51 protein-coding genes, 1 tRNA gene and 1 pseudogene (2 of these 53 only partly in view) are annotated in these 56,456 nt (G+C 67.8%); 30 read left to right on the top strand and 23 right to left on the bottom strand.

The genetic code is table 11. The features are described 5' to 3' along the window. Nucleotides 1-604, top strand: the 3' portion of a protein-coding gene (locus tag ACX12F_RS26455; protein ID WP_459367209.1) for an MBL fold metallo-hydrolase. Its footprint begins 203 nt before the window's first position; only the last 604 of its 807 coding nucleotides appear in the window; the start codon falls outside the window, past its left edge; it ends in the stop codon at nucleotides 602-604. Between the two features lie 80 nt (nucleotides 605-684). Here ACX12F_RS26455 and crp read toward each other — a convergent pair whose 3' ends face one another. Both crp and ACX12F_RS26445 read right to left on the bottom strand, forming a co-directional pair. Further along, nucleotides 685-1,359 (bottom strand): cAMP-activated global transcriptional regulator CRP, encoded by a 675-nt coding sequence (crp, locus tag ACX12F_RS26450; RefSeq protein WP_020100982.1) that lies wholly within the window; start codon nucleotides 1,357-1,359, stop codon nucleotides 685-687. Nucleotides 1,360-1,462: 103 nt separating this feature from the next. Then, on the bottom strand, nucleotides 1,463-1,813 hold the full coding sequence (locus ACX12F_RS26445) for a hypothetical protein (protein ID WP_459367208.1): 351 nt from the start codon (nucleotides 1,811-1,813) through the stop codon (nucleotides 1,463-1,465). A gap of 21 nt (nucleotides 1,814-1,834) precedes the next feature. On the opposite strand from ACX12F_RS26445, the gene nth reads away from it, so the two are divergent. From nth to marP, 4 genes are read left to right on the top strand one after another with little or no spacing between them, the layout of a single operon-like run. Further along, a complete protein-coding gene (nth, locus tag ACX12F_RS26440; protein WP_459367207.1) occupies nucleotides 1,835-2,665 on the top strand; it encodes an endonuclease III in 831 nt (276 codons plus the stop codon). Continuing rightward, nucleotides 2,662-3,321, top strand: a complete 660-nt coding sequence (locus tag ACX12F_RS26435) for a TlpA family protein disulfide reductase (protein WP_459367206.1) — start codon at nucleotides 2,662-2,664, stop codon at nucleotides 3,319-3,321. Before nth ends, ACX12F_RS26435 begins: the two co-directional genes overlap by 4 nt. 2 nt (nucleotides 3,322-3,323) lie before the next feature. Next, a complete protein-coding gene (locus ACX12F_RS26430) occupies nucleotides 3,324-4,082 on the top strand; it encodes an NUDIX hydrolase (RefSeq protein ID WP_459370519.1) in 759 nt (252 codons plus the stop codon). Next, a complete protein-coding gene (marP, locus tag ACX12F_RS26425) occupies nucleotides 4,079-5,272 on the top strand; it encodes an acid resistance serine protease MarP (protein ID WP_459367205.1) in 1,194 nt (397 codons plus the stop codon). The genes ACX12F_RS26430 and marP overlap by 4 nt, the downstream gene beginning before the upstream one ends. Here the strand turns inward: marP and ACX12F_RS26420 are convergent. Beyond that, a complete protein-coding gene (locus tag ACX12F_RS26420) occupies nucleotides 5,261-6,226 on the bottom strand; it encodes an alpha/beta fold hydrolase (RefSeq protein ID WP_459367204.1) in 966 nt (321 codons plus the stop codon). The genes marP and ACX12F_RS26420 overlap by 12 nt on opposite strands. Then, nucleotides 6,226-6,735 (bottom strand): phage holin family protein, encoded by a 510-nt coding sequence (locus tag ACX12F_RS26415; protein WP_459367203.1) that lies wholly within the window; start codon nucleotides 6,733-6,735, stop codon nucleotides 6,226-6,228. The genes ACX12F_RS26420 and ACX12F_RS26415 overlap by 1 nt, the downstream gene beginning before the upstream one ends. A 90-nt stretch (nucleotides 6,736-6,825) precedes the next feature. Here ACX12F_RS26415 and ACX12F_RS26410 point away from each other — a divergent pair, with 90 nt between their 5' ends. After that, entirely contained in the window at nucleotides 6,826-7,506 is a 681-nt protein-coding gene (locus tag ACX12F_RS26410) for a S1 family peptidase (RefSeq protein ID WP_459367202.1), read from the top strand. 52 nt (nucleotides 7,507-7,558) lie between these two features. Here the strand turns inward: ACX12F_RS26410 and acs are convergent, their stop codons facing one another. Continuing rightward, nucleotides 7,559-9,517 carry an acetate--CoA ligase gene (gene acs / locus ACX12F_RS26405; protein WP_459367201.1) on the bottom strand — a complete coding sequence of 653 codons (1,959 nt, stop codon included), beginning with the start codon at nucleotides 9,515-9,517 and terminating at the stop codon, nucleotides 7,559-7,561. A 99-nt stretch (nucleotides 9,518-9,616) separates the two neighbouring features. On the opposite strand from acs, the gene ACX12F_RS26400 reads away from it, so the two are divergent. Further along, nucleotides 9,617-10,387 (top strand): Fic family protein, encoded by a 771-nt coding sequence (locus tag ACX12F_RS26400; RefSeq protein WP_459367200.1) that lies wholly within the window; start codon nucleotides 9,617-9,619, stop codon nucleotides 10,385-10,387. Nucleotides 10,388-10,830: 443 nt separating this feature from the next. On the opposite strand, the gene ACX12F_RS26395 is transcribed toward ACX12F_RS26400, so the two are convergent. Then, nucleotides 10,831-11,700, bottom strand: coding sequence for an HAD-IB family hydrolase (locus ACX12F_RS26395; RefSeq protein ID WP_459367199.1), 870 nt, complete (start codon nucleotides 11,698-11,700; stop codon nucleotides 10,831-10,833). 495 nt (nucleotides 11,701-12,195) lie between these two features. Between ACX12F_RS26395 and ssd the strand changes: the two genes are divergently transcribed. The 3 genes from ssd to ACX12F_RS26380 all read left to right on the top strand — a co-directional run bounded on the left by ssd (nucleotide 12,196) and on the right by ACX12F_RS26380 (nucleotide 14,973). Then, a complete protein-coding gene (ssd, locus tag ACX12F_RS26390; RefSeq protein ID WP_459367198.1) occupies nucleotides 12,196-13,269 on the top strand; it encodes a septum site-determining protein Ssd in 1,074 nt (357 codons plus the stop codon). A 31-nt stretch (nucleotides 13,270-13,300) separates the two neighbouring features. Further along, a complete protein-coding gene (locus ACX12F_RS26385) occupies nucleotides 13,301-14,317 on the top strand; it encodes a TadA family conjugal transfer-associated ATPase (RefSeq protein WP_459367197.1) in 1,017 nt (338 codons plus the stop codon). A gap of 101 nt (nucleotides 14,318-14,418) precedes the next feature. After that, nucleotides 14,419-14,973 carry a class I SAM-dependent methyltransferase gene (locus ACX12F_RS26380; protein WP_459367196.1) on the top strand — a complete coding sequence of 185 codons (555 nt, stop codon included), beginning with the start codon at nucleotides 14,419-14,421 and terminating at the stop codon, nucleotides 14,971-14,973. 57 nt (nucleotides 14,974-15,030) lie between these two features. On the opposite strand, the gene ACX12F_RS26375 is transcribed toward ACX12F_RS26380, so the two are convergent. Genes ACX12F_RS26375 through ACX12F_RS26365 form a run of 3 tightly spaced genes read right to left on the bottom strand, consistent with a single transcriptional unit; the run spans nucleotide 15,031 to nucleotide 19,489 of the window. Next, nucleotides 15,031-15,588 (bottom strand): hypothetical protein, encoded by a 558-nt coding sequence (locus ACX12F_RS26375; protein WP_234711389.1) that lies wholly within the window; start codon nucleotides 15,586-15,588, stop codon nucleotides 15,031-15,033. A gap of 47 nt (nucleotides 15,589-15,635) precedes the next feature. Beyond that, nucleotides 15,636-18,296 carry a tyrosine-type recombinase/integrase gene (locus ACX12F_RS26370; RefSeq protein WP_043985077.1) on the bottom strand — a complete coding sequence of 887 codons (2,661 nt, stop codon included), beginning with the start codon at nucleotides 18,294-18,296 and terminating at the stop codon, nucleotides 15,636-15,638. After that, nucleotides 18,293-19,489 carry a tyrosine-type recombinase/integrase gene (locus tag ACX12F_RS26365; protein ID WP_459367195.1) on the bottom strand — a complete coding sequence of 399 codons (1,197 nt, stop codon included), beginning with the start codon at nucleotides 19,487-19,489 and terminating at the stop codon, nucleotides 18,293-18,295. The genes ACX12F_RS26370 and ACX12F_RS26365 overlap by 4 nt, the downstream gene beginning before the upstream one ends. A 103-nt stretch (nucleotides 19,490-19,592) precedes the next feature. Here ACX12F_RS26365 and ACX12F_RS26360 point away from each other — a divergent pair. The 7 genes and pseudogenes from ACX12F_RS26360 to soxR form a co-directional block, all read left to right on the top strand. Further along, nucleotides 19,593-19,913: pseudogene (locus tag ACX12F_RS26360) on the top strand (TadA family conjugal transfer-associated ATPase); the annotation flags it as partial. Beyond that, the gene (locus ACX12F_RS26355) at nucleotides 19,910-20,698 is read left to right on the top strand and encodes a type II secretion system F family protein (protein WP_459367194.1); all 789 of its coding nucleotides are present in this window, start codon (nucleotides 19,910-19,912) and stop codon (nucleotides 20,696-20,698) included. The pseudogene ACX12F_RS26360 and the gene ACX12F_RS26355, both read left to right, overlap by 4 nt. Then, nucleotides 20,695-21,267 carry a type II secretion system F family protein gene (locus tag ACX12F_RS26350; protein ID WP_459367193.1) on the top strand — a complete coding sequence of 191 codons (573 nt, stop codon included), beginning with the start codon at nucleotides 20,695-20,697 and terminating at the stop codon, nucleotides 21,265-21,267. The genes ACX12F_RS26355 and ACX12F_RS26350 overlap by 4 nt, the downstream gene beginning before the upstream one ends. Before the next feature lie 51 nt (nucleotides 21,268-21,318). Further along, nucleotides 21,319-21,522, top strand: a complete 204-nt coding sequence (locus ACX12F_RS26345; protein WP_459367192.1) for a DUF4244 domain-containing protein — start codon at nucleotides 21,319-21,321, stop codon at nucleotides 21,520-21,522. Continuing rightward, nucleotides 21,500-21,841 carry a TadE family type IV pilus minor pilin gene (locus tag ACX12F_RS26340; protein WP_459367191.1) on the top strand — a complete coding sequence of 114 codons (342 nt, stop codon included), beginning with the start codon at nucleotides 21,500-21,502 and terminating at the stop codon, nucleotides 21,839-21,841. The genes ACX12F_RS26345 and ACX12F_RS26340 overlap by 23 nt, the downstream gene beginning before the upstream one ends. Then, nucleotides 21,834-22,181, top strand: a complete 348-nt coding sequence (locus ACX12F_RS26335) for an Rv3654c family TadE-like protein (RefSeq protein WP_459367190.1) — start codon at nucleotides 21,834-21,836, stop codon at nucleotides 22,179-22,181. The genes ACX12F_RS26340 and ACX12F_RS26335 overlap by 8 nt, the downstream gene beginning before the upstream one ends. A gap of 77 nt (nucleotides 22,182-22,258) precedes the next feature. Further along, nucleotides 22,259-22,747: a redox-sensitive transcriptional activator SoxR gene (gene soxR, locus ACX12F_RS26330; protein ID WP_459367189.1), complete on the top strand. Its 489-nt coding sequence runs from the start codon at nucleotides 22,259-22,261 to the stop codon at nucleotides 22,745-22,747. A 9-nt stretch (nucleotides 22,748-22,756) separates the two neighbouring features. Here the strand turns inward: soxR and ACX12F_RS26325 are convergent, their stop codons facing one another. Continuing rightward, a complete protein-coding gene (locus ACX12F_RS26325; protein ID WP_459367188.1) occupies nucleotides 22,757-23,794 on the bottom strand; it encodes a PAS domain-containing protein in 1,038 nt (345 codons plus the stop codon). A gap of 57 nt (nucleotides 23,795-23,851) precedes the next feature. Continuing rightward, nucleotides 23,852-26,314, bottom strand: coding sequence for a DNA 3'-5' helicase SftH (locus ACX12F_RS26320; protein WP_459367187.1), 2,463 nt, complete (start codon nucleotides 26,312-26,314; stop codon nucleotides 23,852-23,854). A 126-nt stretch (nucleotides 26,315-26,440) separates the two neighbouring features. Between ACX12F_RS26320 and ACX12F_RS26315 the strand changes: the two genes are divergently transcribed. The 3 genes from ACX12F_RS26315 to topA all read left to right on the top strand — a co-directional run bounded on the left by ACX12F_RS26315 (nucleotide 26,441) and on the right by topA (nucleotide 30,340). Next, nucleotides 26,441-26,644 (top strand): cold-shock protein, encoded by a 204-nt coding sequence (locus ACX12F_RS26315; RefSeq protein WP_133759409.1) that lies wholly within the window; start codon nucleotides 26,441-26,443, stop codon nucleotides 26,642-26,644. Nucleotides 26,645-26,748: 104 nt separating this feature from the next. Then, nucleotides 26,749-27,342 (top strand): hypothetical protein, encoded by a 594-nt coding sequence (locus ACX12F_RS26310; protein ID WP_459367186.1) that lies wholly within the window; start codon nucleotides 26,749-26,751, stop codon nucleotides 27,340-27,342. 145 nt (nucleotides 27,343-27,487) lie between these two features. Next, on the top strand, nucleotides 27,488-30,340 hold the full coding sequence (topA, locus tag ACX12F_RS26305) for a type I DNA topoisomerase (protein ID WP_459367185.1): 2,853 nt from the start codon (nucleotides 27,488-27,490) through the stop codon (nucleotides 30,338-30,340). Nucleotides 30,341-30,346: 6 nt separating this feature from the next. On the opposite strand, the gene ACX12F_RS26300 is transcribed toward topA, so the two are convergent. Continuing rightward, a complete protein-coding gene (locus tag ACX12F_RS26300; RefSeq protein ID WP_459367184.1) occupies nucleotides 30,347-31,948 on the bottom strand; it encodes an adenylate/guanylate cyclase domain-containing protein in 1,602 nt (533 codons plus the stop codon). 83 nt (nucleotides 31,949-32,031) lie between these two features. Between ACX12F_RS26300 and ACX12F_RS26295 the strand changes: the two genes are divergently transcribed. Then, on the top strand, nucleotides 32,032-33,264 hold the full coding sequence (locus ACX12F_RS26295; protein ID WP_459367183.1) for a DNA polymerase III subunit delta': 1,233 nt from the start codon (nucleotides 32,032-32,034) through the stop codon (nucleotides 33,262-33,264). Between the two features lie 57 nt (nucleotides 33,265-33,321). Further along, nucleotides 33,322-33,397 (top strand) — tRNA-Thr (locus ACX12F_RS26290). Nucleotides 33,398-33,417: 20 nt separating this feature from the next. Here the strand turns inward: ACX12F_RS26290 and ACX12F_RS26285 are convergent. Beyond that, the gene (locus tag ACX12F_RS26285) at nucleotides 33,418-35,163 is read right to left on the bottom strand and encodes a hypothetical protein (protein ID WP_459367182.1); all 1,746 of its coding nucleotides are present in this window, start codon (nucleotides 35,161-35,163) and stop codon (nucleotides 33,418-33,420) included. A 51-nt stretch (nucleotides 35,164-35,214) separates the two neighbouring features. Here ACX12F_RS26285 and ACX12F_RS26280 point away from each other — a divergent pair, with 51 nt between their 5' ends. The 3 genes from ACX12F_RS26280 to ACX12F_RS26270 are packed head-to-tail and all read left to right on the top strand — an operon-like array spanning nucleotide 35,215 to nucleotide 38,593. After that, a complete protein-coding gene (locus ACX12F_RS26280) occupies nucleotides 35,215-36,147 on the top strand; it encodes an NAD-dependent epimerase/dehydratase family protein (RefSeq protein ID WP_459367181.1) in 933 nt (310 codons plus the stop codon). Nucleotides 36,148-36,204: 57 nt separating this feature from the next. Further along, nucleotides 36,205-37,989, top strand: coding sequence for an N-acyl-D-amino-acid deacylase family protein (locus tag ACX12F_RS26275; RefSeq protein WP_459367180.1), 1,785 nt, complete (start codon nucleotides 36,205-36,207; stop codon nucleotides 37,987-37,989). 1 nt (nucleotide 37,990) lies between these two features. Next, complete coding sequence (locus ACX12F_RS26270; RefSeq protein WP_459367179.1) at nucleotides 37,991-38,593, top strand: TetR/AcrR family transcriptional regulator; 603 nt, start codon at nucleotides 37,991-37,993, stop codon at nucleotides 38,591-38,593. Here the strand turns inward: ACX12F_RS26270 and ACX12F_RS26265 are convergent. From ACX12F_RS26265 to ACX12F_RS26240, 6 genes are all read right to left on the bottom strand, one after another. Continuing rightward, the gene (locus ACX12F_RS26265) at nucleotides 38,584-38,904 is read right to left on the bottom strand and encodes a DUF2304 domain-containing protein (RefSeq protein WP_459370518.1); all 321 of its coding nucleotides are present in this window, start codon (nucleotides 38,902-38,904) and stop codon (nucleotides 38,584-38,586) included. The genes ACX12F_RS26270 and ACX12F_RS26265 overlap by 10 nt on opposite strands. 52 nt (nucleotides 38,905-38,956) lie before the next feature. Beyond that, on the bottom strand, nucleotides 38,957-39,649 hold the full coding sequence (locus tag ACX12F_RS26260; RefSeq protein ID WP_459367178.1) for a polyprenyl-phospho-N-acetylgalactosaminyl synthase PpgS: 693 nt from the start codon (nucleotides 39,647-39,649) through the stop codon (nucleotides 38,957-38,959). A gap of 21 nt (nucleotides 39,650-39,670) precedes the next feature. Next, on the bottom strand, nucleotides 39,671-40,879 hold the full coding sequence (locus ACX12F_RS26255) for a polysaccharide biosynthesis protein (protein ID WP_459370517.1): 1,209 nt from the start codon (nucleotides 40,877-40,879) through the stop codon (nucleotides 39,671-39,673). Further along, nucleotides 40,876-42,210: a M1 family metallopeptidase gene (locus ACX12F_RS26250; RefSeq protein ID WP_459367177.1), complete on the bottom strand. Its 1,335-nt coding sequence runs from the start codon at nucleotides 42,208-42,210 to the stop codon at nucleotides 40,876-40,878. Before ACX12F_RS26250 ends, ACX12F_RS26255 begins: the two co-directional genes overlap by 4 nt. After that, nucleotides 42,207-46,091: a Pls/PosA family non-ribosomal peptide synthetase gene (locus tag ACX12F_RS26245; RefSeq protein ID WP_459367176.1), complete on the bottom strand. Its 3,885-nt coding sequence runs from the start codon at nucleotides 46,089-46,091 to the stop codon at nucleotides 42,207-42,209. Before ACX12F_RS26245 ends, ACX12F_RS26250 begins: the two co-directional genes overlap by 4 nt. A gap of 62 nt (nucleotides 46,092-46,153) precedes the next feature. Next, complete coding sequence (locus ACX12F_RS26240) at nucleotides 46,154-46,669, bottom strand: 2-oxo-4-hydroxy-4-carboxy-5-ureidoimidazoline decarboxylase (RefSeq protein ID WP_459367175.1); 516 nt, start codon at nucleotides 46,667-46,669, stop codon at nucleotides 46,154-46,156. A 119-nt stretch (nucleotides 46,670-46,788) separates the two neighbouring features. Between ACX12F_RS26240 and ACX12F_RS26235 the strand changes: the two genes are divergently transcribed. Beyond that, on the top strand, nucleotides 46,789-48,075 hold the full coding sequence (locus ACX12F_RS26235) for an HNH endonuclease (protein ID WP_459367174.1): 1,287 nt from the start codon (nucleotides 46,789-46,791) through the stop codon (nucleotides 48,073-48,075). A 191-nt stretch (nucleotides 48,076-48,266) separates the two neighbouring features. On the opposite strand, the gene ACX12F_RS26230 is transcribed toward ACX12F_RS26235, so the two are convergent. Then, nucleotides 48,267-49,418, bottom strand: coding sequence for a cytochrome P450 (locus tag ACX12F_RS26230; RefSeq protein WP_459367173.1), 1,152 nt, complete (start codon nucleotides 49,416-49,418; stop codon nucleotides 48,267-48,269). Beyond that, complete coding sequence (locus tag ACX12F_RS26225) at nucleotides 49,408-50,823, bottom strand: ABC1 kinase family protein (protein ID WP_459367172.1); 1,416 nt, start codon at nucleotides 50,821-50,823, stop codon at nucleotides 49,408-49,410. The genes ACX12F_RS26230 and ACX12F_RS26225 overlap by 11 nt, the downstream gene beginning before the upstream one ends. 119 nt (nucleotides 50,824-50,942) lie before the next feature. Here ACX12F_RS26225 and ACX12F_RS26220 point away from each other — a divergent pair, with 119 nt between their 5' ends. After that, the gene (locus ACX12F_RS26220; RefSeq protein WP_138232874.1) at nucleotides 50,943-51,497 is read left to right on the top strand and encodes a TetR/AcrR family transcriptional regulator; all 555 of its coding nucleotides are present in this window, start codon (nucleotides 50,943-50,945) and stop codon (nucleotides 51,495-51,497) included. Nucleotides 51,498-51,504: 7 nt separating this feature from the next. On the opposite strand, the gene ACX12F_RS26215 is transcribed toward ACX12F_RS26220, so the two are convergent. Together ACX12F_RS26215 and ACX12F_RS26210 are read right to left on the bottom strand one after the other, a co-directional pair. After that, nucleotides 51,505-52,911, bottom strand: a complete 1,407-nt coding sequence (locus tag ACX12F_RS26215; protein ID WP_459367171.1) for a lipase maturation factor family protein — start codon at nucleotides 52,909-52,911, stop codon at nucleotides 51,505-51,507. Nucleotides 52,912-52,971: 60 nt separating this feature from the next. Beyond that, a complete protein-coding gene (locus tag ACX12F_RS26210) occupies nucleotides 52,972-53,460 on the bottom strand; it encodes an inorganic diphosphatase (RefSeq protein WP_138232843.1) in 489 nt (162 codons plus the stop codon). A 99-nt stretch (nucleotides 53,461-53,559) separates the two neighbouring features. Between ACX12F_RS26210 and dacB the strand changes: the two genes are divergently transcribed. The 3 genes in view from dacB to tilS are tightly spaced (each overlapping or abutting the next) and all read left to right on the top strand, a layout consistent with a single transcriptional unit that may run on beyond the window. Then, nucleotides 53,560-54,930 carry a D-alanyl-D-alanine carboxypeptidase/D-alanyl-D-alanine endopeptidase gene (gene dacB, locus ACX12F_RS26205; protein WP_459370516.1) on the top strand — a complete coding sequence of 457 codons (1,371 nt, stop codon included), beginning with the start codon at nucleotides 53,560-53,562 and terminating at the stop codon, nucleotides 54,928-54,930. Further along, nucleotides 54,918-55,976: an Rv3626c family coenzyme F420 biosynthesis-associated protein gene (locus ACX12F_RS26200; protein WP_459367170.1), complete on the top strand. Its 1,059-nt coding sequence runs from the start codon at nucleotides 54,918-54,920 to the stop codon at nucleotides 55,974-55,976. The genes dacB and ACX12F_RS26200 overlap by 13 nt, the downstream gene beginning before the upstream one ends. After that, nucleotides 55,955-56,456: the 5' portion of a tRNA lysidine(34) synthetase TilS gene (gene tilS / locus ACX12F_RS26195; RefSeq protein ID WP_459367169.1), read on the top strand. The gene runs 473 nt beyond the window's last position; only the first 502 of its 975 coding nucleotides appear in the window; it begins with the start codon at nucleotides 55,955-55,957; its stop codon lies beyond the right edge, outside the window. The genes ACX12F_RS26200 and tilS overlap by 22 nt, the downstream gene beginning before the upstream one ends.

Below are 56,456 nucleotides of genomic sequence, written 5' to 3'. Positions count from 1 at the left end.
GCTGGTGCTGATCAGCCACAAGCACGACGACCACACCGGCGGCATCGACAAGCTGGTCGGCATGACCGGGGCAGTGGTGCGGTCGGTGGGCAGCGGGTTCCTGCGGGGCCTGGGTGGACCGCTCTCCGACGGCGAGGTGATCGACGCCGCGGGCCTGCGGATCAAGGTGATGGCGACGCCGGGGCACACCGCGGACTCGCTGTCTTTCCTCGTCGACGACGTCAGGGGCGAGCGCAGCGACGGGAAGGGTGCCGTCCTCACGGCCGACACCGTCCTCGGCCGCGGCACCACCGTCATCGACAACGAGGACGGCAGCCTGCGCGACTACCTGGAATCACTGCGGCGGCTGCAAGGTCTGGGCGGACGGACCGTCCTGCCCGGGCATGGCCCCGACCTCGCCAACCTGGCTGAGGTCACGGCCGTGTACCTGGCCCACCGCGAGGAACGGCTGGACCAGGTGCGGGGCGCCCTGCGGGTGCTCGGTGACGAGGCGTCGGCGCGGCAGGTGGTCGAGCATGTCTACACCGATGTCGACCAGAAGCTGTGGGACGCCGCGGAGAAGTCGGTCCAGGCCCAGTTGGACTACCTGCGGACTGCTCAGTAAGGCCAAACGCCGATGCCCCCGACACGCTGTGCGTGCGGGGGCATCGGCGGAACTTCCTCGCGCTGAGCCGTACTCGCGCGTTACCTCGCTCGGCGGGCCAGCCGCTCCGAGTCGGAGATCAGCACGCTCTTGCCCTCGAGCCGGATCCAGCCGCGGTGCGCGAAGTCGGCGAGTGCCTTGTTCACGGTCTCGCGCGAGGCGCCGACGAGCTGGGCGATCTCTTCCTGGGTCAGGTCGTGCGTGACGCGCAGGGCGCCACCCTCCTGCGTGCCGAACCGCTGGGCCAGCTGCAGCAGCTGCTTGGCCACCCGACCGGGCACGTCGGTGAAGATCAGGTCGGCCAGGTTGTTGTTGGTGCGGCGCAACCGGCGCGCGAGCACGCGCAGCAGCTGCTCGGCGATCTCCGGGCGGTCGGCGATCCACGCACGGAGCGCTTCACGGTCCATCGAGACCGCCCGCACCTCGGTGATGGTGATGGCGCTCGAGGTCCGGGGACCCGGGTCGAAGATCGACAGCTCACCGAACATGTCCGACGGACCCATGATGGTCAGCAGGTTCTCCCGGCCATCCGGTGACCGGCGGCCGATCTTCACCTTGCCGGAGATGATGATGTAGAGGCGGTCGCCGGGCTCGCCCTCGGCGAACACCGTGTGTCCGCGGGGGAAGTCGACCGGCTGCAGCTGTTTGGTCAGTGCGGATACCGCGGTGGGCTCGACGCCCTGGAAGATTCCGGCCCTCGCCAGGATCTCGTCCACGTTGCTCCCTAAGGCTGGTGAGTGATAAAAAACGCGCGCAAGCTAGCCAGTGAACTGGTTAACAAAGTCAGTCTAGTGGTAAGCCGTTTCGCAACCAGCCACGCTACACACGATTCGTCTGGCGAGTCTCGCGAAATTGCGGATTGCTCGCATAGTGGGCATACGCGCGGCTGGGTAATTCGGGCTCACCGAAGGCTCCGAGCGGGTTGTCGCGCGTGAGCGACGGGGCCGCCAGCGCACGGGGTTCCTCGAATCGGGGTGCCGATCGGTGCGGCAGTGTGCCCGCGGCTGCGGCCTGCTGTGACCAGGCGGTTTTGACCTTGTCGACGAACGCCTTGACGTCGGCCGCGGTGTAGGTCTCCTTGGACGTATCGAGCATGGCTTCGAGGCGGCTCAACCCGAAGGTTGCCACCATGAGCAACCCGGGAATGCACACAACCAGCAACCAGGACACACGCAGAAGTAAACACGCCGAATGTCTCAGGGTGATCACGAAACGACGCCGGTCAAAGTATCCTTACCAACTTCTCTCAGTACGCTTACCGGCGTGCCTGTGCGACGATCCACCGCAAAATACGACCGCGAAACCCACCTGGGTCTGGTGCGTCGCGCCCGGAGAATGAATCGCGAACTGGCGCAAGCATTTCCGCACGTCTACTGCGAGCTGGACTTCACCACTGCGCTGGAGCTCGCGGTGGCCACCATCCTGTCGGCGCAGTGCACCGATAAGAGAGTGAACCTCACGACACCGGCGCTGTTCGCCAAGTACCCGACCGCGCTGGACTACGCGCAGGCCAACCGGACCGAGCTCGAGGAACTGATCCGGCCCACCGGCTTCTACCGCAACAAGGCAGCGTCGATCATCGGGCTGGGCCAGGAACTGGTGACCCGCTTCGACGGCGAGGTGCCGGACACCCTGGACGAGCTGGTCACGCTGCCCGGCGTGGGCCGCAAGACCGCCAACGTCATCCTCGGCAATGCCTTCGACGTCCCGGGCATCACGGTGGACACCCACTTCGGGCGGCTGGTGCGGCGCTGGCGCTGGACCGCCGAGGAGGACCCGGTCAAGGTGGAACACGCGGTCGGGGAGTTGATCCCGCGTAAGGAGTGGACCCTGCTGTCGCACCGCGTGATCTTCCACGGGCGCCGGGTCTGCCACGCCCGCACGCCGGCCTGCGGCGTGTGCGTCCTGGCCCGCGACTGCCCGTCCTACGGCACCGGGCCGACAGATCTGGCGACCGCTGCGGCGCTGGTCAGGGGGCCGGAGACCGAGCATCTGCTGGCACTGGCCGGGATCACCGAGTGAGTCGGTCGACTCGCTGGACCGTGGTGGTGCTGGCCGTGTTCGCCGTTCTCGGGGTGGCGCTGTGGCGGCAACTGGGCGACCAGACCGCGTCCGGGCCGTCGGGCCAGCAGACCGGCCAGTTGAACGGCGCCCGGGCGCATCGCGACGCCGACACCCCGGCGGCGCTGGCCGGGCCGCGGGCCAAAGCGGCCCTGCCGCCGTGTCCCACGCCTCTGGGCGGACCCGGATCGGGGGCCCTGCAGGGCATCACGGTGGACTGCGCGGGTGACGGCGCGCCTGTCGACGTCGCGAAGGCCGTCGCCGGCCGGGCCGTGGTGCTGAACCTGTGGGCCTACTGGTGTGGACCCTGCACCGATGAACTGCCGGCGCTGGCCGAGTATCAGCGCCGGATGGGCACGAAGGTGACGGTGCTGACCGTGCACCAGGACGAGAATGAGACGGCCGGGCTGCTGCGCCTGGCCGAACTGGGTGTCAAACTGCCGATGCTGCAGGACGGCCGGCGGCTAATCGCGGCGGCGCTGCGCGTGCCCAACGTGATGCCTGCGACCGCGGTGCTGCGCCCGGACGGTAGCGTTGCTGAGGTCCTGCCCCGGTCGTTCACCAGTGCCGATGAGATCGCCGCGGCGGTGAACCCACAGTTAGGAGTGTCGGGGTGAACATGCTGAACCCGCAGGCCGCCCCGGCGTGGCTTCGGCCACTTGTCGACAACGCCCCGGACCTGCCGCAGGCCTACCGCCGCCGGGTGCCGGCCAGCGTGCTGGCGGCCATCACGGCCGCGGGCGCCACGGCGACATTGACCGGAACCAAACGCGACGCCGCGGTCCTGGTGCTGTTCTCGGGGGCGCCCGACGCCCCGGCGGGCGCCCTGCCGCCCGATGCCGACCTGCTGGTCACCGTCCGCGCGTCGACGTTGCGGCATCATGCCGGGCAGGCGGCGTTCCCGGGTGGCGCGTCCGATCCGGGGGATGGCGGTCCCATCGGCACCGCACTGCGCGAGGCGACCGAGGAGGCCGGTATCGACGCCTCACGGCTGCACGTGCTGACGACGCTGGACCGAATGTTCATCCCACCCTCGGGTTTTCACGTGGTCCCGGTACTCGCCTACTCACCCGACCCCGGCGACGTCCTCGCTGTCGACCCGGCGGAGACGGAAATCGTCGCGCGGGTTCCGGTGCGCGCCTTCGTCAATCCCGAGAACCGGTTGATGGTGTACCGCAAGGAGAACACGCGGCGGTTCGCCGGCCCGGCATTTCGGCTCAACCAGATGCTGGTGTGGGGCTTCACCGCTCAGGTGATCTCCGCGATGCTCGACGTCGCAGGCTGGGCTCAGCCGTGGAACACCGACGTCGTCGAGGAACTGGACGCGGCAATGGCGCTGCTGGGGGACTCCAACGGCTACCGTGTGGATCAACCATGACACCTTCACAATGGCTGGATCTGGCCGTTCTGTCCGTCGCATTCGTCGCCGCCGTCTCGGGCTGGCGGTCCGGGGCGCTGGGCTCTCTGCTGTCTTTTCTCGGTGTGGTGCTCGGGGCGGTGGCCGGTGTGCTGCTCGCGCCGCATGTCGTGGCGCACGTCGACGGCGCTCGTAGCAAGCTCTTCGTCGCCCTGTTCCTGATCCTTGGCCTCGTCGTCGTCGGCGAGATCGCCGGTGTGGTGCTGGGCCGCGCGGTCCGCGGCGCCATGCGCAACGAGGTGGTGCGCGGATTCGACTCGGTGGTCGGCATGGCTCTGCAACTGGTCGCGGTCCTGGTCGCCGCCTGGTTGCTGGCCACCCCGCTGACATCGTCGGACCAGCCGAATCTGGCTGCGGCGGTCAACGGCTCGCGCGTGCTGTCAGAGGTCAACGATGTCGCACCGGCCTGGCTGAAGCGGGTGCCCACGCGGCTTTCGGCGCTGCTGAACACCTCCGGCCTGCCGTCGGTGTTGCAGCCGTTCGGCCGTACCCCGATCGTCAGCGTCTCGGCTCCCGACCCCGCGCTCGTGGGCGATCCGGCGGTGGCCGCCGCCAAGGGCAGCGTCGTGAAGATCCGCGGCGTCGCGCAGAGTTGCCAGAAGGTGCTCGAGGGCACTGGATTCGTCGTGGCGCCGGGCCGGGTGATGTCCAACGCCCACGTGGTGGCCGGCTCCAACAGCGTCACCGTCCAGGTCGACGACAAGAGCTACGACGCCAAGGTCGTCTCCTACGACCCTGAGGCCGACATCTCGATTCTCGATGCGCCCGACCTGTCCGCGGCGCCGCTGAAATTCGACAAGCAGGAAGCTCAGACCGGTACCGGCGCGGTGGTGATGGGCTATCCGGGCGGTGGTGAGTTCGCCGCGACCCCGGCCCGCATCCGCGAGATCATCAAACTCAACGGGCCGGACATCTACCACTCCACGACCGTCACACGCGAGGTCTACACCATCAGAGGCAATGTCCGCCAAGGCAATTCGGGTGGCCCGCTGATCGATGGCAGTGGCAAGGTGCTCGGTGTCGTGTTCGGCGCCGCGGTCGACGACGCCGACACCGGCTTCGTTCTCACCGCCGACGAGGTGGCCAAGCAGATGGCCAAGGTCGACAACCAGGACGCGGTGCCGACGGGAAAGTGCATCTCAGCCGGGTAGCTGGTGCAGGAACGTCGACAGCTCCGAGGTGACGGTCGACGGCTGCTCTTCGTGCGCGAAATGCCCTGCGCCGGTGACGGATACGAAGCGGGTCTGCGGAGCGTAGCGCTGGGTCCGGCGGACCGGGTCGTCGAGCACGTAGGGATCGGCGGTGCCGTGCAGATGCAGGATCGGTACCGCGGTGCGCTGCTTCATCGCGCGCATGAAGCGCCGGCCCTCGCCGCGGACCTGACTGCGCGCCGCCCAGCGCTGGTACTCCAGCGCCGAGTGGGCGGCCGACGGAATCTGAATCGCGGTACGCAGGTGTGTGGCCGCCTGCGCGAAATCCTCCGACGCCGGCCAGGCGGCGCCGGCGCGGCTGCGGACCAGCTGCTCGACGGCGGCGCCGTTATGGCGCGTGAGGACATGTTCGGGCCACCACGGCACCTGATTGCGCAGCATCGCGGGCAGCAGGGCCGCGCGCTGGCCCCGGTCGGTCAGCGTCGAGGACCGTAGCGCCATCGGGTGCGGTGAACTGACCAGCGCGATACCCCGCACCGCCCGCGGATGCAGCATCGCCGTGGCCCAGCAGACCAGGCCACCGTCGGCGTGCCCCACCAGCACGGCCGAATTGTGCCCCAGTGCTCGCACCAGGCCGGCGGTGTCCCCGGCCAACGTCCACCCGTCATAGCCGGTCGGCGGCTTGTCGCTGTCGCCGTAGCCGCGCAGGTCCACGGCGACCACCCGGGCACCGCGCAGGTCGCGCAGCTGATTGCGCCACGAGTACCAGAACGAGGCGAACCCGTGCAGCAGGATCACCAACGGGCGCTCCGCGTTGGAGGAACCGTCCGCGTTCCGATGGTCGGGCTCCGAGCTCTCGCCCTCCACTACATGGAAGCGGATCCCGTTTGCGTGCACCTGCAGGTGTCGCCACGGACCGTCGATCCGGACGACCGACGGATCGGGCGGCGGCACTACCAGCCTGAGGTGTCGCTGGAAGCCGTGCGGGCGATGCTCTGACTCGAGGACTTGTCGTGGCCTGGCGTCAGCGCCACCTTGGCCTCCTTGACCGTGGCGATGGTGTCCCGCGGCCCACGGATCTTGCGGACCTTGAGGAAGCCCAGGAACGCGAGCGCACCGGTCGTCAGCACCATGAGTGCGAAGATGATGAGGTACGACGCCCAGCTGGGTAGCCACAGCTCCAGCAGCGAGCCGAGGAAGAAGAAGAAAAAGAACGTCGAGTAGAACAGCACCACCAGCGCGGCGATGAACAGGACGCTGCCGGTCAGGCCCTTCTTCACATCAGCGGTGATCTCGGCACGCGCCAGCTCGACCTCGGCGCGCACCAGCGTCGACATCTGCGCGGTGGCTTCCTTGACCAGATCGCCGATCGACGGATCAGCCTTGGGTGCATGGGGATCCACCAGCGGGATCGAGGTCACCGTGGCTGGAACTGCGCCATTCTTGCGATCGCCATTGCTCACGAACACGTCCTCCCGGCGTCGGTGTAGTCCTGGCATATGTTGCCACGTGGGGCGCCGGTTAACGATCCCGGCCAGCGATACACTGCCCCGATGCGTTTGGCACCCCTGTTCGCGACGGCCATTGCCCTCCTCGGCGTCTCGGCGGGGGTGCCGGCACACGCCGATGTACCGGTGCCGCTCGGCGGTGGCTCGGGCATCGTCGTCGACGGAGACACCTTCTGCACCCTCACCACCATCGGGCACGACAACCGCGGCAAGCTCGTCGGCTTCACGTCGGCGCACTGCGGCGGCCCGGGCCACGAAGTGGCGGCCGAGGGCGCCGAGAACCGCGGCAACCTGGGCGTCATGGTGGCCGGCAGCCAGCCCCTGGACTACGCCGTCATCGAATTCGACCCGGCCAAGGTGCAGCCGCTGAACAACGTCAACGGATTCCAGATCGACGGCATCGGTCCGGACCCGGCGTTCGGCCAGGTGGCGTGCAAACTGGGCCGCACGACCGGCTACACCTGTGGCGTCACCTGGGGTCCGGGACAGGACCCGGGCACCATAGTCGACCAGGTGTGCGGCCAGCCGGGCGACTCGGGTGCGCCGGTCACCGTCGACAACAAGCTGGTCGGCATGATCCACGGGGCCTTCAGCGATGACCTGCCGACGTGTGTCGTCAAGTACGTGCCGTTGCACACCCCGGCCGTGACGGTGTCGATCAATGCGGTGATCTCCGACCTCGACGCCAAGAACCGCCCGGGCGCGGGTTACGTCCCCATCGCCTGACGATACGAAAAAGTCCCCCAGCGTGATGTTGGGGGACTTTCACGTTTCCGGGTTACTTGCTGGCGCGGATGGCCTCGAAGACGCTGGGGTCGACCAGGGTCGAGGTGTCGCCGAGTTCGCGGCCTTCGGCCACATCGCGTAGCAGGCGGCGCATGATCTTGCCGCTGCGGGTCTTGGGCAGCTCGGGCACCACGTGGATCTCGCGCGGTTTGGCGATCGGGGAGATCTCCCGCGCCACCTGTGTGCGCAGTTCCTCGATCATGTTCTCCGGTCCGCCGTGCGCCGATTCCTTGAGGATGACGAACGCGCAGATGGCCTGGCCGGTGGTGGCGTCGGTGGCGCCGACGACGGCGGCCTCGGCCACCCCGGAGTGCCCGACGAGCGCGGATTCGACCTCGGCGGTCGAGATGCGGTGGCCCGAGATGTTCATGACGTCGTCGATGCGGCCCAGGACCCAGATGTTGCCGTCGGCGTCGTAGCGGGCGCCGTCACCGGCGAAGTACCAGCCCTGCTCGGCAAACCGGGACCAATAGGTGTCCTTGAAGCGCTCGTCGTCGCCCCAGATGCCGCGCAGCATCGACGGCCACGGCTTGTCGAGTACCAGGTAGCCGGTGACGTGCTCTTGTTCGTCGGCGCCGGGGACCAGTTCGTTGCCGTCGTCGTCGACGATCTTGGCGCTGATGCCGGGCAGCGGGGTCATGGCCGAGCCGGGCTTGGCGGCGGTGACGCCGGGCAGCGGCGAGATCATGATGGCGCCGGTCTCGGTCTGCCACCAGGTGTCCACGATGGGGGCTTCGCCGGCGCCGATGTATTCGCGGTACCAGCGCCAGGCCTCTGGGTTGATGGGCTCGCCCACCGAGCCGAGCACCCGCAGGCTCGACAGGTTGTGCGACGCGGGGATCTGGTGGCCCAGCTTCATGAAGGTGCGGATCAGCGTCGGGGCGGTGTAATAGATGGTGACGCCGTACTTTTCGATGATCTCGAAGTGCCGGTGCTCGGTCGGCGAGGTGGGGGTGCCTTCGTAGACCACCTGCGTCACGCCGTTGGCCAGCGGCCCGTACACGATGTAGGTGTGCCCGGTGACCCAGCCGATGTCGGCGGTGCACCAGTACACGTCGTCGGCTTTGATGTCGAAGACGTTGTGGTGGCTGTAGGACGCCTGGGTCAGGTACCCGCCGCTGGTGTGCACGATGCCCTTGGGCTTGCCGGTGGTGCCGGAGGTGTACAGCAGGAACAGTGGCTGCTCGGCGTCGAAGGCCTCAGGTGTGTGCTCGGGTGACTGCGAGTCGACGGTCTCGTGCCACCACACGTCGCGGCCTTCGGTCCAGTCCACGTCGATGCCGGTGCGCTTGACCACCAGGACGTGCTTAACAGAGGACTGGCCGGCCCCGTCTGATCCCAAGGCCTCATCCACGGCGGACTTGAGCGACGCCGCCTGGCCGCGGCGGTACTGCCCGTCGGTGGTGATGACCAGCTTGGCCTGCGCGTCCTCGACGCGGGCGGCCAGCGCGGTGGCCGAGAATCCGGCGAACACGACCGAGTGCATCACACCGAGACGGGCGCAGGCCAGCATCGCCACGATGGCTTCGGGCACCATCGGCATGTAGATCGCGACGCGGTCACCGGCGACCAGGCCCAGGGCGGTCAGGGCGTTGGCGGCCTTGCTGACCTCGTCCTTGAGCTGGGCGTAGGTGATGTCGCGGGCGTCACCCACGGGCTCGCCTTCCCAGTGGATCGCGACACGGTCGCCGTTGCCGGCCTCGACATGGCGGTCGACGCAGTTGTAGGCGACATTGAGCTTGCCGTCGCCGAACCACTTGGCGAACGGCGCGTTTGACCAGTCCAAGACCTCGGTGAACGGGGTGGCCCAGGACAACCGCTCGCCCTGGCGGCGCCAGAATTCCAGGCGGTCGGCGTCGGCCTCCTGGTACAGCGCGGCGGTGGCATTGGCCTGTGCGGCGAACTCGGCAGGCGGTGGATAAGCCTGTGGCACAGCGGTGTCTTGTGTCATGGCTGTGAGCGTAGTCACTGGCACGTTGCAATGACGTTGGAGGTGGCTCGCCACCGTGACGTTGGAGGTGGCCGCCTGGTGGCACTACCCTGTGCGGACGTGGCTGCACCTGACCCGCTGGCTCCTTTGGCAGAACTGCCCGGCGTGGCCGAGGCGGGAGACGAGGCGCGAGAAGCGCTCGGTAGAGCCCATCGACACAAGGTGAACCTGCGCGGTTGGCCCGCCACCGCGGCCGAGGCCTCGGTGCGGGCGGCCCGGGCATCATCAGTGCTGGACGGTGGCGCGCTGAGCTTCAGTAAAGAGGGCGAGGCTCCCGCCAAAGGCGAGCGCGCTGACGCCGTGCTGGCCGGCGCGCTGCGGGTGGCCGAGGCGCTCGAAGGTGGCGCGACGGCGCTGATCGGGGTCTGGCAGCGGGCACCGTTGCAGGCGATCGCTCGGCTGCACACGCTGGCGGCCGCGGATCTGGCGGATGAGGACCACCTCGGCCGCCCCCGCACCGATGATCCGGATGTGGGTCGGCGGCTGGAACTGCTCGGCGAGATCGTGGGTGGCGGGAGCCGTGTGCCGGCGACGGTGCTCGCGGCCGTCGCGCATGGCGAACTCCTCAGCCTGGCTCCGTTCGGGGTGGCCGACGGTGTGGTGGCGCGCGCGGTGTCCCGGCTGATCACCATGGCCAGCGGGCTGGACCCGCACGGTCTCGGCGTGCCCGAGATGTACTGGATGCGTGAGGTCGGTGAATACCGTGCCGCGGCACGGGGCTTCGCGTCGGGAACCGCTGACGGCCTGACGGCGTGGCTCATCTGCAGCAGTCGCGGCCTGCATTCCGGAGCGCGCGAGGCATTGTCCATCGCGCAGGCTTCTGCCAAGTAGCGGTCCGGCCGGCACCGGCTCCAGCAAACGGGCAAACATAAAAGCGGGCGGCGCTCCGTCGTCAGAGGTCTGACTCGGCTCGCCGCCCGCTAGCACGGAACCCGGTTACCAAGCGTGCTTGTTGGGTTGTGTGGGTGGCCTCGGCGTCCCTGCAATGCGCTGCGGCTGGAACTCCACCCAAGGAATTCTCGTAGCCGTTCACTTTTCGCAATTACGCAGGCCCACAACGCTTTTACCATTGTCGCGGTATGTGCTCCGCGTGGGTGCCGGTATTCCGTGCTGGGATGCCCGCTTCGGGAGATCGAACCTTCTCTTCCGGTTCGGTCTTGGCCTCGGGGGCTTCCGTGCTTCCTTTGTACTCCGTGACCGCAGTCACATCAAGGGCCAATCGCGGGCGATTTCTGATTGTTACGGAGGGGCGTTCAGCAACTCGTCAGTAGCTTTCAGAAGTTCAGGCGGCGGAGCAGCGAGTAAGTCACGGCGCCGGCTGCGAGGGCGCTGGCGCCGACGGCCAGAGTCGTGGCGACGGCGGCACCCGACGGCGCCGGGAGCCGGTCTCGCAGCGAGACCGGGCGGTTGAAGGTCAGTACCGGCCAGCCGCGCGCGACGGCCTCCTTGCGTAAAGCGCGATCCGGATTGACCACGGCCGGGTGGCCGACGGCCGCGAGCATCGGCAGGTCCGTGATGGAGTCCGAGTAGGCGTAGCAGTGTTCGAGCGCGTAGCCCTCACGGGCGGCGAGTTCCTCGATGGCCTGCACCTTGCCTTCGGCGAAGCAGTAGAAGTCGACGTCACCGGTGTACTTGCCGTCTGTGACCACCATGCGTGTTGCCATCGAATGGTGAGCGCCGAGTTCGCGGGCGATGGGCGCCACGATCTCCTCGCCGGATGCCGAGACCACGACGACGTCACGGCCGCACAGCTTGTGATCGGAGATCAGGTTGGCGGCTTCGGCGAAGACCAGTGGGTCGACGATGTCATGCAGCGTCTCGGCGACGATCGACTTGACCTGTTCGACGTCCCAGCCCGTGCACATGTTGGTCAGGTAAGACCGCATGCGGTCCATCTGGTCGTGGTCGGCGCCGGACATCAGGAACAGGAACTGTGCGTAAGTGGACTTGAGCACAGCTTGGCGATTAAGCAGTCCCTGGTTGAAGAAAGGTTTGCTAAAAGCGAGGGTGCTCGACTTGGCGATGACGGTTTTGTCGAGATCGAAGAAGGCTGCGGTGCGCACCGGACCGCTGGGCTCGGCCTCCTGGCGCGGCGCGGCCGCGGCCTCGGCGGCCGGATCGGTTGCGGTCACGGCTCCCAGCATAAGCTCCGGAACGTCGGCACCGGGTGGGCGGCAGCACCGCCGTGTCGGTCGCCGGTGGCCTGACCGCTGCGGCGATTGACGTGCTGACACGCCCCTTTCACAGACAATCAACAGTTGCGCAGAGCCCTGTTGACGTGTGTATAGTGGGCTTTACCCGGCCAGCGCCGGGTGTGCATCAGCCCGACCCCCCGGGGCTGATCCACGACGACCTCCGCCTCCTCCCCCCCCTGGCGGGGGTCGTCCCTTTTTCGGGGTAGGTCAGATTTCCTCCAGGCGAAGCCTCTTCGACGCGTTTGGGTCGGCGTCCGTTCGCTCTTTTCTGCCTGTGGCGTAACCGCCGCGATCCCGAGTCGCCGAATGTCGCTCGAAGTTCGCAAAAAGTTGCGGAACGACATTCTCACGACTCCGTCAATAAAGTTGTCCACAGTTTGCGATCCATCCACATTCTGCGCGTGCGCTCTGGTGTCGCGGCCTGCTGCCGATCACGGTGGACTCATGACAACAACCGGGGCACTGGCACTGATCTCCGACGCCGGACTGCGCGACGACATCGAGCGCATCGCCGCGGCGACGGGCATCAGGGTGGTGTACGGGGCGGAACCGTCCGGCCGGAATGCGTGGGTCGGAGCCGCGGCGGTACTGCTCGATGTCGCGGCCGCCCAGCGCTGTCGCGAGCTCGGTATGCCACGGCGGAATGCTGTGGTGCTGATCGCTGCCGAAGCGCCGGGCACCCGCGAGTTCGAGGCCGCGATGCTGATCGGTGCGCAGGATGTCATCACCTTGCCCGGCCAGGAGTCCGATCTTGTTGGTGTCCTGTCCGACGCTGCAGCCGGCGAATCGGACGGCCGCCGAGGTGCCGTCGTCGCGGTGATCGGTGGCCGCGGGGGCGGTGGGGCATCGGTGTTTGCGATCGCGTTGGCGCAGGCCGCGGGCGACCCTGACCACGAATGTCTGTTGGTCGATGTCGATGCCTGGGGTGGCGGCATCGATCTCGCCCTCGGCGCCGAGGGCGATGCGGGCCTGCGCTGGCCGGACCTGGCGGCAGCGGGCGGACGGCTCAGTTATGCGGCGCTGCGTGATGCGTTGCCGCGCCGGCGCGGCGTGGTGATGCTGTCGGCCGGACGCACCGGCGTCGAATTGAGGCCGACGGCGCTGGCCGCGGTTGTCGAGGCCGGGAGCTGGGCCGGTGCGACCGTGATCTGCGATGTGCCGCGGCAGGCATCGGCCGCGGCGGAGACCGTGGTTGCCGCCGCCGATCTCGTAGTCGTGGTGGCGCCGGCGGAGGTGCGGGCCTGTGCGGCCACACGTGTGGTGGCGGAATGGGTGGCGGCACTCAACCCGAACGTCGGTTTGGTGGTGCGGGGTCCCGCGCCCGGCGGGCTCCGCGCTACCGAGATGTCGACGATGCTGGGGTTACCGCTGCTGGCGTCCATGCGTGCGGAGAGCAGTCTCGACGACGCACTCGAGCGGGGCGGTCTCGGCCGCAGTCTGCGGAGCCGGTCGCCGCTGGCGGCGGCCGCCCGTCGCGTCCTCGCGGTGCTGCGCGGGCAGCCGGGGGCAGCGGCGTGACACTCAGCGAGAAGCCGGGGGCGGAACGCGCATGACGTCGTCGTTGGTGGATCGCGTCCGGGAGCGCCTGGCCGCGCAGAGTAGCGGCGCGCTGCATCCCAACACGGTGGCCGCAGCCATCCGCGCCGAGTCTGGCGGTGTGCTGGCCGACAGTGACGTGCTGGCCGGCATGCGGCTATTGCAGACCGAGCTGACCGGTGCCGGGATTCTGGAGCCGCTGTTGCGGGCGCCGGGTACCACCGACGTGCTGGTGAGCGCGCCCGACGAGGTGTGGGTCGACGATGGAAACGGGTTGCGCCGCAGCATGGTCCGCTTTCCGGACGAGGCCGCCGTGCAGCGCTTGGCGCAACGGCTGGCGCTGGCTGCCGGTCGCCGACTGGATGATTCGCAACCGTGGGTCGACGGTCACCTGGGCGGTATCGGTGGCGGCTTGAGCGTCCGGTTGCACGCCGTGCTGCCCCCGATCGCCGCGGCAGGAACCTGCCTCTCGCTGCGGGTGCTACGGCCCGCGACCCAGGACCTGGGCGCTCTCGTCGGGTCCGGAGCCATCGCGCCACCGGCCGCGTCGTTGATCGACGACATCGTGGCGGCGCGGCTGGCCTTCCTGGTCTCGGGCGGGACCGGCGCCGGAAAGACCACCATGCTGTCGGCGCTCCTCGGTGCCGTCGACCCGGCCGAACGCATCGTCTGTGTCGAGGACGCCGCCGAGTTGGCGCCACAACATCCGCACCTGGTCCGGTTGGTCGCCCGCGGCGCCAACGTCGAAGGCGTCGGTGCGGTGACGGTGCGCGATCTGGTGCGGCAGGCGCTGAGGATGCGTCCGGACCGCATCGTGGTCGGAGAGGTTCGCGGCGGCGAGGTCGTGGACCTGCTCGCCGCACTCAACCCACCCATTAGTTGCCAAAAATTTTCGTCAACCATCATTTGGCCACTTGACAATGTTGAGGACGCGTTCGCGACAGTGCGAAGGGTGCGGGGCATTAGGGACGGGGCGATGCCCCGCTTGGAGTTCTCCGAGTGGTTAGGTTGGGCGCTGTGGCCAATGTGAGTCGGGTTTGGCAAAGTCCTACATTCGCGAAGACCGTGGGGGCGTCGTATGACTGGGCGATGGGCCAGGAGTCTGCCGCTCGCCGGTTTGGCCGTCTTGTGATGGGTGCTGACGTTGATCGTGTTTATCGCGCGATGGACGTGATCGGCGACATGCCGAGCGGTGCAGAGATTCTCGATGTGCCGTGTGGTGGCGGGATCGCGATGCGTCGGTTGCGACCCGATCAGGACGTCAGCTACGTGGGCTTGGACATTTCGGCGCCGATGTTGGAGCTTGCCCGCCGCAGAATTCCTGCCGAACATCGCGATCGGACCACCCTGATCGAGGGCAGCATCGAACACATGCCTTTCGACGATGGCCGGTTCGATTTGTGCGTGTGCTTCAACGGGTTGCACTGTGTCCCGGAGCCGGCCGCCGCGGTGGCGGAGATCGCGCGGTGTTTGCGCCCAGGCGGTCGTCTGATCGGCGAGTTCGCCGTTCGTGGACAACTCCGCCGCGCTGACATCTACATGACCGGGCTGCGGGCTGCGGGCGCGTTTGGCCCTGCGGGCACACGGACCGACGCCCACCGGTGGCTCACTGACGCCGGTCTGGTGATCGACGTGCTCGAGTGCACCGGAGCGATCGCCCATTTCGACACACACCGGCCTTTGTGACTGGCTCATAGGTCTCCTTTTCGAGTGACTGCGCTACGACGCTTCGGTCTGGCCGCGTTAACGCAGCTCCGGGCCGCCAGCGCCAAATAGTTGCGTCACGTTGCGCTGTCGTTCGCGTTTGACGTTGGCCCGCGCCCCGTCGAGTGATCGAGTGAGTTTCTGCACTTCGATGTGCGCGTCTTTGAGGTTCTGATTGGCTACGGCTAGCAGGCCTCGCAGACGTGCGTTCTCGTCAACGAGATGCACGCCGTCGGGGTCGTAGAGTTGGCCGATAAGATCGGCGATGCGTGAATCCCGTTCGGCTAGATCGGCTTTGAGTTTCTTGGCGAGCCCTTCGGCGTTGATGGCTCTTTCGCGCCAGGACGAGGTTCGACCGTCAACGCGGTCTTCAGCCCGGGTCGTAACGGCGATTTGCGAGGCGTTGCGCGCGTCGAGGATGGCCTGGGTCAGCTCGGGATGGCGCGGGTCGTAGATGAATGTCTTGCCGACCCCGGCGAGGTCGCACACGTCTTTGACGGTGAACGGAATACCGGTTTTCGTGAGTCTGCTCAACGCTTTTCGGACCCGTTGTTCACACTCGATGCTGCGGTGTGCCCGCTTCTCGATCGCTTCCACTGGGCGTCGGCGCTTTGCGGCAACTCGTGGATTTGGACTGTGCGCAGTCATGCGGTCGTCGTCTCCGATCCTTGGGCCGGTGGCGCAAGTTGGTCGAGCGTCCATCCGGTGGTGAACACGGGATGGAAGTAGTCATGTGTCGGGCTGCGCAGGTCGAGCTTTTCGGCTTCTTCGAGCAGGCCGAGCTCATCGAGGGCCTCGCGCAGTCCGGCGAGAACGGGTTGCCAAGGGTCCCACGCGGACAGGATGTAGTCGCGGGCGTCCTCGTTAGGGGCGCCCTCGGCGAAGTGAAAAGCGGCGTCGCGCTTGCGTTCCCAGTACGCCAGATCAGCACCGGTGAGGGCGAAGTGCTCGCACGGGCCCTGAGGACCGCTGGTGCAGTTCTTCGAGAAGGGGCAGCTTTCGCCGCCGACCACGGGGCCGTATCGGCAGATGCCGTGCTCCACCGGTATCACCGCCAAGTCGATCCTGTCGCGCACCGCCGCCGGATCGGCGTCCAGGTCGCCGGGCCGCAGCAGGATGGTGCCGGGCTTGTTGGTTCCTGGTCCGGCGGCCCAGATCTGCTTGAGGTGCTTGGCCATACTTGCGTCGTTGTAGCGGGCGTAGTGCGCGAGTGCTTCGTCGGAGAAATGACCGAGCAGCTGGCGGACCAGTTCTGCCGGGGCGCCGCTGTTGAGCAGCGATGTCGCGAGCGTTGCACGGGTCTGGTGGGTGGTGATCCCGGACAGGCCCAGACCGGCAAACCACTTCCTCCACGCATTGCTGAACGAGGTGTAGGACACCTCCAAGGTCAGATCCGGATTCAGATGCGCACCGGGGAACAGCGGCATCGTTCGTTCCCATTCGGCCTCGAGCCGCTCACGCCCGGAACCGTCGAGCGCAGCAAGGCGCTTGCGGTAACGGTTGCGCAGCTTGGCCTTGGTGATCGCCTGGCGGCGCAATAGACGCTCGTAAACCGGTACGTGGCAAGGTATTCCGTAATCGACCACGTTGATTTTGCTGATGTCGCGCCAAAGGTACGGCTGCGCGACCCCGACCATCCCGATGCAGCCCAGGCGAAGGTTCAGAACCTCGCTGATCCGGCCACCCTGAAAAGCCTGTACCAGCCAGATGTCAGACAAGCCCACCTCGGCGGAATCCAATTCGTCGAGGGCACGCAAATTGTCGGGATCGACGAGCAGTTGATAATCACCGAAGCTCAACGGCCGGGGCAGCGGGTTTCTGGCGGGAACCGGGAAATCAGGAAACCGCAGAAGGAAATCTTCGGGCACCGTCGATGCCCGGCCGCGTTCCTTACTGTGCGCCAACACAATATGCGCATTGCGCATCAAGACGTGGCGGGAGCGCTCGACCAGCACCCCGTCAGCCTTTCGGGCTTCGTCAATCAGCGGTGGGACAGGGATCTGCTCCTTGAACCACAGATTGACCAGTTCTTTGATCGTGAGCGCGTCGACGGCATGCAGCAGCGCCGGATCGTTCCCGCGGTCCGGGCGTATTTGTTCCAGAACGTACGACAACAGCACGGTTCCCGAGCGTCGGTAAAACACCGTCCCCGTCGAGACCCGTTTCCCGTCGGGTTCAAGGGACTGGTCATAGAGGTAATCCCACAGCGCGTCTCGCAGCCAACGCTGGGAGATGCGTGTGAGGTCCCACACCGAACGACGCCGCTCACCAATTTGACTGCCGGGAAACGCTTTCCCCCCAGAGACGACATGGTCAAACCAGCCCGCCTCTTTCGCGGTCTCTTTAGTCAGCAGAAGGCTGCGCGCCGCGATGGGCAGATCCCGCCAGATGCGCTGCTGGGCCCTGTTGTCCTGATCGTCGGCCATCGCATCCACGAACGGGTCGATCAGCGATATAGCACCCGACTTCGCGAGTTGGTCCACTACCGCCTGGATGTCCCAGGGCCGCCACTGCGTGCGCCGCGCCGTTTTTGCGTGACGGTCGAGCCCGTAGCGAATTTCGCGCTGCAAACCCGCGGGCAGGCCAGCCAAATGCAGTTCTCCGCGACTATCGGGAGTCCGCACCGTTTCACGCGTCGCGGGTGAGGCCAGCCATTCCTCGAACATCGCCACCGACGGCGGGGTTCCGCGTCGCCTCCTCCACAGCTGCCAGCCGCTCAGGTGGGTGCGGCACAGGTTGCGCTTGCTTGGGCCCTCGAACTGACCGCAGTCAGCGTCTCGGACGCAGAGCCGCACCGAGCACTCGGTGCCGAAGGGCGGTAGTGGTTCTTGTGTTGCACACCAATCAGTTTCACTGAAGTCGCCCTCGCGACTGGCTCTGCGCCGACGTTTAGCATGTTGCGAGCACAGTCCGTTGCCTATTGCTTCTCGGTTGTCACCGCAGATGGAGCACCCCGGGCGGCGTTCCAAGCCCCACCCCCAGCTTCGGGAACCTGTCGGGCGTGCGGTGGCGACGAACTCGGCGAGAGTCGTCGACTCTTTGATCGCAGCGAATTCCTGTGCGTGGAGGATGCACATGATGCTGGTGTAGGTCTGCCCGGGCAGGCCCAGGCACCCCTCAACGGGGCAGGCCCACCCGTAGGTGGAATGGTTGCGCGGGAACACGATCGGCTCCGCCAACAACCACGCTGGAAACTTCTGGCTGATCAGCTCGTACCGCTGCTGCGCGGGCAGCTGCATATAGTCCGAGGCGGTATCAACCAGGGTAGGGCCGGAGAGCTCGCTGAGCGCGGCTTCGGTGCTCATGCCTGGGCTCCGTCGCCGTCGGTGCCGCTGGACAATCCGGGGGCCGACTCCCACACACGATGCAGGTGCTTCATCGCCTCGCGGTTCGCCGACTTTCCGTATAACTCGGTGACCATGGACGGGCTGGTCCAGCCGAACTCCTGAGCGACCATCTCCGCGTTGAAATCTGTTTCCGCATATAACGCTGCTGCGGCCCGGTGGCGGAACGCGTGCGGGGTGATGCGGGCATTCAGACCGGCGCGCTGGCACGAGCGTCGCAGCATTTTGCGCACCGCCGAGGTGGTCAGCGCCCGGCCCGGCGAGGTGCCCCGCAGATGCACCAGCACCTGCTCGTGGTCAACCAGATGCGCAATCGGGTGGTACTCGTCGAGCAGGTACCCATAGAACGTGCTGATCATGGCCGGACTCACTGCGCGGATGACCCCGTCCAGGACATAGCCGTCCACGCTCAGACCGGCAGACGCATACGCCTTGGCTCGTGCCCGGTTGGGGTTGTCATCCCGGCCGACGATATGGATATGCGGGTCGGCGCGTTGGCCGCACGGGTGGTTGTCGGACAGGTGAAGGTCGCAAAAACGCAGGCCGCACATGCCGCCGACCCGCAGACCACCGTCGTGAAGCCAGGTGACGATCATCAGATCACGCGCGGTGGTCAGCACCGACGGCTCGAACAACGACGCCACCACTGAGTCCGCCAGGAATCGTGGTCGGCGTGCAGACTTGCGGGGCGCCAACGGATTTGATGTGACCTGCCGCGAGCCTTTGCGTTTCGCCGTCCTGGGCGCGGTCTCGAAGCCGGCGACCAGTTCACCGCTGGCCTGTCCTTTCGCTGCCAAGGCGAGGTAGTAGGCCTTCACGATGGTGGCCACGTTGGCTGCTGCCGCCGCGCCCAACGGCTTTTGCTTCGGCGCCCGCCAGGGCACCCCGTAGACACCGTCAGCTTGCCCGGTGAGCCCATTCATATAGCGGCGCAGGTCATCGAGCGTCACCGCGGTCGTGGGCTTGCGGTTCACGTGAAGCCAGTTGAGGTGATCAACCAGGCTGTAGGCATACGTTTCTTGAGTTGACGGGCCGAACCGGGTCAAGACATCCAGCGATGGCCGGTGCAGTTCCCCTGACGGCGTGAAAATCCAGTACGACTGCCGGCCACCGGAGTGACCGATCCTTCGGACAGTGAATCCATCTTCGAGCAAGTCCCAACCTCCCCAGTAGCAATGTGACGAACGCATTGCTACTGGGCGTCCGTGACGCCGGGAAAGAGACTCTCCGCGGACGTACCGAACGTTCACGGAGTAGGCATCTAAGACAGGCCACGAGGGTGGTGCTGGGACGGTCCATGCCAACAGTCCCGCCGAGGTGCCCGCCCGTATGGAGGCGTTGGCGTCCGTCGGCGGATTGGACCGGTTCGCGCTGCATTCTCAGCTGGCGGCCGCGTGCCAGCTCGTACTCCACACCGCGCGGGCCCGTGATGGCCGACGGTACTTGAGCGAGGTCGCGGTGTTGCACCGCGTCGTCGACGGGACCGTAGCGGCTGTGACCGCGTGGCAGGTCGATCGGGGCGCCGGACCGGGAATGGCGGCCCTTCGTGAGCTGCTGGCCGCTCGGGGTCGGTCATGAGCCCCGCACTGCTGCTGGCGCTGGCGGTACTGGTGGCGCCGCGGCCGGGCGGGCTCGAGCGGTTGGGGCATCGAAAACGATTGGCGGGACTGGGGTCACGCAGTGGTTCGCGGATGTTGTCGTTGCCGGCGGCGGCGGTCGCCGTGGTGTCGCTGGTAGCGCTACCCCTGCCGGTGACGCTGGCGGGTGCGGCTCTGGTCGGGACCGTGGGGTTGCGGTGGCAGCGCTCGCGACGGGAGGCCGCACGTGCCAGGGAGGCGCAGACGCTGCAGGGTGCGCTCGGCATCCTGGTCGGAGAATTGCGTGCCGGGGCACATCCGGTGGCAGCGTTCGACGCCGCGGCTCATGAGGTGGACGGACCGGTCTCTGCGGCGTTGGGAGAGGTCGCGGCACGCGCCCGGCTGGGCGCCGATGTCGCGGCGGGGCTGCGCGCCGTGGCGGGGACGTCGGCGCTCCCGGCGCACTGGCAGCGTCTGGCCGTGTACTGGCAGCTCGCGCTGGACCACGGCCTGGCCATCGCCCCGCTCATGCGTGCCGCAGAGCGGGACGTCGTTGCACGCGAACGCTTCTCGTCGCGGATCAGAGCGGGTATGGCCGGGGCCCGTACGACGGCGGCGGTGCTGTCCGGATTGCCCGCGCTCGGAATCGTCTTGGGGCAGTTGATCGGTGCGCATCCCGTGCGCTTCCTGCTCGGTGACGGCGCAGCCGTGCTGGTGGTCGGGGTGCTGCTGTGCTGCCTCGGGCTGTTGTGGTCGGACCGGATCATCGCGCGGGCGCGGCGATGAGCACGGCGTCGCTGCTTCTGCTCGCGGTGGCGATTCTGCTGATCCCTGGCACGCCGGCGCACAGAATCTGGCCGCGGGTGCCGGACCGGTCATCGCCCCCGGCGACGTCGAACGACGACCCGCTGGCGGTGCCGTCGAGCTTGGACGTGCTCGCGGCCTGTCTGTCGGCGGGCATGGCGACCAGTGCCGCCGCCTCGGCTGCGGTGCCGTCCGCGCCGGCCGGATTGGCCGGTGTGCTGCGTCGCGCGGCTGAACTGCTGGCTTTGGGGGCAAGTCCGGCGACGGCCTGGTCGGACCGGGATGGCGGTACTGATCCGCACGTGATCGCGCTGCTGCGGTTGGCCCGCCGATCGGCGTCCTCGGGTGCCGCGATGGCTCAGGGCGTCGCCGAACTGGCCGAACAGGCCAGGGCCGACGCCGGTGACGCGGCGGACGCGGCCGCCGAGCGGGCCAATGTTCTGATCGCCGGTCCGCTGGGGCTCTGCTACCTGCCGGCCTTCGTCTGTCTCGGCATCGTGCCCGTTGTCGCCGGTCTGGCGGGTGATGTGTTCCGGTCCGGGCTGCTGTGACGGACGCAGATTTCCGACGCCGGCCGGCGTCACCACAAGGGGAGGGAAACCATGAAACTGAACATTATTCGCACGCTTGAAGCCCGAGCGACCGTGCTGCTCACCGATGAGAGCGGGATGTCCACCGTCGAATACGCCATCGGCACGGTGGCCGCCGCGGCGTTCGGCGCAATCCTGTACACCGTGGTCACCGGGGACTCGATCGTCAGTGCTTTGACGAACATCATCTCTCGTGCCCTCACCACCAACCGATGACCGTGGCGGCGTCACGGCCGAGGCGGCATTCGCGGTTGCCGCGCTCATCGCGGTCGCCGTCCTCGGTGTCGGTGGCCTCGCTGCGGTCTCGATGCAGGTGCGCTGCCTCGACGCGGCCCGGGAAGCGGCCCGGCTCGCGGCCCGCGGCGACGACCGTGCCGCCATCGAAACCGCCCGTCGTGCCGGCCCCGACGGCGCCACGGTCGAGGTGCGGCGCGACGGTGGACGGGTTGTCGCGCGGGTCCGTGTCCCGGCGCCGCTGCTACCCGGCATCACGGTGGGGGCGGAGGCGGTGGCGGCGCCCGAGCCCGGTGTGTGACGAGCGGGGTGCCGCGACGGTGTTCGCGGTCGCGCTGATCGCGGTGCTCATCGGCCTCATGACCGGTTCGGCTGCCGTCGGTGCCGCGGTGATCGGCCACCACCGCGCGCAGTCGGCGGCCGACCTTGCCGCATTGGCGGCGGCGGGCGCGTTGGTCTCAGGGCCGGGCCAGTCCTGTAGCCGCGCCGCCGATGTTGCCGAAGCCATGGGCAGCCGGGTTGGTCAGTGTTCGGTGCGGCAGTTGGACGTGGTGGTCGACGTGGAGGTGCCGGTGCGGTTCGGCCGGTGGAATCTCGGCGTCGCGCACGGTCAGGCCCGCGCCGGACCAGGCGAGCGGTAGCCCGACCGCAACGATGAGCTGTGCCACCGCGAGCCGCCCTGTGTCACTTGGCATATCGCTACCGTAGAATCTCAACTATGGTTGAGGTCAAGCGAATGGGTCCGACCGATCTCCTCACCATCGGGGAGATCGTGAAGCGGACCGGCGTCGCCGCGTCAGCGTTGCACTTCTACGAGCGGAAAGGGCTGATCCACCCCGAACGCACGGCGGGCGGCACCCGGTTGTATCCACGTCACCTGGAGCGGCGTATTGCCGTCATCCAGGTGGCGAAGCGGCTCGGCATTCCCCTCAGCGAGGTCGCCGAGCACTTCCGGACGCTTCCTGATGATCGGATGCCGTCATTGCGCGACTGGACCAGGCTCAACAAGCGCTGGCGTGCGCAACTCCGCGAACGGCAGCTCGAGTTGGAGCGGCTGCAGTCGGAGATGGACCAGTGCATCGGGTGCGGATGCATCTCCCTCAACCACTGCCTGGTCATCAACCCCGGCGACGAGCTCGCGGCCGAAGGGCCGGGCGCCCGGCGGTTGCTTCCCTTCGACGGGGCGAATCCGGCAGGCGCCGAATAGGATTCGCGATCAGGACTCGGCTGCGCCGGCGCTCAGCCGGTCCCCGCCGGCCATGAGTTCACCGTAGGTGGGCAGGCGCAAGGACAGCAGGCCGGCGAAGGTGTCGTCGGCGACCTGGAGCCGGTGCGCGGTGACGTGAATCGGGACCCACCCGCCGTCATGGGCGCGCAACCGCAGCACCCGCGACGTCGGTCCGCTGCCGAACTCGACCGTCATGGCCGCCATCTCGGCGATCTCGTCCGGGTGTACCAACTCGGATGACGCGTCGGCGCTCCAGTCGAAGAGCGGACACGGTTCGCCGATCCATTTGATGAGCTTCCAGCTGTTCAGATCCACCATGGCCCGGTAGATCCCGGGCACGGGCGGGCCGCCTGCGATCTGCTGCGCCCGGTCGAGTGGTGCGGCCGACGAATTGTCCCGGACGCCGCGCCAGTTCATGGCCCGGCAGACCAGCCGGTCGTGGCCGTCCTCATCGGGTTCGTTGAGTACCCGCGCGCAGAATCCGACAGTGATGGGCCGGCCTCGGAAATCGGTCATTTCCCAAGTGCTGGTGAACGTTTGGCCAGGTTTCGGCTTGATGACGGCCGAGATGACCCGCGCCTCGTTCGGGTTCAGCTTGCGGGTCTGCAGGTCGTCGGCGAATGCGCGGCCATGGGTGGCCTCGGCCGCTGGGTTGAGGCCGCTGTTGGCCAGCGACTCCATGGTGTCGGTCGCGATGCCGCCCGTCAGATCCCACTTCAGGGGCCCCGGGATCATCCGGTCCGGCGGATCGGCGTTGGGCGTGCCGACCCATACGTGCACGCCATGAATGCGTCCGTCGGTCGTCTGCACCACTTCGGTCCGGATCACCCGGTCGCTCTTGGGAGTGATGCTCGTCAGCGGCAGCCCGGCGCGCACGGTTTCGCCGATCGCCGACTGGATCGCCATCAAGCTGGAGTTGCGCCGCAGGAAAGCACTGATGGGAACCATGTTCTGGGTTTGCTGCCCTTGCGCGACGACGGCAGGTTCGGCGCCGAGGGTCTCGACGAGAAGCCAGTCGTCCGTCATGGCCGTAGTTTATCCGTTTCGGTGCGCTTTGCCTCTGTCCGGAGTGGGCCGACCGGCCTACTTTCCGTGTGCCGCCAAGGTGTCGACTACCAGGCGAAGTACCTGCACAGCGCCGGCTTTGTCCAGCGGATCGTTCGCATTGCCGCACTTGGGCGATTGCACACAGGAAGGGCAACCGTGACGGCACTCACACGCCTCGATGGCTGCGGCTGTGGCGGACCACCAGGTGGACAGCTGCCGGAACCCGCGGTCGGCGAACCCGGCTCCGCCCGGATAGCCGTCGTACACGAAAATCGTTGGCAGGCCGGACAAGTCGCCGGGTGCGGGGCCGGAAGCGGTGGATACGCCGCCGATGTCACCCCGGTCGCAACTGGCCACCAGCGGCAGCAGGCCGATCGCGGCGTGCTCGGCCGCGTGCAGCGACCCGGGAACCCGTAGCGGATCAATTCCCTTGTCCAACAGTATCTCCGGTGCCATGGTGCACATGACCGCCATGGTGTCGAGGGTGCGGGTCGGCATGTCGAGATCGACGAAATCGAGCACCGCGCCGTCCATCGCTCGGCGCAGGAACCCGACGACGGTGTTGGATACCGACACCGGGACCAGGCCGATGGCGACCGGCCCGAAACGGTGAATCTCACCGGTGCCACGGAGCGAGATGTCGGTGACCTCCCGCGCCGATGTCGTGTAGCCGGGATCCTCGGCGTGCACGAAGGCGACGCCGGCTTCGAAGTCCAGCGCGTCGACCAGAAAGGTCTCGCCCTGATGCAGGTGGACCGCGCCCGGATGGACCGAGGCCGGCGCCTGGCCGGCGCCGGTGCTGCCCAGCATGCGTCCGGTGCCGGACTCCAGGATGGCGATCTGCCCGCCCGATGACCCCCGGATATCCACGGCGGGATGGGGATCCACGCCGGGTGCCGGGAAGTAGCCCGCGGGGCGCTTGCGCAGCAGACCGTCGTCGACGAGTGATTCGGCTACCGCTTCGGCGTCCCACATCCGCACCTCGGCGGGCGTCAGGGGGAGTTCGGTTGCCGCGCAGAGCAATTGCGGTGACAGCACGTACGGGTTGCCGGGATCGATCACGATCCGCTCGATGGGCTTGTCGAGCAGCGCGGCGGGATGGTGCACCATGTAGGTGTCGAGCGGGTCGTCGCGGGCGATCAGCACGATCAGCGCGCTCTGGCCGCGCCGCCCGGCCCGGCCCGCCTGCTGCCAGAACGAGGCCACCGTACCGGGGAACCCGGCCAGCACCACGGCGTCCAGTCCGGCGATGTCGACGCCGAGCTCCAGTGCGTTCGTGGTGGCCAGGCCACGCAATTCCCCTTCCGTCAGAGCGTGCTCCAGGGCCCGGCGATCCTCGGCCAGGTATCCGGCTCGGTAGGACGCCACGAGCGGGGCCAGTTCGGGCGCGACGTTCTCGAGCCGGGCCCGCGCCCCGAGCGCCGTCAACTCGGCGCCGATGCGTGATCGGACGAAGGTCAGCGTCCGGGCGCCCTCGGCTATCAGATCGGCCATCACCCGAGAGGCCTCGGTGCCCGCGGACCGGCGGACCGGGGCGCCGTTCTCGCCGATCAGATCGGTGAGCAGCGCCGGCTCCCACAGCGCCACCGTGCGGCCGCCGTGCGGCGACCCGTCTTCGGTGATCGCGGTGACCGTCTGGCCGAGCAACTCGGATGCCGTCTGCGCCGGGGCAGCGGTGGTGGCGCTGGCGAACACCACGGTGGGCGCCGACCCGTAACGGTCGCACAGCCGCATCAGCCGGCGCAGCACCATCGCCACGTTCGAGCCGAAAATGCCCCGGTAGTAATGGCATTCGTCGATCACCACAAACTGCAGCTGCCGCAGGAACACGGCCCATCGGGAATGGTTGCGCAGCAGCGAAAGGTGCACCATGTCCGGATTGGAGAAAATCCACCGGGACCGTTCCCGGGCGAATTGCCTTGCCTCTGTTGAGCTGTCGCCGTCGTAGGCGGACGGGGCGATGTTGACCAGGCCGGGAATGGCGCCGCACAGCGACTGCGCGGCGCGGAGCTGGTCATGGCCCAGCGCCTTGGTCGGAGACAGATACAACGCGCGGGCGTGCACATCGGTTTGCAGCGCGTGCAGGATCGGCAGTTGGTAGGCCAGGGATTTGCCGGATGCGGTGCCTGTCGCGATGACCACGTGCCGGCCGGCGTGCGCCAACTCGGCCGCGGATACCTGATGCGACCACGGCTGCGCCACACCACGATCGGTGAACGCCCGCACCACGTCGTCGCCAACCCAAGCGGGCCAGGGCATTCGGCGAGCCTGACGCGGCGCCAGATCAGCGACATGCCGCAGCGGCTGCTCGTCGGCGGGGGTGCCGTCCAGCGCGGAGGCCAACAGCTCACGCCCGAAGTTCGGCTGCGCTGCAGCGCCATCGGATTCCGCGTGTGTCACTGTGATCCCTTCTCGGCCTTGGCTGCCGCGTGCTGAAAGCGGCCAAGATGAATTGTTAACCACAGTTCGTCGAGTGACTGTTGCGACAGCGCCCGACATGGTTGACTGATCTTGGTCGCAGCTTCTGTGTTCGTGTGTCAACACCCGGGAACGTTGTCTGCGTTCCCGGTACACCGGAAGACTCGGTGGATCGCACCCGCAGTAACAGAAGGAAATGAAGGACAAATGCCACAGGGGACTGTGAAGTGGTTCAACCCGGAGAAGGGTTACGGCTTCATTGAGCAGGAAGGCGGCGGAGGCGACGTCTTCGTCCATTACAAGCAGATTCAGTCCAACGGGTTCCGCACCCTTGAGGAGAATCAGAAGGTCGACTTCGAGGTCGAGCAGGGCGCCAAGGGCCCGCAGGCTCTGAACGTCCGCCCGGTCTGAGGTCAGCACTGAGCAACGCCCCCGCATCGTCAGCGATGAAGCGGGGGCGTTTTGCATAGCTGGCCTCCACACCTTTCGTCATGGGCTGGCCTACTGTCGGCAGGGTGAGTCAGCTGTCCTTCTTCTCGGCCGAGTCGGTGCCGCCAGCGGTGGCCGACCTGACCGGGTTGCTCGCTGCGTCGGGACAGGTGGTGCGAGCCGCCGACGCGGCGGACGGCCGGAAAGTCCGCTTGTCGGTCGTCGTCGACGCGTTGTGGCGGGCCGAGGCGCTGGCCGAGATGATCGCCGAAGCGGGACTGGAGCCCGAGATCACGCACACCGACGAGAAGACGCCGCTGGTGCGCACCGAAGCCGACGCCAGGCTGGCGCGCATGGCACATGATTGGACCCGCGGAGCGGTCAAAACCGTGCCCGAAGGGTGGTTACCGGGCCCGCGGGAGCTGCGCGCCTGGGTGCTCGCCGCCGGTACCGCAGAGCCGAACGGCTACTTGTTGGGTTTGGATCCCCACGCACCGGATACTCATTCGACGTTGGCGTCGGCGCTGATGCGGGTCGGTATCGCGCCGACCCTGATCGGGACCCGAGGCCATCACCCGGCCCTGCGGATCAGTGGCCGCCGGAGACTCCTGCGCCTGGTAGAGAACGTGGGGGAGCCGCCCGGGTTTACGGAGGCGTTTCTCCAATGGCCCCGGATCTAGCGGGTGCAGACCGTATATTTTGGCCGCATCCGGTTTGCGTAGGCTCGCGCAGAGTGTCAAATTGTGACTTGCCTTAGAACCGGATGACCGTTAGGCATTCATTCGGTGTCGTAACGCAGACCAAGAAGTGGAGCGGATAGATAAGGTGGCTGACCTCGATGGTGCCGGTAGCGGCAGCCGGGTCCGGCGACTCGTCATAGTCGAGTCGCCTACCAAGGCGCGCAAGATTGCCGGTTACCTCGGCTCCAACTATGTCGTCGAATCGTCGCGCGGACACATTCGCGACCTCCCGCGCAATGCCGCGGACGTACCGGCCAAATATAAAGGTGAGGCCTGGGCCCGCCTCGGCGTGAACGTCGACGACAACTTCGAGCCGCTGTACATCGTCAGCCCGGATAAGAAGAGCACCGTCACCGAGCTCAAGGACCTGCTCAAGGGGGTCGACGAGCTCTATCTCGCGACGGACGGTGACCGCGAGGGCGAGGCCATCGCGTGGCATCTGCTCGAAACGCTCAAACCCAAGGTGCCGGTCCGGCGCATGGTGTTCCACGAGATCACCGAGCCCGCGATCCTCGCGGCCGCCGAGAACCCGCGCGACCTGGACATCGCCCTGGTCGACGCGCAGGAGACCCGCCGCATCCTCGACCGTCTGTACGGCTATGAAGTCAGTCCGGTGCTCTGGAAGAAGGTCGCGCCGAAGCTGTCAGCGGGCCGGGTGCAGTCCGTCGCGACCCGGATCATCGTCCAGCGCGAGCGCGAACGCATGGCGTTCCGCAGCGCCGGCTACTGGGACGTCACCGCTGAGCTGGACGCCAGCGTGTCCGACCCGGAAGCGTCTCCGCCCAAGTTCACCGCCAAGCTCAGCACCGTCGACGGCCGCCGCGTCGCCACCGGCCGGGATTTCGACTCCCTCGGTGCGGTCAAGAAGCCCGACGAGGTGCTGGTGCTCGACGAGGCGGCCGCCGGTGCCCTGGCCGCCGGGCTGCGTGGCGAGTCGCTGACCGTCAGCTCGGTGGAGCAGAAGCCCTACACGCGCAAGCCCTACGCGCCGTTCATGACCTCGACGCTGCAGCAGGAAGCCGGCCGCAAGCTGCGGTTCTCCTCCGAGCGCACCATGAGCATCGCGCAGCGGCTGTACGAGAACGGCTACATCACCTACATGCGTACCGACTCCACGACGCTGTCGGAGTCGGCCATCAACGCCGCGCGCACCCAGGCCGGGCAGCTCTACGGCCCGGAGTACGTCCACCCGACACCGCGGCAGTACACGCGCAAGGTCAAGAACGCCCAAGAGGCACACGAGGCCATCCGCCCCGCCGGTGACGTCTTCCAGACCCCGGGCCAGCTGCACGGCGCCCTGGACACCGACGAGTTCCGGCTCTATGAGCTGATCTGGCAGCGCACCGTCGCGTCCCAGATGGCCGACGCGCGCGGCACCACCCTTTCGCTCCGTATTTCCGGCCAGGCCCGCCGCAGATCGACTGACGGCACCGCCGTCGAAGAGCAGGTCGTGTTCAACGCCTCCGGCCGCACCATCACTTTCGCCGGCTTCCTCAAGGCCTACGTCGAGAGCCTCGACGAGCAGGCCGGCGGTGAGGCTGACGACGCCGAGAGCCGCCTGCCGAACCTGACCCAGGGCCAGCGGGTGGACGCCGCCGAGCTCACGGCCGACGGGCACACCACCAACCCGCCGGCCCGGTACACCGAGGCCTCGCTGATCAAGGCGCTGGAAGACCTGGGCATCGGTCGTCCGTCGACGTACTCGTCGATCATCAAGACCATCCAGGACCGCGGCTACATCTATAAGAAGGGCAGCGCCCTGGTGCCGGCCTGGGTGGCGTTCGCGGTCGTCGGGCTGCTGGAACAGCATTTCGGGCGCCTGGTCGACTACGACTTCACCGCCGCCATGGAGGACGAACTCGACGAGATCGCCGCCGGCAACGAGCAGCGCACCAACTGGTTGTCGAATTTCTACTTCGGTGGCGAGCACGGTGTCGAAGGCTCGGTGGCCCGCGAGGGTGGCCTGAAGAAGCTCGTCGGCGTCAACCTCGAAGGTATCGACGCGCGAGAAGTCAACTCCATCAAGCTGTTCGATGACGCCGAAGGTCGCGCCATCAACGTCCGCGTCGGCCGTAACGGGCCGTACCTGGAGCGGATGGTTCTTGATGAAGAGGCAGCCGACGGCGCTTTGAAACCGCAGCGCGCCAACCTCAATGACGATCTGACGCCCGACGAACTCACCCTCGAGCTGGCCGAAAAGCTCTTCGCCACACCGCAAGAGGGTCGTTCACTGGGCGTCGACCCGGAGACCGGGCACGAGATCGTCGCCAAGGACGGACGTTACGGGCCGTACGTCACTGAGGTGCTGCCTGCGCCGCCGGAAGAGCCGGACGCCGGCACGGGCGCGAAGAAGACCAAGAAACCGACCGGACCCAAGCCGCGCACCGGATCTTTGTTGCGCTCAATGGATTTGGAGACGGTGACGCTCGACGACGCATTGAAGCTGCTGTCGTTGCCGCGCGTTGTTGGTGTCGATCCGGAGAGCAAGGAAGAGATCACCGCGCAGAACGGTCGCTACGGCCCGTACCTCAAGCGCGGCACCGACTCTCGTTCGCTCGCCACCGAAGAGCAGATGTTCACCGTCACGCTCGAAGAGGCGCTGAAGATCTACGCCGAGCCGAAACGTCGTGGGCGCCAAGGTGCGGCGACTCCGCCGCTGCGCGAGCTGGGTACCGACCCGGTGTCGAACAAGCCGATGGTGATCAAGGACGGCCGGTTCGGCCCGTACGTCACCGACGGTGAGACCAACGCGAGCCTCCGTAAGGGTGACGACGTCATGTCGATCACCGACGAGCGGGCCTCGGAGTTGTTGTCCGACAGGCGTGCTCGTGGCCCCGCGAAGAAGGCGGCGAAGAAGACCGCTGCCAAGAAGACGGCGGCCAAGAAGACCCCTGCCAAGAAGGCGCCGGCGAAGAAGGCCGCTGCGAAGAAGGCCTAGGCCCGTCTAGCTGGCGGCTTCGGCTTCCCGCTCGGTCGCCGGCCTCGGTGAGGCCAGCGACAGCGGGCGCGCCAGCTGTGTCGGCGCGGACCGGCCGCGCAGTTCGACGGTCTCGCCGACGTCCCAGCACAGCGCCTCGGCATCCAGCGCGCCACTGACGGCGATGGCCGACGCGAGCACGTGGCCCTCCTCGAGCTTGGCGAGCTCGGTCAGGCGGGCGGCCTCGTTCACCGGATCGCCGATCACGGTGTATTCGAAGCGGGCCAGCGCACCGATGTGGCCGGCGATGGCCCGGCCCGCGGACACGCCGATGCCGAATTCCGTGGTGCCCAGCACAGTCACGAGTTCGTCGTGCAGCTCGCGGGAGGCGGCCAGCGCGGCGCCCGAGGCATCGGGGTGCTCGATGGGTGCGCCGAAGATGGCCAGCGCCGCGTCACCCTGGAACTTGTTCACGAAGCCGCCGTGCCGGTTCACGGTGTCGACGATGATCCGGAAGAACTCGTTGAGGATCGACACGACCTCGGCCGCTGGCCGGGTGGAGGCCAGCTGCGTCGACCCGATGAGGTCGATGAACAGCACCGCGACGTCGCGTTCCTGGCCGCCCAGCTCGGTGCCGCGCTCCAGGGCCCGGCGGGCGACGTCCTCGCCGACGTAGCGGCCGAACAGATCGCGCAGACGTTGCCGCTCCGACAGGTCCCGCACCATGTCGTTGAATCCCGCCTGCAGCAGGCCCAGCTCACTGGCGTCGTAGATTTGCATGTGCGCGTTGTAGTTGCCGCGCTGCACCTCGCCCAGGGCCCACCGCAGCTGCCGCAGCGGGTCGGCGATGGACATGGCCACCAGCACATTGCCGGCGAGGCCGATCGCGAGGGCGGTGATCGCCAGCAACAGGATCGGCGTGTTCAGCCGGTCGTTCTCGCTGACCAGGATCGAGTACTGGCCGGCCAGCCGGGCCACGATGATGGCCAGTAGCGGCACGCCGGTCGACAGCACCCAGGTGAGCACCTGACGCTGGATGACGCCGGGCGCCCTGAAGTTCTCGGGCACGCCGTCGCGCAGGGCGGCGACTGCGACGGGCCGCAGCACCCGTTCGGATTGCAGGTAGCCGATGATCGCGGTGGCGGTGGCGCCGAGCGCGCTGGCCACCAAGACGAAGGGAGCCGAGCGGCTGGCCACCGGCCAGCTGGCGATGATGAACACCACCGAACCGATGAACCAGTTCGCGACGCTGATCATGGTCCGGTAGTACGGCATCTTGAGCGCCCGGGTCCGGGCCAGCTCGGTGAACGCCGGATCGTCGGCGCCGGGGTGCAGGGTGTCGCGCCGCTGCCAGCGGATCACCGGGATCAGCAGCCGCAGACTCAGCCACGCGGCCACCACGAAGGAGATGAACAGGACGGCCAGGAACACCGCCAGGTTGACTGCCGGCAGGTCCTGTAGCTGGATGCGGTCTTCAGTGGGCAGACCGAACCGCAGGAAGCCCAGAACGAACAGCGCGCCGATGATGTCGGCCTGCAAAAGGCTCAGCGTGAACACCGGCCAGGGCGTGCGCGCCACCCATCGGACGAACCCCCTGATTCGCCCGATGCGCTTTACATCGGTGGCCACCCGCTAACCGTATCCGGCCAGGGCGACGGATATCGCCGCTGCGCGCGGGTTCGTGTCGCCGGCGACGGTTACTGTGGGGCCCGATGAGCGGAGTTTTCTCGCGTTTGGTCGGCCAGGATGCCGTGGAAGCCGAGTTGGTGGCCGCAGCGCGGGCGGCCCGGGGTGATTCGGCTCACAGCGGTGTCACCACCGGCAGCATGACGCATGCCTGGTTGATCACGGGTCCGCCCGGTTCGGGCCGGTCCATCGCCGCGGTGTGCTTTGCTGCGGCGCTGCAGTGCACTGCGGAGGCCGCTGAGGGCGGCCCGGGCTGCGGGGCCTGCCGGGCGTGTACGACGACCATGGCGGGCACCCACGCCGATGTACGCCGCGTCATTCCCGAGGGCCTGTCCATCGGCGTCGACGAGATGCGCGCCATCGTGCAGACCGCGTCGCGGCGGCCCGGAACCGGGCGCTGGCAGATCGTGGTGGTCGAGGACGCCGACCGGCTCACCGAAGGCGCGGCCAACGCGCTGCTGAAGGTCGTCGAGGAACCGCCGCCATCAACGGTGTTCCTGCTGTGCGCGCCGTCGGTCGACCCCGAGGACATCGCGGTGACCCTGCGGTCGCGGTGCCGGCACGTGGCCCTGACGACACCGCGGGTCGACGCCATCGCACAGGTGCTGATCGCGGGCGACGGCCTGCCCGAGTCCGACGCGCGCTGGGCGGCGTCGGTCAGTGGTGGCCACGTGGGCCGGGCCCGCAGGCTCGCCACCGACGAGCAGGCCCGGTCGCGCCGGGAACGGGCGCTGGGCCTGGCCCGCGACGCCGCGACGCCGGCGCGGGCGTACGCCGCGGTCGAGGAGCTGGTCGCCTCGGCAGAAGCCGAAGCGGTTGCGCTGACGGCCGGTCGCAATGAGGCCGAGACTGAGGAGCTCAGGACAGCGCTGGGCGCCGGCGGCACCGGTAAAGGCGCGGCGGGCGCACTGCGGGGCGCCGCGGGCGCGCTGAAAGACCTGGAGAAGCGGCAGAAGTCGCGGCAGACCCGGGCGTCGCGGGACGCGCTGGACCGGGCGCTGATCGACCTGGCCACCTATTTCCGCGACGCGCTCCTGGTGTCGTCGGGGGCGTCGGGTGTGGCTACGGCCAACCATCCGGACGTGGCCGAAAAGGCCGCCGCGATGGCCGCTCACGTGCCTGCTGACCAGCTGCTGCGCTGCATCGAGGCGGTGCTGGCCTGCCGCGAGGCGCTGGCCACCAACGTCAAGCCGAAGTTCGCGGTCGACGCCATGGTCGCGACCATGGGACAGGCGCTGCGGGCCGGACAACGGAACTGACTTTGGCGGCGCCGCAGGCGTCCCGTAGACTCGTCCCGCCCCGCCTCGGTGGGGCACGCCACCCTAGCTCAGTCGGTAGAGCAATTCACTCGTAATGAATAGGTCAGGGGTTCGATTCCCCTGGGTGGCTCCACAACTTTTAGTCTCGCGACGCTACTTCGGCGCCAGGAATCCCACCGGCCCGGAGGCGATGCACACGGACAGTGCCGAGGTATTGGCTCGCACTTGGATCGTGCCCCCGGCACCGGGGAGCCGGACGAACACCCGGTTCAGGCCGGGGTGCACGGGAACTCGCGCTTCGGGTCCCTCGGGCAGTGCGATGGTCAACGACCCGTCGCTGTTGGCCAGGTAGTTGAGTTCGGCGGTCCAGTCGGCCGGCAGCAGCGGCCCGTCGAGCGGCATGGTCACCGGCGCGTCGGTCTGCACCAGGTAGCCGCAGTGCGGTGCCGGGCCCGGAGCGATGGTCCGGGTCCACGTCACCTGGGCCGGCACCAGCTGGCCGGTCGCGGTGAGCATCTGCAAAGAGGCTGTGCTCGAAGCGAATTCAGGCCGGTTTCGCAACAGTGCGAACATGTGGCTGGCCAGATTCTCCGGCCAGGCCACGCGTTGCAGCACCAGCGGGTCGACTTCCTGATCGAGCAGCGGCACGTCGCGGGGTGCTGCGGCCAGCGCGGCCTCGACGTTCACCAGATACGAGCGGGTCGGGTTGTCGCGCCAGCTGGGCAGGAACGTCGCCCACGAGTACAGGCTGCTGGCGACGAATAGCGTTGCAGCGCAAGCGACGACGATACGTCGGCGTACAGAGTCGCCGAACCGGCTGCTGCGGTTGGGCGCGCAGAACGCGACGGCCGCAAGCAATGCCAGCACCACGACGAGGTCGGACAGGTAGCGCAACGTCTGGGCCAACTCCAGCGCGGTGAACTTCGACGACCGCATGAGATAGATCGGCACCTGGCAGGCGACGACGTAGCCCACCGCGGCCAACCAGACGGGTCCGAGCCGCCGCTTCCGCAACAGTGACACCGCGACCACAACACCCAGCACCAGCCAGCCCAGCACCATGACGACCGGCCCGGGCGTCGCCCATGGCGAAGCCGGCGCCCAGCGCTGCCAATCCCACGGCCCGCCGGCCAGCGTCGGCACCAGGCCGTGCGTGACGGACCGCGCCAGCAGCTCCCATGTCATAGCCAGGTCCAGAGTCCAGCGCTTCTGGTTGACCACCAGCAGGTAGACGCCGATCCAGCCGATCGTGATGGTCAGCAGCCCCAGCCACAGCCGCAGGCCCGCGCGCCACACGGAGACGCGGTTGCCTGTCACGTACGACAGCAGCCAGCAGACCGCGAAGGCGGTGAACGGGATCACCGCGGACTTCTCGAAGAACAGCAGCCCGCCCAGGTAGGCGAGGCAGCCGGTCCATACGTAGCGTGGATTTCCGGTGCGCACCAGCAGGACGGCATCGGCACAGACCCACGCCACGGCCGCCGCCATCGGCAGCGCGTTCAGCCCGGCCGACCACCACGCGAAGGCCGGCACGCCCAGGGGAGTGAAGAGCGCGAAGATCAGCGGCACCAGCAGCACGGGACGCCAGCCGAGGATCACCCGGAGCGCGCGCACCAACGCGAGCGATGCGACGAGTTGTAGCACCACCAGACTCAAGGCCGGCCAGAACCAGTTCAGTGGCGCCAGCCGGGTCAGGACCCCGGCGAACAGGAATCCCGCGGGCATGACGTGCCCGTCGTGGTCGTTGAAGAGAAAGTCGGGAGACAGCAGGGAGTGGGTGCCTGCCTGGCCGATCAGGATCAGGTCGTCCCAGTAGAAGTAGCCACCGAAAGCCAGGACTGCCCGCAGTATCAGCTGCAGCACCACCAGCGTGGCGGCAGTTCGGGCGACCCAGTTCACTCTTGTCGACTGTACGGGCCGCTTGGCGGCGGCCGTCGGTATGGTTGCCCCGTGCGAACACTTGTCACTGGTGCTGCCGGGTTCATCGGGTCGACGCTCGTCGACCGGCTCCTCTCCGAAGGACACGATGTCGTCGGGCTCGACGACCTCAGTAGCGGCAAGGTCGACAACCTCGCCCAAGCCGAACAGCACGAGCGATTCGAGTTCGTCAAAGCAGACATCGTCGACGCTGATCTGCACGCCATCGTGGCCGAAGAACGGCCGGAGGTGATCTTCCACCTGGCTGCGCAGATCTCGGTCGCGCGGTCGGTGACCGACGCGCCGTTCGATGCCGGCGTCAACGTCGTCGGCACCGTGCGGCTGGCCGAGGCGGCACGCAGCAACGGCGTGCGCAAGGTGGTTCACACCTCGTCGGGCGGGTCCATCTACGGTGTCCCGCCCGGTTACCCGACCAACGAGGACATGCCGGTGGATCCGTCGTCGCCGTATGCCGCGAGCAAGGTGTGCGGCGAGGTCTACCTCAACATGTTCCGCAACCTGTACGGGCTCGACTGCTCGCACATCGCGCCGGCCAACGTCTACGGCCCGCGTCAGGACCCGCACGGTGAAGCCGGTGTGGTGGCGATCTTCAGCCAGGCGCTGCTGGCCGGCCGGCCCACCAAGATTTTCGGTGACGGCACCGACACCCGCGACTACGTCTTCGTCGACGACGTGGTCGACGCCTTCGTGCGCGCCGGGGGAGAAGCGGGAGGCGGGCAGCGGTTCAACGTCGGCACCGGGGTGGAGACGTCGGTGGCGCAGCTGCACACCGCGATCGCCGCGGCCGTCGGCGTGCCCGACGCTCCTGAGTTCCACCCGCCGCGCCTGGGTGACCTGCGCCGTTCGCAGCTCGACTTCGCCCGCGCACAGCAGGTGCTGGGGTGGAGCCCCAAGGTGGCGCTGGCCGAGGGTGTCGCCCGGACTGTGGACTTTTTCCGCGCCTGAACTGCGAATATGCAGAAAAAGATTGTAAGTACTCACTTTCTGTCCTAGTCTCACGTCATGACCTACGACGTGATTGTCAAAGATGGTTTGTGGTTCGACGGCACCGGCCGCACGCCGCAACTACGCAATCTGGGTATCCGCGACGGCGTCGTCGCGACGGTGTCGGCACAGCCGCTCGATGAGGCGGGCTGCCCGGACGTCATCGACGCCAAGGGCAAGTGGGTGACGCCGGGCTTCATCGACGTCCACACCCACTACGACGCCGAGGTGCTGCTCGATCCGGGCCTGCGTGAGTCGGTCCGCCACGGCGTGACGACCGTGCTGCTCGGCATGTGTTCGCTGTCGACGGTGTACGCCGAGAATGACGACGCCGCCGACCTGTTCAGCCGCGTCGAGGCGGTGCCGCGCAAGTTCGTCGTCGGCGCGCTCGAGCAGAAGCGGAACTGGTCCGGCCCGGCCGAGTACGTGCAAACGCTCGAGGCGCTGCCGCTCGGACCCAACGTCAGCTCGCTGCTGGGCCACTCGGATCTGCGCACCTCGGTGCTGGGCCTGGACCGCGCGACGACCCCGAACGTCACCCCGACCAACGCCGAACTGGAGACCATGGCGGCGCGGCTCGAGGCGGCATTGGACGCCGGCATGCTCGGCATGTCCGGCATGGACGCGGCCATCGACAAGCTCGACGGTGACCGCTTCCGCTCCCGCGCGCTGCCGTCGACGTTCGCCACCTGGCGCGAACGCCGCCGCTTGATCAAGGTGCTGCGTAAGCGCGGCCGCATCCTGCAGAGCGCACCCAATGTCGCCAAATTGCAAGAGGCACTGAACTTCTTCCTCGAGAGCAGCGGCTGGTTCGGCCGTCGTCCCGGGGTTCGGATGAGCCTGCTGGTCTCGGCCGACGCGAAGTCGTCCCCCGCGGCCGTGTACGTGCTGGGGCCGGTGACCCGTCTGGCCAACAAGTTCCTGAACTCGAAGGTGCGCTTCCAGCACCTGCCGGTTCCGTTCGAATTGTATTCGGACGGAATCGATCTCCCGGTTTTCGAGGAGTTCGGTGCGGGCACCGCGGCGTTGCACCTGAAGGATCAGCTGGAGCGCAACAAGCTGATGGCCGACCCGGAATACCGCCGCCGCTTCCGCAAGTCGTTCGACAAGAAGGTGCTGGGCCCGACCCTGTGGCACCGCGACTTCCACGACTCGACCATCGTCGAATGCCCGGACAAGTCGTTGGTGGGCAAGAGCTTTGGCCAGATCGCCGACGAACGCGGCAGCCACCCGCTCGACGCCTTCCTGGACGTCCTGGTGGAACACGGGGAACGCAACACCCGCTGGACCACCGTCGTGGCCAACCACCGCCCCAAGCAGCTCGACAAGCTGGCCACGGAACCCTCGGTGCACATGGGCTTCTCGGATGCCGGTGCGCATCTCCGGAACATGGCGTTCTACAACTACGCGCTGCGGATGCTGCGCCGCGTGCACGACGCGGACAAGAGCGGCCGGCCGTTCATGACCACCGAGCACGCCGTGCACCGGCTGACCGGTGAGGTCGCCGAGTGGTTCGGCCTGGAGGCCGGCACTCTGCGTCAGGGTGAGCGTGCCGACTTCGTGGTGATCGACCCGGCCGGCCTCAACGCCGAACTCGAGGCGTACCACGAGAATTCGGTCGAGTTCTACGGCGGGCTGAGCCGCATGGTCAACCGCAGCGACTCCGCAGTCGTCGCGACCGGCGTCGGCGGCCAGGTGGTGTTCCGTGACGGTGAATTCGTCGAAGGCTACGGCGACACCGTGAAGTCTGGCCACTACCTGCCGGCTCACGGGGCGAAACTGCCGGTGGCGCAAGCGGTCTGACATGGCCAGAACCCAACAGCAACGCAGGGAAGAGACGCGGGCTCGGCTCCTCGACGCCGCGATCGTCACTATCGTCGAGGTCGGCTATGCCCGCGCCTCGGCGGCGGTGATCGCGCGTCGGGCCGAGGTCTCCGACGGCGCGCTGTTCAAGCATTTCGCCACCATGGGCGACTTCATGGCGGCCACCGCGCTGGAGGTCATGCGGCGGCAGCTGGAGCAGTTCAGCAAGCAGATCGCCGAAATCCCTTCGGACCGGCCCGCTCTCGAAGGGGCATTGATGGCGCTACGGGACATCAGCGGCAACGCCACCAACGCGGTGATGTACGAGCTGATGGTGGCGGCGCGCACCGACGAGAAGCTGCGCGACACGCTGCAGGGCGCACTCGTCGAGTACGGCCGCAACATCTACGAGACCGCGCAGGAGATGCCCGGCGCGGATCAGTTGCCGCCGGAACTTCTGATGCTGATCGTCGCCGTCATGGTCAACACGTTCGACGGCGCGGCGTTGATCCGTGCCGTGCTGCCGCAGCCGGAGCTCGAAGACGGCCGCATCCAGCTACTGACCACGATGTTGGGCAGCCTGGGCGTTCAGACTCAGACCTGACGGGTCGGCGGGTCGGGTGCGGGAACCCGGGCACCTTCCAAAGCCACCGCACGGGCCAGCTGCGCATAGCGCAGTTCCAGGTCCTTGAAGCGCATGTAGGCGCTGATCGTCGTGAACAGGAACGCGATCACCAGCGCATACAACAGCAGGTCCGCGCCGCGGCCGATGCCGAGCCAGTGCGCCACCACTGTGGTGTCGTTGGGCCGCAGAATCGCGTAGATGGCGCCGACCACGAAGAACACGTAGCCGACCTTCACCCAGGCCCGGGACTGCGCGTTGCGCCGGGAACTGAACAGGTAGGCCAGCAGCATTACGACCGCGCCGATCAGTAGTGCTTTTGTCCAAATCACGAGCGACTCCAGATCATCGGCGCAACCTTCCGCGCAGCAGTCCGTCGACGATGATGTTGACGCCGTTGACCAGCGGCTGACCCTTCGACATCGAATAATCGGTGTACAGGATCTGTACTGGTTGCTCGGCGACCCGCCAGCGGTTCTCCACGATCAGCGAGACGAACTCGCTGGCGTGGCTCATGCCGTTCATGGTCAGATTCAGCGCGTCGGCCACCTTCTTGTTGAAAACCCGCAGCCCGTTGTGCGCGTCGGTCAGGTGCAGCTTGCGGCTGGACGGACTGAGCTTGGCGACGATCGGCAGCAGCAGCCGCTTGAGGATCGGCATGCGGTCGGGCGGCTGGTCGGCGAACCGGGTACCGATCACGATGTCCAGGTCTTCGGTCCGCAGTCGATCGATCATCCGCACGACGTCCTTGACCCGGTGCTGGCCGTCGGCGTCGAACGTCGCGAAAATCTTTGCCCCCGGCCGAGATCGGGCGTACTCGACGCCGGTCTGGATGGCCGCGCCCTGGCCGAGATTCACCGGGTGACGCACCACGTGTGCGCCGGCGGAGAAGGCGCGGTCGCCGGTGTCGTCACGTCCGCCGTCGTCGACACAGACGACGTTGGGGAAGACGGTGCGCACATCAGCGACGACGTCGGCGATGACGCTCGCCTCGTTGTAGGCGGGGATGACGATCCAGACGTCGCGATAAAAGGACATGTTGCTGCCGAAAATACACGCTCAGCGGCGCCTGATCGCGCCCAGCGCGGCCAGGTGGACCACTATTCCGACCAGCGGACCGCACATCAACGCCACGATGGTGCGGGTCTGCAGGTCCAGGGGTAGCAGCAACAACAGCGCTGCGGCCACCGTGGCGCTCACCCAGCCCACGGCGTAGGCCCGGTGCAGCGCGGCGGCGACGGTCGCGGCGCCGGTGAGGGTCAGGAAGGCGATGGTGACCGCACCGGCCGTCAACCAGGCCAGCAGCGCACCGCTCGCGGCGTACTCGGGCCCGAATAGCGTGCGCAACAGCCACGGCCCGACCAGCCCGGCGGCCAGCACCGCCAGCCCGCCCAATCCGGCGAGCACCAGCGCCGGGGTGAGCAGGGCCCGCAGCCGCCGGTTGTCGACGAAATGCGCGATCAGATTGCCCTGCATCGCGGTCAGCGGTACCAGCAACGGGGCGCGCGTCAGCGTCACAGCCAGGATGATGACGCCGCCGGTGGCCCCGAGGTCCCGGGACGTGGCTTGCAGCAGTACGGGGAAGCCCATCACCAGGACGGCACTGGCGCCGGCGGCGGCGATCGAATGCGCCGAGCCGGTCAGGAAGGTCCGGGGTGTCCCGGGGGTGTGGATGGCCGCCGCCGACCGGGCCACGTGGGAGGCCAGCAGCAGGATCAGCCACGACATCGAGCCGGCGACGGTGGCCCACAGGTAGCCGTCCAATCCCCAGCCCAGCACGAATGCGGCGACGGCTACGGCAACCCGGATGCCCGCGTCGGTCACCATCAGCGTGCCGTACTGGGTCCAACCGTCGGCCCCGGCCAGCACGCCCAGCAGGGTGGCGTGCAGGCAGAAACCGGCCAGGCCGACGCTCAGCAGCGTCACGCTCAGGGGGGTGGACTCGACGAACACGTGAGGCGCCCACAGGGCGGCGGTGCCGGCGATCAGCAGCGCCGCGGCGACGGCCACCACTGCCGCCACCCGGATCGGCTGCAGGTGCGGTCCCGGCTGGGGCTCGGCGGCCCGTGCGATGCGGACCTCGCGGGTGGCCTCCTGCAGTAGCCCGTTGGCCGCGCCGGTGAACAACCCGAAGGCGCCCCAGAAGACGCTGAACACCGAGAAGCCTGCGGGGGCCAGATCGCGCGCGGCGAGATACAGGATCGCGTAGCCGCAGAGCGCGCTGAGCACCGTCGCGACTGCGACCCTCGCCACACTGCTGGGGTTCACAGCGCCGGCAGCTCCGTCGTGTAGAGCCACGCGGTCCACAGTCCGCGCAGGGACTGGTCGGTGTAATTCGCGGCCAGGCCGGTGAAGTCGTCGGTCACGGCCGTCGAGTGCCGGTACCGGGTGGTCCAATCGCGCAGTAGTGCAAAGAAATTCGCGTCGCCGATGGCGCGCCGCAGGGCGTGCAGCGTCAGCGCGCCGCGCTTGTACACGCGATCGTCGAACATGTCCTCAGGTCCGGGATCGGCCAGCAGCAGGTTCTGCGGCAGGTTGCGGAGCTTCTGCAGATTGTGCGCGGCCAGTTGGTCGGCGGTGCGCCAGCCCGACTCCTCGGCCCACAACCATTCGGCGTAACAGGCGAATCCTTCGTGCAGCCAGATGTCCCGCCAGCGGCGCACCGTCACCGAATTGCCGAACCACTGGTGCGCCATCTCGTGCGCGATCAGTCGCTCGGCGCCGCGGCGGCCGTCGCAATGGTTGGCGCCGAAGATCGAGATGCCTTGCGCCTCGAGAGGTATCTCCAGCTCATCGTCGGTGACCACCACGGTGTAGCCGCTCGACAGCGGATACGGCCCGAACAGCCGGGTGAACAGCTGCATCATCCGGGGCTGGCGGCCGAAGTCGTATTCGAAGTTGCGGATCAGCCGCTGTGGCAGGGCCGCGGACATCGGCACCCCAGATTTGGACAGCCGGATCGACTCGTACCGGCCGATCTGCAGCGTGATGAGGTAGGTCGACGTCGGTTCGGCGAGTTCGTACACCCAGATGGTCTGGGCCGCACGGGTTTTACGGCTCACCAGCTCGCCGTTGGCGACAACCCGGTACGGACTGTCGGTGCTGACCGCGATGCGGTAGCTGGCCTTGCTGCTGGGATGGTCGTCGCACGGGAACCAGGACGCCGCGCCGTTGGGCTGTCCGGCGACCAGTGCCCCCTCCGTCAGTTCCTCGAAACCGACTGTGCCCCATATGGATTTGATCGGGCGCGGATTGCCGCCGTAGCGCACCGTCACCTTCATCGCGGCCCCGGCGGGCAACGCATTGGGCAGGGTGATGTGCAGCTTGCCGTTGACGGTGCGGTACTTGGCCGGGCGCCGGCCGTTGACCTCGACCTTGGCCACCGACAGGGCATCGGACAGATCCAGGGTGAACCAGTGGAGCGACGCCAGGGTGACCGCGGTGATGCTGGCGATGCCCGTCAGGCGGTTGCTCTCCACCCGGTATTCGAGGCTCAGTTCGTAGCGGGACACCCGGTACCCGAAGTTGCCGTTGTTCGGCAGATACGGATCGATCACCGGCGCAAGATCTTTGCGGTCCTTCTTGTTCGCCGGGCTCACGCGGCCTGCGCCTTTTGTCGATTGCCGGACTTGCGCTTCTTACCGACCCACGGGGCAATCGGATTGCCCTGCCAGCGAGTCGAGGCCGGCACCGCGTCGCCGCGCATCACCAGTGAGGCCGGGCCGACTGTCGCGCCGGCACCGATGCTGGCCGCGGGCAGCGCCACGCAGTGAGTGCCAAGGGTGGCGCCCGCTTCCAGCACCACGGTGTCCAACTGCATGATGCGGTCGTGGAACAGATGGGTCTGCACGACGCAGCCCCGGTTCACCGTCGCGCCCCGGCCCAGCGTCACCAGGTCCGCCTCTGGCAGCCAATAGGTTTCGCACCACACGCCGCGGCCGATCGCGGCGCCGAGGGCCCGCAGCCACAAGTTCATCACCGGGGTGCCGCTGGCAGCCCGAGCGAACCACGGCGCCGCGACCGTCTCGACGAACGTGTCGGATACCTCGTTCCACCACACGAACGGTGACCACAGCGGATGCTCGACGGCCCGGATGCGCCCGACCATCAGCCATTTCGCCACCACCGCGATGGCCCCGGCGATGGCACCCGCGTTCAGCAGTACCAGTCCGGCGCCCAATGACGTCCACAGCCAACCGAATTCGCCGCTGAGGGCCTGCAGGACGCCGAGCACCGCCACCCCGATGCCGAACGACACCATCGCCGGGATGATGCGCAGCGTCTCGACCGTCGACCGCATGATCTTCAGCCGCAGCGACGGGTGGAAGGTGCGCAGAGCGTCCGCCTCGGTTGGCTGGCGGCGCAGCCGGATCGGCGGGCTGCCCAGCCACGACGACCCAGCCTTGGCCTTGTACGGGGTCGCCGACAGCACGGCCACGAGTCCGTCGTCGGGGACCCGGCGACCGGGTTGCGTGATGCCGGAGTTGCCCAGGAACGCACGCCGCCCGACGGTCGCCTTCGCCACGTGGATCCAGCCACCGCCGAGTTCGTATGACGCCACCATGGTGTCGTCGGCCAGGAAGGCGCCATCGTGCACCTCGGTGAACTTCGGCGTCAGCAGCGCCGTCGAAATCTCGGTGTCCTTACCGACTTTCGCGCCAAGGATCCGCAGCCACCACGGCGTCAGCAGGCTGGCGTAGATCGGGAACAGGTAGTTGCGGGCGGCGTCCATCAGCCGCTCGGTGGCCCACAGCTGCCAGCCCACGCGGCTGCGCACGGGGTGATATCCCTCGGTCAGGCCGAGGGCCAGCAGACGCACCCCGATCACGGTCAGCACGGCGTACACCGCCATGGCGACCACCGCGGCGACTGGCGTCCACAACGCGACCGGCAGGATCGCCTCTCGCAGTGAATGGGTATGGCGCACCGGCAGGATCAGCACCGCGAGCCCGGCGGCGAGGGCCAGGATCGGCAACCCGCCCAGCAGCACCGACGTCAGCCCGTACATGGCCACCCAGATCGGCGCGCGGCCCGGCCGCTCGTCGGGCCACGGGTGGTGGGCCTTGCCGGACTTCACCGCCGGTGAACCCTTCCAGTACTGCCCGGCCTTGACCTTGCCGATCACGCCGGAACCCGGTGCGACGTCGGCGTTCTTGCCCACCACGGCACCCGGCAGCAGCGTGGTCCGGGCCCCGATGGTGGCGTCGTTGCCGATGCTGATGGGTCCGACGTGGAAGAGGTCGCCGTCGATCCAGTGCCCGGTGAGGTCGACTTCTGGTTCGACCGAGCAGCGGTCACCGAGGGTGAGCATGCCGGTGACCGGCGGGGCCGAGTGCAGGTCGACGCCGTCGCCGACCCGGTTGCCCAGCGCCCGGGCGTAGTACACCAACCATGGTGCGCCGGCCTGGTTTTCGGCGCCGCTGGCCTCGCCGAGGCGTTCGGCGAGCCACACCCGCAGGTGCTCGGAGCCGCCGCGTTTGTAGGTGCCCGGTTCCAGTCCGGACAGCAGGGCCCGGGCGCAGAACACGGCGATGCCCATGCGGCCGATGGGCGTGACGAACACCAGGAATCCGATCAGGATCACCCACCAGTTCACGGTGTGGGCCCAGGGCAGCAGGTGCAGCGCGGCAGCGGCGTTGTTCAGCAGCGCCAGCCAGACCACCCACTGCATGCCGGCCAGGGTGGCGAGTGGGACCGCTGCGAGCGACTGGATCAACTGGGTCGTCAGTGGAACAGGTGTGACGCTTCGGGTTTCGACCGCCGGTGGCGGGTCGAGTTCGTCGAGGTACCCGGCCAGTGAGCCGAGGCGCGGGTGGTCGTAAAGGTCGGCGACGGTGACCTGCGGGTACTTCTGGCGCAGCAGTGAGACGAGTTGCGCCGCGGACAACGAGCCGCCGCCGAGGGCGAAGAAGTCGGCGCCGGGGCCGTCGATGGGGGAGGCCAGGACGTCGCGCCACAGTCCGGCGAGCCAGCCCATGGTGCCGTCCAGGTCGGGGCTGTCGTCGCCCGCTGAGTCGACGGGCCAGGGCAGCGCGTTGCGGTCGACCTTTCCGGATGTGCGCGTGGGCAATTCGTCGACCAGCACGAGACGCGGCACCAGCGCGGCGGGCAACGACTGTGCCAGTTCCTTGCGGGCCTTCGCGACGTCGAATTCAGGGTCTGCGCTGGCGATGTACCCCACCAGCAGGGGAGTGCCGGTGGCCGTCTTGCGCACCGCGGCGGCGCCGCCGCTCACGCCGGGCAGGTTGACGAGCGCGGCGTCGACCTCGCCGAGTTCGATGCGGCGGCCGCCGACCTTGACCTGATCGTCGGCGCGGCCCTGGAAGTACAAACCGTCCGCCTCGAGCCGGACCAGGTCACCGCTGCGATACGCGCGGCCCCAGCCGAGGGACTCCATCGGGGCGTACTTCTCGGCGTCCTTCTCCGGGTCCAGGTAGCGGGCCAGACCGACGCCGCCGATCACCAGCTCACCGACATCGCCCAAGGAGACCGGCTGACCCTCCGCGTCCACGACCGCGAGGTCCCAGCCAGGCAGGGGCAGCCCGATGCTGACCGGGCCACCACCGAGCGGCGCCAGGCAGGCGACGACGGTGGCCTCTGTGGGTCCGTAGGTGTTCCACACCTCGCGGCCCTCGACGGCCAGGCGCTCGGCGAGCTCGGGCGGGCAGGCTTCGCCGCCGAAGATCAGCAGGCGCACCGCCTCCAGCGCCTCGGCCGGCCACAAGGATGCCAGCGTGGGGACCGTCGAGACGACGGTGATGTCGCGGGAGACGAGCCAGGGGCCCAGGTCCATGCCACTGCGTACCAGCGAGCGCGGGGCCGGGACGAGGCAGGCGCCGTGGCGCCAGGCCAGCCACATCTCCTCACAGGAGGCGTCGAACGCAACCGACAGACCGGCCAGCACGCGGTCGCCCGGGCCCAGCGGGTTGTCCCTCAGGAAGATCTCGGCCTCGGCGTCGACGAACGCTGCGGCGTTGCGGTGTGTGACCGCCACACCCTTCGGGGTACCGGTGGAGCCGGACGTGAAGATGATCCAGGCGTCGTCGCGGGTCAGTGGCTGGCCGGCCAGCCAGCCTCGAGTCGAGCCGGGCCCGCGGACGAGGCCGGCTTCGGTGATGATGCCGACGACGCCGGCTTCACCGAAGACCAGCGCGGCACGTTCCTCGGGATCGTCGGCGTCGACTGGGACGTAGGCCGCGCCGGTTGCGAGGGTCGCCAGAATCGACACGTAGAGCGCGTAGCTGCCGGACGGCATGCGGATGCCGATGCGGTCACCGCGGCCGATTCCCCGGGCGGCCAGCCAGGTCACGCTTTCCTGGACGTCGGCGATCAGCTCGGCGTAGGTGAGCTGGACGGTGCCGTCATCGATCGCAGGCGCATCGGGATATTGCTCGGCCGTGGCGTAGAGGATGTCGATGAGGGTCCGAGCCTGCGGTGCGTCTGCTGAACGCACGTACTGCGGGGGGATCTCCTGATGCACGGGTACAAACTACTAAGGCTTGGCGAACGCTTCCCGGCGGCGGGCACGCCGTGGCGGCTTCGTTACCAGTTGTTGTAGCCGCCCTCAGGTCCGAGCATGCGCTCCAGCCGGGTCCGGTTGATCCGGGCCAGCTCGTTGCGGACGACCTTGCGCTCGGTCTCGTGGTCGTTGTGCATGCGGTCGGCCATGTGGTTCAGCACTTCCTCTGCGCTCATTGCTCCGACGAACATCACGAAGTCGAAGCCGAAGTGATCGCGATACGTGGACGCATTCATCGTCAGCGTTGCCATCAGGCCGGGGTCACGGTCGCACACCGCGCACTGTTCGAACTGCGATCGGACGCTGCCGGGCCGGCGCCCGACCTGCGGGTAGGCCTGAAGAATCTCGTCCACCGAGGCATCGCTGAGGGCGAAGAGGAGGTCGTCGGCGCGCCGGAAGAGGTGGTCGTGGTCGGTGTAGTCCCGTCCATCGGCGAGGCTGCCGGCCAGCGGCACGCTGTAGCAGCATTCGTACACTGCGTGCACCGCCCGCTGCTTCGGCATGGCGTTGAACGCGTCGAGACCGATTCCCTGATGCATCAACACATAGACATAGTCGAACTCGCAGGGTACAAGCAGATTTCCCCGTGTTACAGCGGGGCAAATTCGTGTATCAGGGGTCCTGGCGCGCATCAGATTTGCCGCGTAGCATAGAACGTATGTTCGAAGATTTGATGGAGATTCGTCCCGATGCCGGGGAGGCGGCACTGCGGGATCAGCTCGTTGAACTCGAACGGCTCAAAGGTCTGGTCGCCGCGCAGCAGGTGCGTGTGACCGCGGTGTGGGACGCGATTCGGCAGGCCGACGGTAAGGCGTCTCGGCGGGGTCTGGGGACCGAGATCGGGCTGGCTCGGCGCCAATCGCCCTATCAGGGCAAGCAGTACCTGGCCACGGTTCGGATGCTGACTGGTGGCATGCCGCACACCCTGGCCGCGCTCGAATCCGGGGCACTCTCGGAATGGCGGGCCGGGTTGATCTGCCGCGAAGCGGCCTGCCTATCGCCAGCTGATCGAGCGAAGTTGGATGCCCAGATGTGCGCCGAGCCCGGAGATCTGGATGGGCTGGGCGACAAGAAGATCACGGCCCGGGCAAAGCGCATCGCCTATCGGCTCGACCGGGAAGCCGTACTGGACAAGATTCGGCAGGCCCCGAGTGGGCGGCGGGCGACCATCCGACCCGCTCCCGATGGGATGGCGTACCTGACGGTGGTTCTGCCGGTGGTCGAGGCCTACGAGACGTATGGGGCGTTGAAGGCCGCCGCCGGCGAGGCCGCACGCGATGGCCGCGCCGACGGGCGGACCTGCAGTCAGATCATGGCCGACACCGTGGTCGAACGTGTCACGGGTCGAAACCCACTCACCGTGCCGGCGTCGGTGGCGGTCAACCTCGTGCTCTCTGACGACACCCTGCTCGCCGGCGGCTCCGAACCGGCGCGCCTGGAGGGCTATGGTCCTATCCCCGCGGTCCTGGCTCGTCAACTGATCGAACGAGCGGTTCTCGACGAGCAGGCCGAAGCGTCGTTGCGGCGGCTCTACGCCCAGCCCGCCACCGGCAATCTGGTCGCGATGGAGTCGAAATCGCGAACCTTCCCCAAGGGGCTGGCCCGGTTCATCGCCATGCGCGACCAAACCTGCCGTACGCCGTACTGCAACGCCCCGATTCGGCACCTCGACCACGTCACCCCGCACGTGACGGACGGGCCCACCGCTGCCCACAACGGGCAAGGCCTCTGCGAGCACTGCAACTACGTCAAAGAAGAACCCGGTTGGCACGCTCGTACCACCTACGACCGGTACGGGCGGCACACCACCGAACTGACCACCCCGACCGGTGCGGTCTACACCTCGACTGCGCCACCGATGCCAAACGGATTGCAGGTACTGACGCGCAGAGTTCATCTCGCGATCATCGACAAAGGATCGCGCCCGCGGGTTCTGCGTGACTAGCGTGGTGCGAATCCGCACCGCCGGAATGTCTTTCAGCGTAACTGCGCCATCGCGAAAGCGCTTGTTGCTCAATCGAAGTGACCTGGTGATCGACGCCCGACGGTCGCGCCGCAGGCCTCGACCCGCCGCGACCAATGCCGGGACGGTGTGGACACCGATGGCGCCCGTCCCGCCGGTGACGAACACCCGCATCAGCGGAACGTCACCGGCAAGGTCTGTGGCCCCCGAATGGCCGGGGTATCGCGCCACGCGACAGGACCGCTGATAACAGGTTGGCGGGCAAGGACTTCCCGCAGTGCGACGGTCAGCTCCAGCTGGGCCAAGGCCGAACCCAGGCAGTAGTGGGCCCCGTAGCCGAAGGCCAGGGGAGCGGGGCCGGTGCGTCCCAACCGGAAGTGGTCTGGCTCGTCGAACACCGACGGGTCGCGGTTGGCGGCAGCCACCACGACGACCACGCTGTCTCCGGCGGCGATGTCGGCCCCGGCCAGTCGGTGGTTCTCGGTGGCGGTGCGCACCGTCGACTGCACGGGGCCGTCGAGCCGCAACAGCTCGGTGATCACCGCTCCGTCGACGGCGTCGACCCGCTCGTTCACCAGTCGAATCAGTCCTGCACCAAGGAGATTCGCCGTGGTCTCGTGCCCGGCGACCGCGATCAGGATGGCCGTCACCACGACGTCATCGAGAGACAGGTCGGGATCGGTGGCGATGAAGCTGAACAGATCGTCGCCGGGATGGGCCCGTCGGTCGGCGGCGAGCGGCAGGAACTCCGCCATCAATGCGGCGGCGGCACCGAACCCCTCGGCCACCTCCACGGGATCGGCCAGGGTGCCCAGCATGCGGATGATCGACGGGGACAGCTCACGCAGCGACGCCGCGTGGCCCGGATCGAGGTCCAGCCATTCGCCGACCACCGCGATCGGCAGCGGCAGGGCGATCTGCGACATGAAATCGAACGGCTCACCGGCGGGCGCCTGTGCGATGACCTCGGCGGCAATCGTCTCCACACCCTCTGTCAATCCGGCAATCGTGCTGCGCGTGAAGGCGTCCCGGACCGCGCCGCGCAGCCGGTCGTGGTCGGCGCCGTCGGTGAAAAGCATCGAGGCCTTGGCGAATTCCGGCGCCATCATGGTCATGGATGCGCGTGCCACCGGGTTGGCCAGTGGATCGCTGGTCCAGCCGGACCCGCCGAGTACCGTCCGGGCCGCCTCGTAGCCGAGCACCAGCCAACCTTGGGCGACGTTGTCCCACACGACATCTCCGTCGCGCCGCCGGGTCTCGTAGAACGGGTAGGGATCGGCGGCATCCCAAGGCAGCCGTGCCGCTGCGACATCGCTAGTTGACATGATCATCCGTCCCATGCGGCAGTTCGCGGCGCTGCACCCACGCCTCGTGTTCCAGCCCCTGCGCACTGACGGGCGGGGCGACGCCGTCCATTTCGTCCAGCATCCCGCGGGCGTGGAAGGTGGCGTTCAGCGCGGTGAAGATCGCGTTCATGGACAGGTTGAGGCGCGAGAAGAACACGAAATCGGCCGGCACCGTGATGTGCCGCATGGGGTGGTCGGCCTCGCGGACGTCCAGCATCGAGGCGATGGCGCGCCGTGACGCCTCGTCGGTGTACGTCACCGGCTGGGGCGCCAGGATCTCGTAGATGATGCCTTCCCACCAGCGGTAGGCGTCGTCCGCGGACAGCACGGAATCGGCTGCGAAGAAACCGCTTTCGACCATGTTCGACCGCAGATCGTCGCGGCGCCCTTCGACTGCGCAGCGCATCAGGTTCACGATGCGGCGGCGCTGGTCTTCGGGAAGCACTTTCGCGCAGCCGAAGTCGACGAATCCGACGGTGCCGTCGAGGCCGAATCGGTAGTTACCCGGGTGTGGGTCGGCATGGAAGAGGTGGCCGTGCCGATAGGAGCCGGTGACGAAACGCGCGATCACCTCGGACCAGGTGTCCTTGGTGGCCTGGTCGGCGTCTTGTGCTGCGGCCCAGTCCAATCCATCGAGATACGTCATGGTCAGGACGCGGTCACCGGACGCCTCGCTGACCAGCTCGGGCACGCGGATGTACGGGTGATCGCGCCACAGCTCGCTGAACGCGGTGATGTGAGCGGCTTCCCGGCGATAATCGATCTCCTCGGAGATGCGTTCGGAAATCTCGGCGGCGATGGGTGCGACGTCCGGCAGTATGGTGCCGAACGTGCTCGCCGCACCAGCTGCGAACCGGAACATGGTCGCCAGCAGTTCGGTGTTTGACAGGTCATCGCGAATGGCTTGTGCCACACCGGGATACTGGATCTTGACCGCGACGTCGCGACCGTCGTGCAGGACGGCTCGGTGGACCTGTCCGATGGACGCCGCTGCGACCGGTTCGTCGGAGAACGACGCGAATACCGCGGAGATCGGCCGCCCAAGATCGTCCTCGGCGACCTGCCGGGCCAGGTCCGCGTCCATCGGCGGCGCGTCGGCCTGCAGCCGGGTCAGCGCTCGCTGGTACGGCGAGAGTTCACCGGCGCCAATGGCATTGGCGTCGACCATGGACACCAACTGGCCGGCCTTCATCAACACGCCCTTGGAGTGGCCGAGCAATTCGGCGTACTGCTCGGCCGTGCGCTCGTGAAACCGTTCGACGGCGCCGGTGTTTCCGGCCTTCTCGCGCAGGGCCGCGACCATTCGTCCACCCGCGGCGCGTGCGGTGAAGCCGGCGACCGGCATGGTGCGGCGGATACGTCCGCGCGGCACATTCCCGGTCATTTCGCCTCCCAGCGTTGTATGGTGACCTAGTATGAAATATATGACCCTTCTTATATGAGGTCAATGGCGGGGAGTCGGCGGTGGAGACATCAACCAAGGAACGGCTGGTCACCGAGGCCATGCGGCTGTTCGGTGAGCAGGGCTACAAAGCCACCAGCATCACCCAGATCGAGAAAGCGGCCGGTCTCGTGCCCGGCTGCGGCGCCCTCTACAACCACTTCAAGACCAAAGAGGCCCTGCTCGCGGCCGGGATCGACCGGCAGCTGGACCGGCGCCGCGCGATGCACGACATCAGCGCGCTGTTCGCCGGCGAAGGAGAGCTGCGGACGGAACTCACACTGCTCGGCCGGTACGTGCTGAGCGTGCTGAACCAGGAAAGCCAGTTCCTGCAGGTCGCGGCCCGCACGCCGGCTGATCAGTCGGACCGGCCAGGCGCCGCCTACGCCGCATTGGTCGACGGCCTCTACAGCGAACTGGCGGACTGGATCGGCGGCTGTGCCCCCGGCCTCGACCCGGCCGAGGCCCGGCGGATCGCGGTGGTCGGGGTCAACGCGCTGCTGGGCAAGCAGGCGACGCGCGTCGTTTTTCATGCTCCGCAGTCGGATACGCCTGACGAGGAGTACATCGCGGACTGGACCGCGATGCTGGCGGGCCGGATCGAAGCGGCGCGCTGACCCCGCATCAATGCGGCAGCGTAACCGGCGGGAAGTACTGGCCTTCGGCGGTGCGGTGCCACCACACGCGCTCCTGCCAGAACTCGCGGGGGGTGGTGTAGCGGTAACGATACGTCTGTGCGCGCACGTAGCGGGGCGGTGATTCCGGGAAAGGATTGTGCCGCAGCAGCTTCAGCGTTTCCGCGTCGCCCCGTACCAACCGCTCCAGGAGGCCGGCGAACCACTGGCGCCCGTAGGTCGGTGAGATGGCGGCGAACCACATCATCCAGTCGAGACGCAGATGGTAGGGCGCCCACTGGCGCGGCAAGCGGCCGACGGCGCCGGGCTTGCCTTTGAACTCGTATTCCTGCCATACCGTCTGATCGGTGATCTCGGGTTCGTCGGTGCCCTCGATCACCACCTCCCGCCGGATGCGGCCGATCGAGCCGAATGCGCCGTACGTATTTACCAGGTGCAGCGGGTTGAACGAGGCGTTCATGCGCTGCCCCGGCGAGATCAGATTTCGCGCCGGCCAATAGCTCAACACCACGACCAGCACACCGAACGCGATGACGAGCGCCATGAACCAGGGCGGGGCTGCCGGCTGCATGGCCGGTGCCGGCACCGGCCCGGCTATCGCGCTGAAGGCCAGCACCATCGTCAGCCAATTCAGCCAGGCGTAGTTGCCGGAGATCACGAGCCACAGCTGGGTGATCACCACGATGCCGCCCGCGACAGTGGCCACGGGCTGCGGCGCGAACAATCCGAACGGAACCAGGAGTTGGGTGACGTGGTTGACCGCCACCTCGACCCGGTGCAGAGGCCTGGGCAGGTGATGGAAGAACCAGCTCAGCGGGCCCGGCATGGGCTGGGTCTCGTGGTGGTAGTAGAGGCACGTCAGGTCGCGCCAGCAGCGGTCCCCGCGCAGTTTGATCAGCCCCGCACCGAACTCGGTGCGGAAAACCAGCCACCGCGCGAGCCAGATCACCAGCACCGGCGGCGCGATGGTGTCGTTTCCGAGGAACATCGCCAGAAACCCGGCCTCCAGCAGCAGGGACTCCCAGCCGAAGGCATACCACCGCTGCCCGACGTTGACGATCGACAGATACAGCACCCACAGCAGTAGCCACCCGAACATCGCCGCCCACAGCGGCACGAGATCGGCGGCGCCCACGACCAGCGCAAGACTGAGCGCCGCACCGCACCAGGCGACGGTCGCGAAGAACCTATCGGAGTAGTGCCAATGGAAGATGCTGGGCGCCTGCCGGAATGACACCGCGGCGAGATAGCGCGGAATCGGCAGCATGCCGTGTTCGCCGAGCAATGCGCGGAATTGCCTTGCGGCGCAAATGAACGCAATCAGGTAGACGCCGGCGATGCCGCGCTCCAGCACCAGCCGGCTGAACGAGTATTCGGGCGCTGAGAACCATTCCATCTGGAGTCCTGACCCCGCTGTACCTCTTTCAGGGTACGGCGGGCGACAGGGCTCCGCGGGTCAGTGCTCTTGTTCTTCGAATCGGGCGATCGAGCGGGCCAGCTCTTCTTCGGCCTCTTTGCGGCCGACCCAGTCTGCGGCCTTGACGAACTTGCCCGGTTCCAGGTCCTTGTAGTGCACGAAGAAGTGCTTGATGGCGTCCAGCTCGAACTGCGAGATATCGCTGACGTCCTGGATGTGGTCCCAGCGCGGGTCACCGGCGGGCACGCACAGCAGCTTGTCGTCGCCGCCGGCCTCGTCGGTCATCTTGAACATGGCGACCGGGCGGGCGTCGACGATGCAGCCCGGGAAGACCGACTCGGTGAGCAGCACCAGCGCGTCCAGCGGGTCGCCGTCCTCGCCGAGGGTGTTCTCGAAGAACCCGTAGTCGGTGGGGTAGCCCATGGGGGTGAACAGGTAGCGGTCGAGCTTCACTCGGCCGGTCTCGTGGTCCACTTCGTACTTGTTGCGCGAACCCTTGGGGATCTCGATGACGACTTCGTGCTCCACCGGGAGGCTCCTTAGCTCTGTGCTGATAACCGGGTACACCTTAGACGAGCGATACCCTGCTCAGTGACATCCGACGACCCGGAGCAGTTCAGGAGCATCATGCGGCCCACCCGGTGGCGCCGATCGACCCACGTGGTGATCGGTGTGGCAGTTCTGGTGCTGGTCGCCGCGCTGGTGGCAGCGGCCGCAGTGATGACGAGGCACGAGGCCGTGCCCACAGCCGGGACGGCCGTCAAGCCCCGACCGGCGCTCGTCACGCCCCGACCCGGCGTGCAGCCGGTCTCCGACTCCGCCGCGCAACCGGTGCCCGGGCAGCTGGCCGCCGTGCTGGCGCCGCTGGCGGCGAACCCGAATCTCGGCATGCTGGGCGGCAGGGTCACCGATGCCGTCACCGGCACCCAGCTGTGGGCCCAGGGCGCGAGCATCCCGTTGCAGCCCGCGTCCACGAACAAGACGCTGACGGCCGCCGCCGCGCTACTCACGCTCGACCGCAACGCCCGGCTGACCACGACGGTCGTATCGGGCGACACCCCCGGCGTCGTGGTGCTCAAGGGCGGCGGCGACCCGACGCTGTCCGCGGCACCGCCCGGCACCGACACCTGGTACGGCGACGCGGCCCGCATCTCCGACTTGGCCGACCAGATCCGCAAGGCCGGCATCACACCCACGGCCGTGCAGGTCGACGTCAGCCTCTACTCCGGCCCGACGATGGCGCCGGGCTGGGACCTTGCCGACATCGAGGGCGGTGACTGGGCTCCGATCCAGTCGGTGATGATCGACGCCGGTCGTGTTCAACCCACCACCGTGGAGTCCAGGCGGTCGACCACCCCGGCGCTCGACGCCGGGCGGGCCCTGGCTGCGGCGCTGCGCGTCGATCCCGCCGATGTGACGGTCCGCACCACGCCGGCCGGCGGCCAGCAGCTCGCGGCGGTGCAATCCCCGCCGCTGATCGAGCGCCTGCGCGAGATGATGGGCGCCTCCGACAACGTCATTGCCGAGTCGATCGGCCGCGAGGTCGCCGCCGCGGTGAACCAGCCGCAGAGTTTCGACGGCGGGGTCCGCGCCGTCCTCGGGCAGCTGGCGAAGGCGGGACTGACGACTTCGGGTGCGACGCTGTTCGATGCCAGTGGCCTGTCGGTCAACGACCGGCTCACCGCGACCGTTCTGGACGACGTGGTCAATGCCGCCGCGGGCAACAGCGAACCCCGCCTGCGCCCGCTGCTCGACGCCCTGCCGATCGCCGGTGGCAGCGGCACGCTCTGGAACCGCTACGCCGACACCCCGTCGGCCGGATACCTGCGGGCCAAGACCGGCTCGCTGACGGGTACCAACGCGCTGGCGGGCATCGTCACCGACCAGAGCGGACGGGTCCTGACCTTCGCCCTGATCTCCAACAACGCCGGTCCGGAAGGTCGCACCGCGCTGGACGCCCTGGCTGCGGCGTTCCGGTCCTGCGGGTGCGGCTCGTGAGCCGGACGCCGACCGTCGGTCGTGCCGTCGACTGGGGCTTCGCCGCCACGGTCGGTGCCAAGCTGACCCGCCCCGAGCCGGAGACCACCGACTACACCCGCAACCAGGTGCGCGAGCAGCTCGCCGATTCGGCCGGCCGGGCCGAGCTCCCGGTGCGGGAGGTCACGCTGCTGGGCGAGGGCGCCGACGTGCCCGAAGCGCGCGTCGTCGACCGGCGGGACTGGGTGCGCGCCGCCACCGAATCGATGCGGGTGATGACGGGCGGCGAGGCATCAAGTGCCAGAGGTCTTGCCGCGATGCTGGGTGGGCGGATCGCGGGCGCGCAGACCGGCGCGGTGCTGGCGTTCGTGTCGTCGGGCATCCTGGGGCAGTACGACCCGTTCGCGGCCAATGGGGGTCAGCTCCTCCTGGTCGCCCCGAATGTGATTGCCGCAGAACGGCAATTGAAGGTCGATCCCACCGACTTCCGGCTCTGGGTGTGTCTGCACGAAGTGACGCACCGCGTGCAGTTCCGCGCCAACCCGTGGCTCACCGACCACATGTCGCAGGCACTGGCGGTCCTGACGGACGAGTCCGGCCTGGATGCCGGTGACATCGCCGGCCGGTTGGCCGAGTACGTGCGCGCCCAGCGCAGCGGCGAGGCCGACCCGAATTCGCAGGGCATCCTGGGCGTCATGCGCATCATGCAGTCCGACGAGCAGCAGCGCGCGCTGGACCAGTTGCTGGTGTTGGGGACCCTGCTGGAAGGTCACGCCGACCACGTGATGGACGCCGTCGGGCCTGCGGTGGTGCCGTCGGTGGCCACCATCCGCAGCCGGTTCGACGAGCGTCGGCACCGCAAACATTCGCCGCTGCAACGGATCCTCCGCGCACTGCTCGGCGTCGACACCAAAGTGGCGCAGTACACCCGCGGCAAGAAGTTCGTCGACGAGGTGGTGTCGACGGTCGGCATGACGCGGTTCAACGCGATCTGGACAGACGGCGAAACCCTGCCGCTGCCAACCGAAATCGACGAGCCGCGGCGATGGATCGATCGAGTGCTCTGATGTCGTTGCGCGCGGCCGTCACCGGCTTCGCGCGCCGGCATCCGGCCGACCGCTGGTGCGTCGGGCTTTCCGGGGGCGCCGACTCGCTGGCGCTGACTGCTGTTGCGGCCGCCCTGAAACCGACCACCGCCTTGATCGTCGACCACGGTCTGCAATCCGGATCGGCGGAGGTGGCGGCCACGGCCGCCGCTCAAGCCAGGAAACTGGGTTGTGTTGACGCCCAGATCATTTCCGTCGACGTCGGCACCGCTGGCGGCCCAGAAGGTGCCGCCCGTACCGCGCGGTATGACGCGTTGAACCAGGCCCGCGGCGGGGCGCCGGTGCTGCTGGCGCACACGCTCGACGATCAGGCCGAGACGGTACTTCTCGGGTTGGGCCGGGGTTCGGGCCCGAGATCCATTGCCGGCATGCGGGTTTGGGACCCGCCGTGGGGTCGTCCCCTGCTGGAGGTACGGCGTGCCGCCACCGAGGCCGCCTGCG

The sequence above is a fragment of the Mycolicibacterium sp. HS_4_1 genome (genome assembly GCF_054515875.1).
This window is presented reverse-complemented; position numbering and strand designations above follow the sequence as displayed.

What these genes read in the sequence shown, in the direction of transcription:
- nth (WP_459367207.1), top strand. Translation starts at nt 1,835, where the DNA reads ATGTCTCAGGGTGATCACGAAACGACGCCGGTCAAAGTATCCTTACCA.
- ACX12F_RS26430 (WP_459370519.1), top strand. Translation starts at nt 3,324, where the DNA reads ATGCTGAACCCGCAGGCCGCCCCGGCGTGGCTTCGGCCACTTGTCGAC.
- marP (WP_459367205.1), top strand. Translation starts at nt 4,079, where the DNA reads ATGACACCTTCACAATGGCTGGATCTGGCCGTTCTGTCCGTCGCATTC.
- ACX12F_RS26410 (WP_459367202.1), top strand. Translation starts at nt 6,826, where the DNA reads ATGCGTTTGGCACCCCTGTTCGCGACGGCCATTGCCCTCCTCGGCGTC.
- acs (WP_459367201.1), bottom strand. Translation starts at nt 9,517, where the DNA reads ATGACACAAGACACCGCTGTGCCACAGGCTTATCCACCGCCTGCCGAG.
- ACX12F_RS26395 (WP_459367199.1), bottom strand. Translation starts at nt 11,700, where the DNA reads ATGCTGGGAGCCGTGACCGCAACCGATCCGGCCGCCGAGGCCGCGGCC.
- ssd (WP_459367198.1), top strand. Translation starts at nt 12,196, where the DNA reads ATGACAACAACCGGGGCACTGGCACTGATCTCCGACGCCGGACTGCGC.
- ACX12F_RS26385 (WP_459367197.1), top strand. Translation starts at nt 13,301, where the DNA reads ATGACGTCGTCGTTGGTGGATCGCGTCCGGGAGCGCCTGGCCGCGCAG.
- ACX12F_RS26380 (WP_459367196.1), top strand. Translation starts at nt 14,419, where the DNA reads ATGGGTGCTGACGTTGATCGTGTTTATCGCGCGATGGACGTGATCGGC.
- ACX12F_RS26370 (WP_043985077.1), bottom strand. Translation starts at nt 18,296, where the DNA reads ATGAGCACCGAAGCCGCGCTCAGCGAGCTCTCCGGCCCTACCCTGGTT.
- ACX12F_RS26355 (WP_459367194.1), top strand. Translation starts at nt 19,910, where the DNA reads ATGAGCCCCGCACTGCTGCTGGCGCTGGCGGTACTGGTGGCGCCGCGG.
- ACX12F_RS26350 (WP_459367193.1), top strand. Translation starts at nt 20,695, where the DNA reads ATGAGCACGGCGTCGCTGCTTCTGCTCGCGGTGGCGATTCTGCTGATC.
- ACX12F_RS26345 (WP_459367192.1), top strand. Translation starts at nt 21,319, where the DNA reads ATGAAACTGAACATTATTCGCACGCTTGAAGCCCGAGCGACCGTGCTG.
- soxR (WP_459367189.1), top strand. Translation starts at nt 22,259, where the DNA reads ATGGTTGAGGTCAAGCGAATGGGTCCGACCGATCTCCTCACCATCGGG.
- ACX12F_RS26325 (WP_459367188.1), bottom strand. Translation starts at nt 23,794, where the DNA reads ATGACGGACGACTGGCTTCTCGTCGAGACCCTCGGCGCCGAACCTGCC.
- ACX12F_RS26320 (WP_459367187.1), bottom strand. Translation starts at nt 26,314, where the DNA reads ATGTCGGGCGCTGTCGCAACAGTCACTCGACGAACTGTGGTTAACAAT.
- ACX12F_RS26315 (WP_133759409.1), top strand. Translation starts at nt 26,441, where the DNA reads ATGCCACAGGGGACTGTGAAGTGGTTCAACCCGGAGAAGGGTTACGGC.
- ACX12F_RS26295 (WP_459367183.1), top strand. Translation starts at nt 32,032, where the DNA reads ATGAGCGGAGTTTTCTCGCGTTTGGTCGGCCAGGATGCCGTGGAAGCC.
- ACX12F_RS26275 (WP_459367180.1), top strand. Translation starts at nt 36,205, where the DNA reads ATGACCTACGACGTGATTGTCAAAGATGGTTTGTGGTTCGACGGCACC.
- ACX12F_RS26270 (WP_459367179.1), top strand. Translation starts at nt 37,991, where the DNA reads ATGGCCAGAACCCAACAGCAACGCAGGGAAGAGACGCGGGCTCGGCTC.
- ACX12F_RS26265 (WP_459370518.1), bottom strand. Translation starts at nt 38,904, where the DNA reads ATGCTGCTGGCCTACCTGTTCAGTTCCCGGCGCAACGCGCAGTCCCGG.
- ACX12F_RS26260 (WP_459367178.1), bottom strand. Translation starts at nt 39,649, where the DNA reads ATGTCCTTTTATCGCGACGTCTGGATCGTCATCCCCGCCTACAACGAG.
- ACX12F_RS26240 (WP_459367175.1), bottom strand. Translation starts at nt 46,669, where the DNA reads ATGCATCAGGGAATCGGTCTCGACGCGTTCAACGCCATGCCGAAGCAG.
- ACX12F_RS26235 (WP_459367174.1), top strand. Translation starts at nt 46,789, where the DNA reads ATGTTCGAAGATTTGATGGAGATTCGTCCCGATGCCGGGGAGGCGGCA.
- ACX12F_RS26230 (WP_459367173.1), bottom strand. Translation starts at nt 49,418, where the DNA reads ATGTCAACTAGCGATGTCGCAGCGGCACGGCTGCCTTGGGATGCCGCC.
- ACX12F_RS26225 (WP_459367172.1), bottom strand. Translation starts at nt 50,823, where the DNA reads ATGACCGGGAATGTGCCGCGCGGACGTATCCGCCGCACCATGCCGGTC.
- ACX12F_RS26220 (WP_138232874.1), top strand. Translation starts at nt 50,943, where the DNA reads ATGCGGCTGTTCGGTGAGCAGGGCTACAAAGCCACCAGCATCACCCAG.
- ACX12F_RS26215 (WP_459367171.1), bottom strand. Translation starts at nt 52,911, where the DNA reads ATGGAATGGTTCTCAGCGCCCGAATACTCGTTCAGCCGGCTGGTGCTG.
- dacB (WP_459370516.1), top strand. Translation starts at nt 53,560, where the DNA reads ATGCGGCCCACCCGGTGGCGCCGATCGACCCACGTGGTGATCGGTGTG.